The sequence below is a fragment of the Salipiger aestuarii genome (assembly GCF_003259905.1).
In the GTDB taxonomy this organism is placed as follows: domain Bacteria; phylum Pseudomonadota; class Alphaproteobacteria; order Rhodobacterales; family Rhodobacteraceae; genus Salipiger; species Salipiger aestuarii.
Genome location: NZ_QLMG01000013.1, coordinates 1 through 55634, shown reverse-complemented (window position 1 = coordinate 55634; position 55634 = coordinate 1). Strand labels below are relative to the sequence as shown.

56 protein-coding genes and 1 tRNA gene (1 of these 57 running past the window's edge) are annotated in these 55634 nt (G+C 65.1%); 28 read left to right on the top strand and 29 right to left on the bottom strand.

The genetic code is table 11. From position 1 onward, the window contains the following. Nucleotides 1-1198 carry the 5' portion of an NAD+ synthase gene (locus ATI53_RS09135; RefSeq protein WP_111550239.1) on the bottom strand. The gene continues 461 nt to the left of window position 1, outside the view, so only the first 1198 of its 1659 coding nucleotides appear in the window; it begins with the start codon at nucleotides 1196-1198; its stop codon lies off the left edge, out of view. 148 nt (nucleotides 1199-1346) lie between these two features. Between ATI53_RS09135 and ATI53_RS09130 the strand changes: the two genes are divergently transcribed. Together ATI53_RS09130 and ATI53_RS09125 are read left to right on the top strand one after the other, a co-directional pair. Beyond that, nucleotides 1347-2792, top strand: coding sequence for an MORN repeat-containing protein (locus tag ATI53_RS09130; protein WP_009504224.1), 1446 nt, complete (start codon nucleotides 1347-1349; stop codon nucleotides 2790-2792). Nucleotides 2793-2930: 138 nt separating this feature from the next. Then, nucleotides 2931-3917: a YihY/virulence factor BrkB family protein gene (locus tag ATI53_RS09125; protein WP_111550238.1), complete on the top strand. Its 987-nt coding sequence runs from the start codon at nucleotides 2931-2933 to the stop codon at nucleotides 3915-3917. A 232-nt stretch (nucleotides 3918-4149) separates the two neighbouring features. On the opposite strand, the gene ATI53_RS09120 is transcribed toward ATI53_RS09125, so the two are convergent. Then, a complete protein-coding gene (locus ATI53_RS09120; protein ID WP_240778564.1) occupies nucleotides 4150-5211 on the bottom strand; it encodes an AI-2E family transporter in 1062 nt (353 codons plus the stop codon). A gap of 163 nt (nucleotides 5212-5374) precedes the next feature. On the opposite strand from ATI53_RS09120, the gene ATI53_RS09115 reads away from it, so the two are divergent. Continuing rightward, nucleotides 5375-5965, top strand: a complete 591-nt coding sequence (locus ATI53_RS09115) for an exopolysaccharide biosynthesis protein (protein ID WP_009504221.1) — start codon at nucleotides 5375-5377, stop codon at nucleotides 5963-5965. Nucleotides 5966-5972: 7 nt separating this feature from the next. Here the strand turns inward: ATI53_RS09115 and ATI53_RS09110 are convergent, their stop codons facing one another. The 3 genes from ATI53_RS09110 to ATI53_RS09100 are packed head-to-tail and all read right to left on the bottom strand — an operon-like array spanning nucleotide 5973 to nucleotide 7965. Beyond that, the gene (locus ATI53_RS09110) at nucleotides 5973-6158 is read right to left on the bottom strand and encodes a hypothetical protein (RefSeq protein WP_009504220.1); all 186 of its coding nucleotides are present in this window, start codon (nucleotides 6156-6158) and stop codon (nucleotides 5973-5975) included. After that, on the bottom strand, nucleotides 6155-7033 hold the full coding sequence (locus tag ATI53_RS09105) for a metallophosphoesterase family protein (protein ID WP_009504219.1): 879 nt from the start codon (nucleotides 7031-7033) through the stop codon (nucleotides 6155-6157). Before ATI53_RS09105 ends, ATI53_RS09110 begins: the two co-directional genes overlap by 4 nt. Continuing rightward, entirely contained in the window at nucleotides 7030-7965 is a 936-nt protein-coding gene (locus tag ATI53_RS09100) for a diacylglycerol/lipid kinase family protein (RefSeq protein WP_111550236.1), read from the bottom strand. Before ATI53_RS09100 ends, ATI53_RS09105 begins: the two co-directional genes overlap by 4 nt. 218 nt (nucleotides 7966-8183) lie before the next feature. Between ATI53_RS09100 and ATI53_RS09095 the strand changes: the two genes are divergently transcribed. Together ATI53_RS09095 and ATI53_RS09090 are read left to right on the top strand one after the other, a co-directional pair. Further along, nucleotides 8184-8912 carry a sirohydrochlorin chelatase gene (locus tag ATI53_RS09095; RefSeq protein WP_009504217.1) on the top strand — a complete coding sequence of 243 codons (729 nt, stop codon included), beginning with the start codon at nucleotides 8184-8186 and terminating at the stop codon, nucleotides 8910-8912. A 3-nt stretch (nucleotides 8913-8915) separates the two neighbouring features. Then, on the top strand, nucleotides 8916-9368 hold the full coding sequence (locus ATI53_RS09090; RefSeq protein ID WP_009504216.1) for a GNAT family N-acetyltransferase: 453 nt from the start codon (nucleotides 8916-8918) through the stop codon (nucleotides 9366-9368). Nucleotides 9369-9448: 80 nt separating this feature from the next. Here ATI53_RS09090 and polA read toward each other — a convergent pair whose 3' ends face one another. Then, complete coding sequence (polA, locus tag ATI53_RS09085; protein ID WP_111550235.1) at nucleotides 9449-12253, bottom strand: DNA polymerase I; 2805 nt, start codon at nucleotides 12251-12253, stop codon at nucleotides 9449-9451. 240 nt (nucleotides 12254-12493) lie between these two features. Further along, nucleotides 12494-13468 carry an iron exporter MbfA gene (gene mbfA / locus ATI53_RS09080; RefSeq protein ID WP_009504214.1) on the bottom strand — a complete coding sequence of 325 codons (975 nt, stop codon included), beginning with the start codon at nucleotides 13466-13468 and terminating at the stop codon, nucleotides 12494-12496. A 180-nt stretch (nucleotides 13469-13648) separates the two neighbouring features. Here mbfA and ATI53_RS09075 point away from each other — a divergent pair, with 180 nt between their 5' ends. Next, nucleotides 13649-14293, top strand: coding sequence for a TetR/AcrR family transcriptional regulator (locus tag ATI53_RS09075; protein ID WP_009504213.1), 645 nt, complete (start codon nucleotides 13649-13651; stop codon nucleotides 14291-14293). Here ATI53_RS09075 and ATI53_RS09070 read toward each other — a convergent pair. From ATI53_RS09070 to gloB, 8 genes are all read right to left on the bottom strand, one after another. Further along, nucleotides 14290-15000: an NYN domain-containing protein gene (locus ATI53_RS09070; RefSeq protein ID WP_009504212.1), complete on the bottom strand. Its 711-nt coding sequence runs from the start codon at nucleotides 14998-15000 to the stop codon at nucleotides 14290-14292. The two genes, ATI53_RS09075 and ATI53_RS09070, sit on opposite strands and share 4 nt — an antisense overlap. Beyond that, on the bottom strand, nucleotides 15000-15521 hold the full coding sequence (locus ATI53_RS09065; RefSeq protein WP_009504211.1) for a GNAT family N-acetyltransferase: 522 nt from the start codon (nucleotides 15519-15521) through the stop codon (nucleotides 15000-15002). Before ATI53_RS09065 ends, ATI53_RS09070 begins: the two co-directional genes overlap by 1 nt. Further along, complete coding sequence (locus ATI53_RS09060; protein WP_111550234.1) at nucleotides 15518-16291, bottom strand: potassium channel family protein; 774 nt, start codon at nucleotides 16289-16291, stop codon at nucleotides 15518-15520. The genes ATI53_RS09065 and ATI53_RS09060 overlap by 4 nt, the downstream gene beginning before the upstream one ends. Nucleotides 16292-16528: 237 nt before the next feature. Continuing rightward, nucleotides 16529-17158, bottom strand: a complete 630-nt coding sequence (locus tag ATI53_RS24285) for a hypothetical protein (RefSeq protein WP_311135987.1) — start codon at nucleotides 17156-17158, stop codon at nucleotides 16529-16531. Nucleotides 17159-17174: 16 nt separating this feature from the next. Next, a complete protein-coding gene (locus ATI53_RS24280) occupies nucleotides 17175-17708 on the bottom strand; it encodes a beta/alpha barrel domain-containing protein (protein ID WP_311135986.1) in 534 nt (177 codons plus the stop codon). A 65-nt stretch (nucleotides 17709-17773) separates the two neighbouring features. Then, complete coding sequence (locus ATI53_RS22960; RefSeq protein ID WP_146609903.1) at nucleotides 17774-18151, bottom strand: hypothetical protein; 378 nt, start codon at nucleotides 18149-18151, stop codon at nucleotides 17774-17776. Nucleotides 18152-18779: 628 nt separating this feature from the next. After that, nucleotides 18780-21113 carry an ATP-dependent Clp protease ATP-binding subunit ClpA gene (gene clpA / locus ATI53_RS09040; RefSeq protein ID WP_009504206.1) on the bottom strand — a complete coding sequence of 778 codons (2334 nt, stop codon included), beginning with the start codon at nucleotides 21111-21113 and terminating at the stop codon, nucleotides 18780-18782. 158 nt (nucleotides 21114-21271) lie between these two features. Continuing rightward, nucleotides 21272-22027: a hydroxyacylglutathione hydrolase gene (gloB, locus tag ATI53_RS09035; RefSeq protein WP_009504205.1), complete on the bottom strand. Its 756-nt coding sequence runs from the start codon at nucleotides 22025-22027 to the stop codon at nucleotides 21272-21274. Between the two features lie 63 nt (nucleotides 22028-22090). Here gloB and ATI53_RS09030 point away from each other — a divergent pair, with 63 nt between their 5' ends. The 8 genes from ATI53_RS09030 to ATI53_RS08995 all read left to right on the top strand — a co-directional run bounded on the left by ATI53_RS09030 (nucleotide 22091) and on the right by ATI53_RS08995 (nucleotide 29599). Continuing rightward, the gene (locus tag ATI53_RS09030) at nucleotides 22091-22840 is read left to right on the top strand and encodes a class I SAM-dependent methyltransferase (RefSeq protein WP_009504204.1); all 750 of its coding nucleotides are present in this window, start codon (nucleotides 22091-22093) and stop codon (nucleotides 22838-22840) included. 569 nt (nucleotides 22841-23409) lie between these two features. Further along, entirely contained in the window at nucleotides 23410-23976 is a 567-nt protein-coding gene (locus tag ATI53_RS09025) for a F0F1 ATP synthase subunit delta (protein ID WP_111550231.1), read from the top strand. After that, nucleotides 23977-25515 carry a F0F1 ATP synthase subunit alpha gene (gene atpA, locus ATI53_RS09020; protein WP_009504202.1) on the top strand — a complete coding sequence of 513 codons (1539 nt, stop codon included), beginning with the start codon at nucleotides 23977-23979 and terminating at the stop codon, nucleotides 25513-25515. Between the two features lie 21 nt (nucleotides 25516-25536). After that, nucleotides 25537-26418 carry a F0F1 ATP synthase subunit gamma gene (locus ATI53_RS09015; RefSeq protein WP_111550230.1) on the top strand — a complete coding sequence of 294 codons (882 nt, stop codon included), beginning with the start codon at nucleotides 25537-25539 and terminating at the stop codon, nucleotides 26416-26418. Between the two features lie 16 nt (nucleotides 26419-26434). Further along, nucleotides 26435-27859: a F0F1 ATP synthase subunit beta gene (atpD, locus tag ATI53_RS09010; protein WP_009504200.1), complete on the top strand. Its 1425-nt coding sequence runs from the start codon at nucleotides 26435-26437 to the stop codon at nucleotides 27857-27859. Between the two features lie 50 nt (nucleotides 27860-27909). After that, the gene (locus ATI53_RS09005) at nucleotides 27910-28344 is read left to right on the top strand and encodes a F0F1 ATP synthase subunit epsilon (protein WP_009504199.1); all 435 of its coding nucleotides are present in this window, start codon (nucleotides 27910-27912) and stop codon (nucleotides 28342-28344) included. A 166-nt stretch (nucleotides 28345-28510) separates the two neighbouring features. Further along, a complete protein-coding gene (locus tag ATI53_RS09000; protein WP_009504198.1) occupies nucleotides 28511-29179 on the top strand; it encodes a MarC family protein in 669 nt (222 codons plus the stop codon). 57 nt (nucleotides 29180-29236) lie between these two features. Then, on the top strand, nucleotides 29237-29599 hold the full coding sequence (locus ATI53_RS08995; RefSeq protein WP_034452226.1) for an H-type lectin domain-containing protein: 363 nt from the start codon (nucleotides 29237-29239) through the stop codon (nucleotides 29597-29599). Here the strand turns inward: ATI53_RS08995 and ATI53_RS08990 are convergent. After that, on the bottom strand, nucleotides 29592-30602 hold the full coding sequence (locus ATI53_RS08990; RefSeq protein WP_009504196.1) for a ribose-phosphate pyrophosphokinase: 1011 nt from the start codon (nucleotides 30600-30602) through the stop codon (nucleotides 29592-29594). The two genes, ATI53_RS08995 and ATI53_RS08990, sit on opposite strands and share 8 nt — an antisense overlap. Before the next feature lie 100 nt (nucleotides 30603-30702). Between ATI53_RS08990 and ATI53_RS08985 the strand changes: the two genes are divergently transcribed. Further along, entirely contained in the window at nucleotides 30703-31302 is a 600-nt protein-coding gene (locus tag ATI53_RS08985; RefSeq protein ID WP_009504195.1) for a 2-hydroxychromene-2-carboxylate isomerase, read from the top strand. A 19-nt stretch (nucleotides 31303-31321) separates the two neighbouring features. On the opposite strand, the gene ATI53_RS22955 is transcribed toward ATI53_RS08985, so the two are convergent. The 6 genes from ATI53_RS22955 to ATI53_RS08960 all read right to left on the bottom strand — a co-directional run bounded on the left by ATI53_RS22955 (nucleotide 31322) and on the right by ATI53_RS08960 (nucleotide 35771). Continuing rightward, a complete protein-coding gene (locus tag ATI53_RS22955; RefSeq protein ID WP_146609902.1) occupies nucleotides 31322-31555 on the bottom strand; it encodes a hypothetical protein in 234 nt (77 codons plus the stop codon). Nucleotides 31556-31626: 71 nt separating this feature from the next. Beyond that, nucleotides 31627-32187, bottom strand: coding sequence for a bifunctional transcriptional activator/DNA repair enzyme AdaA (locus ATI53_RS08980; RefSeq protein WP_111550229.1), 561 nt, complete (start codon nucleotides 32185-32187; stop codon nucleotides 31627-31629). Between the two features lie 69 nt (nucleotides 32188-32256). Further along, nucleotides 32257-32865, bottom strand: coding sequence for a glycerol-3-phosphate 1-O-acyltransferase PlsY (plsY, locus tag ATI53_RS08975; protein ID WP_009504192.1), 609 nt, complete (start codon nucleotides 32863-32865; stop codon nucleotides 32257-32259). A gap of 3 nt (nucleotides 32866-32868) precedes the next feature. Next, nucleotides 32869-34152: a dihydroorotase gene (pyrC, locus tag ATI53_RS08970; RefSeq protein WP_111550228.1), complete on the bottom strand. Its 1284-nt coding sequence runs from the start codon at nucleotides 34150-34152 to the stop codon at nucleotides 32869-32871. 129 nt (nucleotides 34153-34281) lie between these two features. Next, complete coding sequence (locus ATI53_RS08965) at nucleotides 34282-34824, bottom strand: aspartate carbamoyltransferase catalytic subunit (RefSeq protein ID WP_111550227.1); 543 nt, start codon at nucleotides 34822-34824, stop codon at nucleotides 34282-34284. Then, nucleotides 34821-35771: an aspartate carbamoyltransferase catalytic subunit gene (locus ATI53_RS08960; RefSeq protein ID WP_009505317.1), complete on the bottom strand. Its 951-nt coding sequence runs from the start codon at nucleotides 35769-35771 to the stop codon at nucleotides 34821-34823. Before ATI53_RS08960 ends, ATI53_RS08965 begins: the two co-directional genes overlap by 4 nt. Nucleotides 35772-35925: 154 nt before the next feature. Here ATI53_RS08960 and ATI53_RS08955 point away from each other — a divergent pair, with 154 nt between their 5' ends. The 5 genes from ATI53_RS08955 (at nucleotide 35926) to ATI53_RS08935 (ending at nucleotide 42729) form a co-directional block, all read left to right on the top strand. Beyond that, nucleotides 35926-36714 (top strand): uracil-DNA glycosylase, encoded by a 789-nt coding sequence (locus ATI53_RS08955; protein WP_009505319.1) that lies wholly within the window; start codon nucleotides 35926-35928, stop codon nucleotides 36712-36714. After that, nucleotides 36711-37253, top strand: a complete 543-nt coding sequence (locus ATI53_RS08950) for a hypothetical protein (protein WP_009505320.1) — start codon at nucleotides 36711-36713, stop codon at nucleotides 37251-37253. The genes ATI53_RS08955 and ATI53_RS08950 overlap by 4 nt, the downstream gene beginning before the upstream one ends. A gap of 7 nt (nucleotides 37254-37260) precedes the next feature. Further along, entirely contained in the window at nucleotides 37261-37803 is a 543-nt protein-coding gene (moaB, locus tag ATI53_RS08945; protein WP_009505322.1) for a molybdenum cofactor biosynthesis protein B, read from the top strand. 96 nt (nucleotides 37804-37899) lie between these two features. Further along, on the top strand, nucleotides 37900-39357 hold the full coding sequence (locus tag ATI53_RS08940; RefSeq protein WP_111550226.1) for an efflux RND transporter periplasmic adaptor subunit: 1458 nt from the start codon (nucleotides 37900-37902) through the stop codon (nucleotides 39355-39357). A gap of 3 nt (nucleotides 39358-39360) precedes the next feature. Next, nucleotides 39361-42729 carry an efflux RND transporter permease subunit gene (locus ATI53_RS08935; RefSeq protein WP_009505326.1) on the top strand — a complete coding sequence of 1123 codons (3369 nt, stop codon included), beginning with the start codon at nucleotides 39361-39363 and terminating at the stop codon, nucleotides 42727-42729. Nucleotides 42730-42754: 25 nt separating this feature from the next. Here ATI53_RS08935 and ATI53_RS08930 read toward each other — a convergent pair whose 3' ends face one another. Beyond that, complete coding sequence (locus ATI53_RS08930; protein WP_111550225.1) at nucleotides 42755-43555, bottom strand: protein-disulfide reductase DsbD domain-containing protein; 801 nt, start codon at nucleotides 43553-43555, stop codon at nucleotides 42755-42757. A gap of 150 nt (nucleotides 43556-43705) precedes the next feature. Here ATI53_RS08930 and ATI53_RS08925 point away from each other — a divergent pair, with 150 nt between their 5' ends. Further along, entirely contained in the window at nucleotides 43706-44281 is a 576-nt protein-coding gene (locus tag ATI53_RS08925) for a YqgE/AlgH family protein (protein WP_009505328.1), read from the top strand. Between the two features lie 19 nt (nucleotides 44282-44300). On the opposite strand, the gene ATI53_RS08920 is transcribed toward ATI53_RS08925, so the two are convergent. Next, nucleotides 44301-45248 (bottom strand): L-threonylcarbamoyladenylate synthase, encoded by a 948-nt coding sequence (locus ATI53_RS08920; RefSeq protein WP_111550224.1) that lies wholly within the window; start codon nucleotides 45246-45248, stop codon nucleotides 44301-44303. Nucleotides 45249-45368: 120 nt separating this feature from the next. On the opposite strand from ATI53_RS08920, the gene ATI53_RS08915 reads away from it, so the two are divergent. The 4 genes from ATI53_RS08915 to ATI53_RS08900 all read left to right on the top strand — a co-directional run bounded on the left by ATI53_RS08915 (nucleotide 45369) and on the right by ATI53_RS08900 (nucleotide 49159). Next, entirely contained in the window at nucleotides 45369-47069 is a 1701-nt protein-coding gene (locus ATI53_RS08915) for an acyl-CoA dehydrogenase family protein (protein ID WP_111550223.1), read from the top strand. A gap of 25 nt (nucleotides 47070-47094) precedes the next feature. Then, a complete protein-coding gene (locus ATI53_RS08910; protein ID WP_034452877.1) occupies nucleotides 47095-48114 on the top strand; it encodes an MBL fold metallo-hydrolase in 1020 nt (339 codons plus the stop codon). 113 nt (nucleotides 48115-48227) lie between these two features. After that, entirely contained in the window at nucleotides 48228-48368 is a 141-nt protein-coding gene (locus ATI53_RS08905; protein ID WP_009505335.1) for an aa3-type cytochrome c oxidase subunit IV, read from the top strand. A gap of 80 nt (nucleotides 48369-48448) precedes the next feature. Next, a complete protein-coding gene (locus tag ATI53_RS08900) occupies nucleotides 48449-49159 on the top strand; it encodes a hypothetical protein (RefSeq protein ID WP_111550222.1) in 711 nt (236 codons plus the stop codon). Here the strand turns inward: ATI53_RS08900 and ATI53_RS08895 are convergent, their stop codons facing one another. Further along, complete coding sequence (locus ATI53_RS08895; protein WP_009505338.1) at nucleotides 49160-49480, bottom strand: branched-chain amino acid transport AzlD family protein; 321 nt, start codon at nucleotides 49478-49480, stop codon at nucleotides 49160-49162. It lies immediately after the preceding gene. Further along, nucleotides 49477-50184, bottom strand: coding sequence for an AzlC family ABC transporter permease (locus tag ATI53_RS08890; protein WP_111550221.1), 708 nt, complete (start codon nucleotides 50182-50184; stop codon nucleotides 49477-49479). The genes ATI53_RS08895 and ATI53_RS08890 overlap by 4 nt, the downstream gene beginning before the upstream one ends. 18 nt (nucleotides 50185-50202) lie before the next feature. Here ATI53_RS08890 and ATI53_RS08885 point away from each other — a divergent pair, with 18 nt between their 5' ends. Beyond that, complete coding sequence (locus ATI53_RS08885) at nucleotides 50203-50640, top strand: hypothetical protein (RefSeq protein WP_146609901.1); 438 nt, start codon at nucleotides 50203-50205, stop codon at nucleotides 50638-50640. Nucleotides 50641-51021: 381 nt separating this feature from the next. On the opposite strand, the gene ATI53_RS08880 is transcribed toward ATI53_RS08885, so the two are convergent. Together ATI53_RS08880 and greA are read right to left on the bottom strand one after the other, a co-directional pair. After that, nucleotides 51022-52029: a hypothetical protein gene (locus tag ATI53_RS08880; RefSeq protein WP_009505343.1), complete on the bottom strand. Its 1008-nt coding sequence runs from the start codon at nucleotides 52027-52029 to the stop codon at nucleotides 51022-51024. Nucleotides 52030-52038: 9 nt separating this feature from the next. Next, nucleotides 52039-52509 (bottom strand): transcription elongation factor GreA, encoded by a 471-nt coding sequence (greA, locus tag ATI53_RS08875; RefSeq protein WP_009505344.1) that lies wholly within the window; start codon nucleotides 52507-52509, stop codon nucleotides 52039-52041. A gap of 248 nt (nucleotides 52510-52757) precedes the next feature. On the opposite strand from greA, the gene ATI53_RS08870 reads away from it, so the two are divergent. Together ATI53_RS08870 and ATI53_RS08865 are read left to right on the top strand one after the other, a co-directional pair. Beyond that, the gene (locus tag ATI53_RS08870) at nucleotides 52758-54404 is read left to right on the top strand and encodes an electron transfer flavoprotein-ubiquinone oxidoreductase (RefSeq protein ID WP_111550219.1); all 1647 of its coding nucleotides are present in this window, start codon (nucleotides 52758-52760) and stop codon (nucleotides 54402-54404) included. An 86-nt stretch (nucleotides 54405-54490) separates the two neighbouring features. Then, a tRNA-Ser gene (locus tag ATI53_RS08865) sits at nucleotides 54491-54580 on the top strand. A 316-nt stretch (nucleotides 54581-54896) separates the two neighbouring features. Here ATI53_RS08865 and ATI53_RS08860 read toward each other — a convergent pair. After that, a complete protein-coding gene (locus ATI53_RS08860) occupies nucleotides 54897-55469 on the bottom strand; it encodes a hypothetical protein (RefSeq protein ID WP_211315394.1) in 573 nt (190 codons plus the stop codon). Between the last annotated feature and the right edge of the window lie 165 nt (nucleotides 55470-55634).

Genomic DNA, 55634 nt, shown 5'->3' with positions numbered 1-55634 from the left:
TGTTGCCGGTGGTCAGCAGCATTTCCCCGAATTTGTTGGACAGGGCCATCAGCAGCAGGCCACGCAGGCGGGACTGGATGTTTTCCTCGGTCAGATCGGCGTCGCGGCCTTCGAACAGCGGTGCAAGCGTGGTGGTGATCGCGGCGCGGCCCTCGGCGATGGGCACGAAATCGTAATGCGCGCCGATGGCATTTGCACAGGCCTTGGCGTCCTCAAGCGAATGCTCCGAGGTGTATTCCGACGGCAGCATCACGCAGCGCACATTGTCCGGCCCCAGCGCATCGACGGCAATCGTCGCGACCAGCGCGGAATCGATGCCCCCCGACATGCCCAGCAGCACCTTGGTGAATCCGGTCTTGCGGCAGTAATCGCGCAAGCCCAGCACCATGGCGTTGTAATCCTGTTCCAGGCTGTCGGGCTGGGGCGCGAAACCGCCCGTAGCGGCCCGCCAGCCCTCGGCGCCGCGGACCAGATCCACATGCGCCACCGCCTCGGCAAAGGCGGGCATCTGCATCGCAAGCGTACCATGCGGGTTCAGCACAAAGGACGCGCCGTCGAACACCTGATCGTCCTGTCCGCCGACCATGTTCAGATAGATCAGCGGCAGGCCGGTATCGACGACACGCGCGACCATGTGGTTCAGCCGGGTTTCGTGCTTGTCACGGTGGTAGGGCGACCCGTTGGGCACCAGCAGGAATTCGGCACCGGTTTCCGCAAGCGTTTCGGCGACATCCTCGTACCAGGCATCTTCGCAGATGGGCGACCCGACGCGGGTGTTGCCCACCGCATAGGGCCCGCCGATGGGGCCGCTGTCAAAGACGCGAACCTCGTCGAACACCTCGTAATTGGGCAGGTGATGCTTGAACAACTGCGCGGCGATGCGCCCGCCCTTGCAGATCAGATAGGCGTTGAACAGCTCGGTGCCCTCGATCCACGGGCAGCCCACCGCCAGCGCCGGACCATCGGCGCACCGGGCGGCAAGCTTGCGTGCGGTGTCCATGCAATCCAGCGTGAACGCGTTCTTGAGCGGCAGGTCCTGCGGGTTGTACCCGCAGATGAACATCTCGGGCAGCGCGACCAGGTCGGCGCCCGCTGCCTTGCCCTGTTGCCAGGCCTCCAGCGCCTGTGCCGCATTGCCGGCAAGGTCGCCCACGGTGGGGTTCAACTGCGCGATGGTCAGTCGGAAGCGATCGGCCATGCCCTTGTCCTTTCGGTCACGTTCCCGTGCCGACATAGCAGAACCACGCGCGAGGGAAAGGTGAGCGGGGGCAAAAGAGATTGTCAGCGCGGGGCCGCTTCTTTACCATTTCGACACAGGCAATCGGCAATCCGTCAGGACAGAACACATGAGACGCGCAGGCATCACCCTTGCCGCCGCCATTGCGGTCTTCGCCGCAGCGGCGCTGGCGCAGGACAGCGAAACGCAGACCAAGCAGTTCGACGATGGCGGGGTTTACGAGGGCAGCTTTGTCGACGGGCTGCGCCATGGCACCGGCACCTACAGGCTGCCGAATGGCTTCGAATACACCGGCGATTGGCGCGCCGGCGAGATCGAGGGCAAGGGCGTGGCGCGCTACCCTTCGGGGGGCGTGTACGAGGGCCAGTTTTCCAAGGGCAAGCCCGAAGGCATGGGCAAGATCGTGCTGGCCGACGGGTCGGTCTATGAAGGCTCGTGGCTGGACGGCAAGATCACCGGGCGCGGCGTCATCCAATACGCCACCGGCGCGCGTTACGAGGGCAGTTTCCGCAATGCGCTGCACCATGGCCGCGGCGTGATGACCACGCCCGACGGCTATCGCTATGAGGGCGACTGGGTCAATGGCACCGAAGAGGGCAACGCCACCATCACCTATCCCGACGGGTCGGTCTATGAGGGGCGGGTCGCCAACGGCAAGCGGTCCGGCCAGGGCACGCTGACCATGTCCGACGGGCTGATTTATGCGGGCATGTGGCGCGAGGGCCAGCAGGACGGTCAGGGCAAGCTGACCCTGCCCAACGGCGATGTCTACGAGGGCGCGCTGGTGGACGGGCGCCGCGATGGGCAGGGGCGCGAAACCTATGCCTCGGGCGATGTGTACGAAGGCAATTTCGACAATGACCAGCGGCACGGGCAGGGCGTGTTCATCGGCGCCGATGGCTACCGGCTGGAAGGCAACTGGGTCGCGGGGCAGATCGACGGTCAGGGCCGCGTCACCTATCCCGACGGTTCGGTCTATGAGGGCGAGATCCGCGGTGATCTGGCCAACGGTCGGGGCCGCACGGTCTATCCCGACGGGTCCACCTATGAGGGCGATTGGGTCGACGGCGTGATCGAGGGCACGGGCACCGCCACCTACAGCAACGGCACCGTCTATTCGGGGGATTTCGCGAATGCGCGTTACGACGGGCAGGGCACCATCACCTACGCGGACGGCTACACCTATACCGGCGACTGGAAGGACAACCGCCGCCACGGGTCCGGCACCGCGACCTATGCGGACGGCGCCGTCTATACCGGCGATTTCCGGGAAGATCAGCGCCATGGGCAAGGCCGCATCACCATGCCCGACGGGTTCACCTATGAGGGCGGCTGGAGCGATGGTCGCTTCGAGGGCGACGGTCTGGCGACCTACAGCAACGGCGACGTCTACGAGGGCCGGTTCGAGGACGGCAAGCGGCAGGGCCCGGGCACGCTGCGCTATACCTCTGGCGAGGTGGTGTCCGGCGACTGGATCAGCGGCGTTCTGACCACCGCGACTCCGGTGTCTGTCGACAAAGAGAAAGACCCGGCGCCAGAGACGACCGGCGACTGATCCCGCCCCGGCCGTGCTGCCGCGGCGCGCGCCGGTCTTGTGCGCAAGGTGCCTATTTGCCCCAGCCCGGCGGCAATCCACCCAGCCTGCGGCGGCGTGTCATTGACCCGGGCGGCGCGGCGCGGTCAACCTACTGTCATGGACGATTCCGCCGCCAGCGTGCCCCCCCTTGCCCCCGAACGGCCCGATCCCGGCCAGTCCGATCCTGGCCAGTCCGATTCCCGCCAGTCCGATTCCCGCCAGCCCGATTCCGGGCGCAACGGACCGGGCCGGCGGGCGCTGTCCACGCGCGACTGGCTGCGCGCGCTTTGGCGCACCTGGCTGCGCATGGACGAACGAAACCTCGGTCTGATTTCAGCGGGGGTCGCGTTTTTCGCTTTCCTGTCGCTGTTTCCCGCGATTTCGGCGGTCATCGCCATCTGGGGCTACTGGGCCGACCCCGTGGTGATTTCGGAACAGATGGAAATCGTGCGCGAGATGATGCCCGAGCAGGCCTATGTGCTGCTGTCCGAACAGGTCACGGCGTTGATTTCGACCAACCGCTCGACATTGCAATGGGCGTCGATCATCTCGATCATGGTGGCGATCTGGTCGACGCGGGCATCGGTGGCGGCGCTGATCCGGGGGCTGAATACGGTCAGTGACACGCCGCACCGCGAAAATGTCATCAGGCGGCTGCTGGTGGCCGTGGCATTGACGATACTGTTGGTGATTGTGGCGCTGGTTGCCTTTGCGGCCGTGGTCATCCTGCCGGCAGCGTTTTCGTTTCTGGGCCTTCCGCTGCATCTTGAACTGATTGCGTCGACCCTGAAATGGCTGATCCTGCTGGGCGTGGTGTTCTTTGCCATCGCGCTCTTGTATCGCTACGGGCCCAATCGCAGATCGTCGCGGATGCGCTGGTTCACACCGGGCGCGGTGCTGGCGCTGCTGGCCTGGGCTGCGGGGTCCTTTGCGCTGACGCTGTATGTGCGCAACTTCGACCGCCTGAACGAGGTCTACGGATCGCTGGGCGCGGTGGTGGCCTTGCTCCTGTGGTTCTATGTCAGCGCGCTGGTAACGCTGCTGGGTGCGCAGCTGAACGGCGAGCTTGACCGCCTGCGCCGCGACCGCCCGGACCGAAGCTGAAAAACCCGCAGGGCGCCGGAACCCGTGCGCGGGGCTGGCGTTATCAGTACAAGGACGCCTGTACCGTCCTGTCCCTCAGCGGGTCGCATTCCTGTCCCTCCCACTCTGCGCGACCCGCTCCTGACACCCCGCTTTCCTGATCCGGAGAGCGGGGTTTTTTCTTGTGCGCCCGCTTCGGGCACCGCCGCGCGCGTGCGGGCGCGGGCAAGGCCGGCATCGCAAAGTCGCAGGGTCAGGCCGCGCGCACCGCGGGCTTGGCAGGCGGCGACGAGCTGTCCCCGAGGATATCGAACAGTCGCAGAAAAATCAGCGTCACCGGGATCGCGACGATCCCGCCGATCGGTCCCCATAGCCACAGCCAGAAGATCAGCGCGGCAAACAGCAGGAACGGGTTCATCTGAATGTGCTTGCCGACCATCGTGGGCGTGACAAACTGTGCCTCTGTCATGTTGCAGGCAAGATAGATCGCCATCGGCACAAAGGTCGCGATGCCATCGTAATTGACGATGCCCGCCAGCAGCAGGCCCGCCGCCATCGCCGCAGGTCCAAGATACAGCACGAAATTCAGCAGCGCCGCGGCGACCCCCCAGACCACCGCGCCGGGCAGTCCGTAGGTGATAAGCGCGACCCCGACTACCAGCCCAAGCCCGGCGTTGACCATCGAAACGGCGGCGAAATAGCGCGATACCATCGACTCGGCGGCATAAAACCGTTCGAGAAACCGATGGGTTTCGGCGCCGGTCCCAAGCCGGCCCGACATCCAGCGGTAGATCGAACCGCGCGTCAGAAGAAAAAAGAACAGCCCCCCGAGAAACACCAGCATCTGCGCAAAGATCGCCGGGGCAAGCCACATCGCGTCGGTCAGGCTGGGCAACTCGGCGACCCGCTGCGCGGTGGCCTGCGCATCGGCGCCAAGCGCGGCCTTCATTTCGTCGTTCATATCGCCGATGCCCTGTATCAGGCCGCGATATTCAAAGACCAGCTTGCGGATCTCGTATCGGATCGACGGAAGCTGGTCGATGGCGGCGGTGACATAGGGCTCGATCACGAAGACAAGCGCGGCCATCGCGAAAAAGAAGGCGATGATGATCGACAGCGCAACAACGCCGCGCGGAATGCGCAGGCGTTGCATCCGGTCGGCGAGGGGGGCGACGATGACGCCCACCACAATGGCAAGCACCAGGGGCGCGGCGATGTCCTGCGCGTATTTCAGGCCGACAAGGACGACACCCGTCGCCACGATCACGGCAGACACACGAGACACCTGATCGGAGGCGATACGGGTTTGTTTCATGACCGGACAACCACCGGCCGAGACGATCGGTTCCGACCTTGCGCGGCGATATTTTCCGGCCCCGTATGCGCGCGCCCGTCTGTAGGCCTGCTTGTGGGCCTGCTTGTGGAACTCCGGGGCGGTCGCCACGTTTCATCCGCACATCACAGCAACGCAGGCGATCATGACACCCTCTGAAATCAGGCCCGTCGGCGATATCGTCGACCGGCTGGACGTCGCGGTCGAACGTGGCGCCCTGTCGGTCGGCACGATGATCGAGGAATTCGGCGACAGCTCGTTTCTGCCGGCGCTGATGATACCGGCGCTGCTGGTGGTGTCCCCTCTGTCGGGGATTCCGCTGTTTTCGACCGCGTGCGGGCTGATGATCGCCTTCATCTCGGCGCAGATGATTCTGGCGCGCGATCATCTGTGGCTGCCGTCGCGGATGATGCGGCTGCACATCGATCAAGGCCACGCCCGCACGGCGCTGAAGACATTGCGATGCATCAGTAACTGGCTTGACCGCAACGCGCGCACGCGGATGCGGATGATGACCTCGGCGCCCGCGCGCTCGGGGCTGAAACTGCTGTGCCTGCTTTGCGGTGCGGCGATGCCGTTTCTGGAACTGGTGCCGTTCTCGTCATCGCTTCTGGGCGGCGCCGTTGTGCTGATGGCGACGGCGCTTCTGGCACGCGACGGGCTGTTCGCGCTGGCGGGCAGCATCGCCGTGCTGGGCGCGGTATTCATCCCGCTGACGGTGCTGGGCGTGGTCTGAGCCGTCTTCAGATCATCGCCGCAACGGTCAGCACCAGCACGACAACCACGCCGACCCCCAGTAGCCAGGTGAACAGTTTCGTCGCGGACCGGCCGCGTTTCCGGTCCGCCGGGGATTGCGGGCGCTTGACGGGGCGGTCGGCATAGCCTGCGTCTCCGGGGCCGGCGCGGGTGTCGTGTTTGTCGGATGTCATGACATCGTCTCCTTTTCCAGAGGGGTCTCGCGCCCCTCGGACGAAAACGATCCAGCCTTGCTCGCGGTTCCCGCCGTCGCCTGATCGCCGGTTTCGCGCCAGCCGCCGTCACCGAAGCGAAACGTGCGCCTGCCGGCAAAGGCAAACCGGCCGCCCCGTGCGACCATCCGCGTGACGTCGGCGGTATGGATTGTGAGGTCAAGCAGCGCGAAATCGTTTTCCTGTCCGCGCAGCCGGGTCGATAACCCCGTACCCACATGCACCTGAAGGATCTGCCGCCCGAATTTCGACGACAGGAACGGCTCTGTCCGCCAGCGGTGCAGATGCCCCGACAGCACGACCTGGGCCCCGCATTCCGCCAGCTGTTCGATCCCCGCCTCGGCGCCCTTCATCAGGCTCTTGGCGACATCCGCATCCTGTTCGAACGGGTGATGCGCCAGCACGACCCGCACGCCGGGCGCATCGGTCAAAAGGTTGCACGCCTGGCGCAACTGCATCCAGCGCACCTTGCCGCGCTGCACACGGAACCGATCCACCGTATTCAGGCCGACGGCGATGAAGTCATCGGTTTCGTGAACCGTCAGCAGGTCGCTGGCGATGTGTTTGCGGTAGCGCGCATAGGGACGCATGAACCGCAGCCAAAGGTTGTCGAGCGACACGTCATGGTTGCCCGGCACCGACAGCCACGGCGCGTCGAGCTGGTCAAGGAACGCCCGCGCGTCGCGATACTGGCCGCGACGCGCGCGCTGGGTAAAGTCGCCGGTAACGGCGACCAGATCGGGCTGTGCCTCGTTCAGGGCCTCGACCAGAGGGGCCAGAAGTTCGGGGTCGCTGCGTCCGAAATGCAGATCCGAGATATGGGCGATGCGGGTCATGAGCGGGCGTCGTCCTTGTCTTTCAAAGAGGTTTGGGGCACCAGAACCCGCAGCGGGCGGTCGCGCAAGCGAATGCGGATCGGGGTGTGCATCAGGCTTTTTTCGCCGTCGCGAGCCACCAGAGCACGCGCCCGCCCGGTCCGAATCGTGATGTCGCGCCCGGTGACCAGATCGAAATCCTCACCGATCTGCGCCGCCCCCCCGGCAAGCTTCAGGGCGGTACGAACCAGTTCCATGGTGCCGGTGTGGCGGGCGGTGAACAGCGCGAAATCTCCGTTGCGGATCGCGTCGACACCGGCAAGGTTGAAGCGCTCCAGCTGGAAGGCGCTGTTGGCGACAAACACCAGCGGGGTGCGCAGACGCGTCTCGCGCCCATCGACGGTCAGCGACAGTTTCAGCGGGCGGCGCATGCCGCTGAGCGTCAGCAGCACCGACCAGTAGGCGGCAAGACGCGACCGGCCCCACCGTGCATAGACGCTTTCGCGCCGTTGCAGGATCAGCGGATACACCCCCAGGCTGGTGTTGTTCAGAAACACCTCGCCGTTGGCTTCGGCCAGCGAGACGTCGCGCGGGACACCGGAGGCAAGGGCGTTCACCGCGCCGTCGGCGTCTTCGGGAATGCCAAGCCCACGGGCGAAATAGTTGAACGTCCCCTGCGGGATGATCCCCATGGGCACATCGGCGGCGTGGGCGGCGGTGGCGACCGCGGCTATGGTGCCGTCGCCGCCGGATGCGACGAGAACATCGGCGCCGGTACGGGCAAGCGCCTCGGCCGACGCGTCTTCGAGCGGCTGTTTGCGAGGGGGGACGACGATCCGGGCCGAAATTCCGGCGGCATCGCACAGCGCCGTCAGCTTCGCGCGTCGCGCGTCCTCACCCTGATCGCCGGACCGGCCGTTGAGGATGATGCAATATTTGCGGTCGCGTTGCACGTCGGTCCTCTCCGGTCTGGTAAGGAAGCAACGCGTGCATCGGGTAGGCGGTTCCCGCGCCTGCCCTTCGGGCATCGCCCCCCGCCCGACCGCACAAAATCGCCCGTTGTTTGCCAAAGAGATGCACCGAATGGCAAAGATTCGCATTGAAATGACCGCCGGCGAAGACCACCTTGTCTGATACACCCGCAAAACCCTGGAAAGGACAGGCCCTACAGATGGCAACGCGCCCGGAGCCTTTGAAGACCGTTATCCTCGTCGCGCACGGAAGCCCGTCCGACCCCGACTCGCAGGAATCCGCCCTGCGCGAGCTGGCGTCGCGCGTCCAAAGCGGATTGACAGGCTGGCGGATCGGCAGCGCCACGCTGGCCGCCAAAGGCCGTCTGGAAGAAGAGGTCGCGAGGCTGGGCACCCCTCTGATATACCCGTTTTTCATGGCACGCGGATGGTTCACCGGACAGATGCTGGCCAAGAAGGCCCGCGTCATGGGATTGACCATGCTGGACCCCTTCGGGGTCGAACCAGAGCTTGTCGCAAGCGCCCAGAGCGAACTGAGGGCGCTTCTGGCGGAAAAGGGCTGGGATGCACCGGACACTGCGCTGGTCGTTGCCGCCCATGGCAGTGCGGTGTCCAAGACCAGCGCCGACAGCGCCTATGCCTTTGCGCGTGCACTGCATTCGGGCCTTGGGTTTCGCGATACGCGCACCGGGTTCATCGACCAGCCGCCGTTTCTGAAAGACATCGCGCAGGGGGCCGGGCAGGCGATCTGCTTGCCCTATTTCGCCCAGAACTCGGGCCATATCGAAGACGACGTGCCTGCCGCGCTGTCGGCGGCGGGCTTTGACGGGCCGGTGATGCCGCCCTTCATTTCCTGGTCCGACACGGCCCGGCTGATCGGCGACAGTATCGAACGCCAATCCCCCGAAATTCCGGCCCGGGCGGACTGAGCGGTGCGTGCGATCCGACCCGCTGTTCCCGACGACGAACCGGCGATCCGCGCCTGCGCGCGTGAGGCTTACATTGGCTATGTTCCGCTGATCGGGCGCGATCCGGCGCCGATGCTGGCCGATTTCGCAACCCAGATCGCGGCGCATGACATCCATGTGGCAACCGACGATTCCGGCACGCTGCTTGGGTTTGTCGTGTTTCGCTTCGGCGCCGGCCATATGCTGCTGGAAAACGTGGCGGTGCGCCCCGATGCCGCCGGAAAGGGCGTGGGCAAGGCGCTTATCGGGCATTGCGAAACCAGCGCGCGCGCGGGTGGCGCGCCGACGGTGCAATTGTATACCAATGCAAAGATGACCGACAATCTGTCGATCTATCCGCACCTTGGCTATGTCGAAACCGACCGCCGACATGAGGACGGTTTCGACCGGGTCTATTTCGAAAAGCGTCTGACCTGAGCAACCCCCGAGCTGCCCCCCCGACCTGCGTGTCCTCCGGCCAGAGCCGTTCTGGCCAAAGCACCAGTGATCTGCGCGGCCTAGTGCGCCTCGGCCCAGTTGCGCCCCTTGCCCGCGTCGACCACCAGCGGCACGTCCAGCTTGACCACCGGTTCGGCGGCGCCTTCCATCACGCGTTTTGCGGTGGCGATGAGGTCGTCTTCGGCGCCGGTGTCGACCTCGAAAATCAGTTCGTCATGCACCTGTAGCAGCATCGTCGCGGGGATGCCTGCGATGGCTTGCGGCATCCGGATCATCGCGCGGCGGATGATATCGGCGGCGGTGCCCTGAATGGGCGCATTGATCGCGGCGCGTTTGGCGAAACCGGCGCGCGGCCCGCTGGCGGAAATCTCGGGCGTGTGGATCACCCGGCCGAACAGGGTTTCGACGCGCTTGTGTTCCTTGGCGAATGCAGTTGTGTCGGCCATGTAGGTCTTGATCCCCGGAAAGCGTTCGAAATACCGGTCGATGAAGCCCTGCGCTTCGGAGCGGGGAATGCGCAGGTTGCGCGCAAGGCCAAAGCCGGAAATGCCGTAGATCACGCCAAAGTTGATCGCCTTGGCCTGACGGCGAATATCGGGCGTCATCTCGTCCATCGGCACGTTGAACATTTCCGACGCGGTCATGGCGTGAATGTCCAGCCCGTCGCGAAATGCCTGCTTGAGCGCGGAAATATCGGCCATATGCGCAAGGATGCGCAGTTCGATCTGGGAATAGTCGAGCGACACCAGCGCGCGCCCCTGTGGCGCGACAAACGCCTCGCGGATGCGTCGGCCCTCTTCGCTGCGCACGGGGATGTTTTGCAGGTTGGGGTCGGTCGATGCCAGCCGCCCCGTGCTGGCCCCCGCGATGCTGTAGGACGTGTGAACCCGGCCAGTATCGGGGTTGATATGCCCTTGCAGCGCGTCGGTGTAGGTGGATTTCAGCTTGGAAATCTGGCGCCAGTCCAGCACCCGGCCCGGCAGGTCGTGTTCGGTCGCGAGGTCTTCAAGCACATCCGCGCCGGTTGCATAGGCGCCGGTCTTGCCCTTTTTGCCGCCCGGCAGGGACATTTTGTCGAACAGGATCTCGCCCAGTTGCTTGGGAGACCCGACGTTGAACTTTTCCCCCGCAAGCTCGTGGATCTCATCCTCCAGCTGCGCCATTTTCTGGGAAAAGGCGTTGGACATGCGGCTCAGCGTTTCGCGGTCGACCTGCACGCCGGCGCGTTCCATATCCGCCAGCACGGGCACCAGCGGACGTTCCAACCCTTCGTACACGCGGGTGACGCGGGCGCGGTGCAGCTGCGGTTTGAACAGCATCCACAGGCGCAGGGTGATGTCCGCATCCTCGGCGGCGTATTTCACCGCGTTCTCGATTGGCACCCTGTCGAAGGTGATCATGCTTTTGCCGCTGCCCAGCAGCGACTTGATCGGGATCGGGGTGTGCGACAGGTAGCGGTCGGACAGCGTGTCCATGCCATGCCCGTGCAGGCCCGCGTGCATCGCGTAGGACATCAGCATCGTGTCGTCGATGGGCGTGATCCCGATGCCGTAGCGCGACAGCACCTTGGCGTCGTATTTCATGTTCTGCCCGATCTTGATGACGCTGGGGTCCTCTAGCAACGGTTTGAGCAGCGCCAGCGCATCGTCCAGAGGCATCTGCCCTTCGGCCAGATCGTCATTGCCGAACAGATCGTCGGTGGCGGTCGCGCGGTGGATCAGCGGGATATAACAGGCCTGCCCCGGCTCAATCGCCAACGAGACCCCGACCAGATCGCAGGTCATCTCGTTCAGGCCGGTGGTTTCGGTATCCACCGCGACCCAGCCGCGCTGATGCGCTTGGGCGATAAACGGCGTCAGGTCGTCGGCGGTCTTGATCCAGACATAGGCGGCGGGGTCGATGGGCGGAAGGTCGGGCGCCTCTTCGGTGGTTGCAGCCTGCGGAGCGGTTTGGGGAATGGCGGGCGCCTCGGCATTCAGCGAGATGGCAATGCGCTTGGTCAGGGTTCGGAATTCCATGTCGGTCAGGAACGCCAGCAGAGTGTCCGCGTCGGGTTCGCGCACCTCAAGATCGTCCAGCGTGACATCATCCATCGTCATCTGGTCGTCCAGCTGCACCAGGCGCCTGGACAGCTCGATCTGGTCGCGCTTTTCGATCAGGGTCTGGCGGCGCTTGGGCTGCTTGACGGTGTCGGCCTGATCCAGCAGCGTTTGCAGATCGCCGTATTCGGAGATCAGCAGGGCGGCGGTCTTGATGCCGATGCCGGGCGCGCCGGGCACGTTGTCGACCGAATCCCCGGCCAGAGCCTGCACATCGACGACACGGTCGGGCCAGACGCCGAATTTCTCGAACACCCCGTCGCGGTCGATGATCTTGTTCTTCATCGCGTCGAGCATCACCACACCGTCGCCGACAAGCTGCATCAGATCCTTGTCCGAGCTGACGATGGTCACAGCACCGCCTGCTTCGCGGGCCTGCCGGGCCAGCGTGGCGATGATGTCGTCGGCCTCGAACCCCTCTTTTTCGATGCAGGCAATGTTGAAGGCGCGGGTGGCATCGCGGGTCAGCGGGATCTGGGGGCGCAGATCCTCGGGCATGGCCTCGCGGTTGGCCTTGTACTGGTCGTAGAGATCGTTGCGGAAGGTGTGGCTGCCCTTGTCAAAGATCACCGCGACATGGGTGGGCGCATCGGGGCCGGCGTTGTCCTCGACATATTTCTGAAGCATGTTGCAAAAGCCCGAAACCGCCCCGATGGGCAACCCGTCGGATTTGCGCGTCAGCGGCGGCAGCGCGTGGTAGGCGCGGAAGATGAAGGCCGATCCATCGATCAGGTGCAGGTGGCAGCCCTTGCCGAATTGGGTCATGGTCGCGTCTCCCGGTGCTGTGCGCTGGGACCCGGTTTGCCACGGGCGCGGCGCGCCTGCCAGAGGGAATGGGCGGGCGGTAAGGGCAGAGGGGGGCGCTGCCCCCCGCGCGACGCGCTCCCCCCGGAGTTTATCCGGCAAGATGAAGACGGGGCGCGGCGCGCAGGCTTCATCTTGCCAGAAAAACTCCCGCCGGAGGCAGGCCGGATTTCGCGGCCAGGCGCGATTTCCGGTCAGGGCTCAGCCGCTGCCGATGAGCACGCCTGCCGCGAGAACCAGCGCGCCGCCCAGCACAACCTGCATCGAGGCCCGCCAGAAAGGGGTTTCCATGAACCGGTTTTGAATCCAGGCGATGGCCCAGAGTTCGAAGAACACAACGACCCAGGCGATGCTGGTCGCCGTCCAGAAATGCGGGATGAGATACGGCAGCGCGTGGCCCAGCCCGCCCACCGTTGTCATGACCCCCGACGCGATGCCGCGTTTTATCGGAGAGCCGCGGCCGGACAGCGCGCCGTCGTCCGAGGCCGCTTCGGTGAAGCCCATCGAAATGCCTGCGCCAACCGACGCCGCGAGTCCGACCAGAAAGGTGGTCCAGGGGTCCTGCGTGGCAAAGGCGGTAGCAAAGATCGGGGCCAGGGTCGACACCGACCCGTCCATCAGCCCGGCAAGACCGGGTTGCACCCATGTCAGTACGAACTGACGGTGGGCCTGGCGGTCTTCGTCCTCGCGGGCGGGGGTGTCGAGATGGGTGCTTTCCAGTTCCTGCGCGCGTTCCTCGTGGCGGGCTTCGGCGGCGGCGAGGTCGCCCAGCAGGCGGCGCGTTGCGGCATCGCTGCTGTGGCGCGCCGCTTCGTGGTAGAAGCGTTCGGCGTCGTGTTCCATCGCTTCGGCCTCGGCGCGGATACGTTCCAGCGGCAGGTTCCGGGTCAGCCAGACCGGCCGGCGGGCGTAGAATCCGGCGACATGTTCGCGCCGGATCAGCGGGATGACGTCGCCAAAACGAACCCGATGGGCGGCGATCAGCGCCTTGCGGTGGGCGTCTTCCTCGTCGGCCATGCCGTCGAAGATTCTTGCGCTGTCGGGAAACTCCGGGCGCAACGCTTCGGCGTAACTGCGATAGATGCGCGAGTCGTCTTCTTCGGAAGAGATCGCAAGGGCCAGCACCTCTTGTTCGCTCAGATCCCTGAACCGTCGGCGTTGATTGAAGAAGCGCATGGGGCGACCCTTATTGATTAGAACCATTCTAAATTACGACACATCCTACCGGATGCAAGGGAAAATCGCCGCCGGTTGGCCCGCCGTTGTGCGTGCGTCCATGATGTTGCGCAAGGGGGCGCGTGGCCTTGCCGGATCCGGGGCGCGCGCGCTATGCTGAACGGGGCAGGAGGTATCGGAATGCAGGATGGCGCGGTGATCGCAAGGCGCGGCCGCAAGTACGAACAGGTGCTTCGGGGCGCGGGCGAGGTGTTCCTGCGTGACGGGTTCGAAGGCGCAAGTGTCGATAACATCGCGCGCGCGGCCGGGGTGTCCAAGGCCACGCTGTACAGCTATTTTCCCGGCAAGCGCCTGCTGTTCATGGAAATGGCCCGCCAGCAGTGCGCCCGCCGGGCGGATGAGGCGCTGGCAGCCATCGACCTGCACGCGCCGCCCGACGTCGTGCTGCGCGAGGTTGGTTACCGGTTTGTCGACCATATCCTGTCAGACGAATCGCAGCGGGTGTTCCGCATCTGCGTCGCCGAAGCCGACCGCTTCCCCGAGCTTGGTGCAGAGTTCTACCACAGCGGGCCGCGCCTTGTGCACAACGAGATGTGCGCCTATTTCGCCGCGGCCATCGCGCGCAAGGAGCTGGTCATCGACGATGTCGCCCTAGCTGTCGCCCAGTTTTCCGAGCTATGCAAGGCGGATCTGTGGCTCAAGCGGGTGTTCGGCGTGCAGACGCGGTTCAGCGCGGCCGACATCGGGCTGGTCGTCGACGCGGCGGTGACGACCTTTCTTGCCCGATACGGCGCCCTGGCCCCCCGCGATCCGGGGGCGCCTTAATCCAGCCTGCGCACCAGCAGCTGATTGCCGGGGCCGCGTTTGGTTTCGAACACCTTGAGCTCGGCCACCAGATCCGACAGCTTGCGCTTGCCATAGGTGCGGGTGTCGAAATCGGGGTTGGCGGCGGTGATGAACTGGCCGAGCTGGCCCAGCGTGTACCAGTCGTCTTCCTGTTCGATCGCGTCCATCGCGGTAAAGATCAGGTTGCGCGCCTCGTCCAGCTTGCCGGTGGGCTTGGGTTCGCGGTTGCCAGGTTTCTGTTCGGGCGCGCCGTCCAGGTTTTCCAGAAAGATGAACCGTTTGCAGGCCTTTCGGAAGGCGTCCGGCGTCTTTTGCATTCCCATGCCATAGACATCCAGCCCCTGTTCGCGGATGCGGCTGGCAAGGCGGGTGAAATCGCTGTCCGAACTGACCAGGGCGAATCCATCGAACCGCCCCGTGTGCATCAGGTCCATCGCGTCGATCACCAGCGAAATATCCGATGCGTTCTTGCCCACCGTATTGGCGGGTGAATGCAGCGGCACAAGGCCGAACTCGGCGGTGATCTTGGACCAGCCCGACATCTGCTGGCTGGAAAAATCGCCATACAGGCGCCGCACGCTGGCTTCGCCCAGCGAGGCAAGCTCATCAAAGATCGCCTTGCAGTATTTCGGAGACGTATTGTCGGCGTCAATCAGAACGGCGAGCAGGCGTGGCGCATCGGCCATCAGAGGTCCTTTCCGGCGGAGACATCCGCCACAAGTGTCTTGTACATCACCAGCGCATCCACATAGCCCCTGGAGGGGTGGAGAAAAGCCTGCGGCAAACGCCCGACGATGTCGAATCCGCCTCGTTCCCACAGGCCCACGGCCCGGGTGTTGGTCGAGACGACGAAATTGAATTGCATGGCGCGATAGCCCGAGGTGCGTGCCGTGTGCAACGCGTGTTCCAGCATCCGCCGCGCCACCCCGCGCCCTTTTTGCGCAGGATCGGTCACAAAGCCGCAGTTGCAGACGTGGCTGCCCCCGCCGCCCTGGTTGCGCACCAGATAGTACGAACCGGAAAACTGCCCGCCAAGGATGGCGCTGTACACCTGACGCCCCGATCCCGTCCAGTAGGCAATGGCGTCGTCGCGGGTAATGCCGGTGTCTATCGCATAGGTGTCGCCGGCGCGGAACACCGGTTCCAGCACGCGCCAAAGCGCGTCGCGGTCGCGGGGTTCAAAGCTGCGAATCGTCAGGTCGGTCATTCCAGTCCCTCGGTTTCGATATGGATCAGCGCGCCGCAATGCTTGCAATGCACCGCGTCGCGGTCATGCAGCGACAACCCGCAGCTGCGGCAGGTTTCGCGCACCTTGGTGGGGCGGAACAACACCTGCGCCAGCCGCAGAAACAGTGTCACGCCAAAGATCATCACCACGACCGAGATCAGCCGCCCGAGCGATCCCTGCAACGTGATATCGCCAAAGCCGGTGGTGGTCAGCGCGGTAACGGTGAAATACAGCGAATCGGCATAGTTGCCGATATCGGGGTTGCGCCCGTGTTGCGTGGCATAGACCAGCCCGGTCATCACGAAGACAAACACCAGCAGGTTCAGCGCGGCGACGAATTCATCCTGATAGCGGCGAAAGAACGGGATGTCTTGCCTGAGCCGCGCCATCAGGTGATAGGTCCGCAGGAAGCGCAGCGTGCGTACCACCCGCAGGAACCCCAGCCCCTCGCCTGCGAGCGGTGCCAGGAACGACACGATCGACACCATGTCTGCCAGCGTCACCGGCCGGATCAGAAACCGCAGCCGGTTGCGTTCGATCAGCAGGCGGGCCGCGAAATCCGCAAGGATGCAGACGCCGAAAATCATGTCCACGATTTCGACGATCGGGCCGTGGCTGGTGAACGATGTGGCAATCACGAACAAGATCGTCACCACGTCAAAGGCAAGCAGGCCATAGCGAAAGCGATGCGCGCGGTCGCTGTGGCCTTCGTAAAGCTCTTTTACCTTGCCGAGGGCGCCGCCCGTCATGTTGATCCTGTCGAAAGTTTCTGTGCGGACAACCTATATGGCCGTGCGGTGGGACCGGGCAAGTCGCTATCGCAGGGGAGGGCGGTGCGTCAGACTTCCCCGGCCAGACGCTGATCGCTGCATGGGGGGGCGCTGACCGCGTCTGCGATGCGTAACACCTGAAAGGCGCCGTGGGGATTGCGGAACCTGGTCCGGGGGCGTCCGTCGATCAGCGCCGCGTGATCCACCGCCCTTGGTTCATCTACTGCGGTGTTTCAGTGTGAAATGCAGATCGTGCAACGGCATGGCGCCATGGTCCATCGTCTGGTCATCGGACGCTTCGCTGGTAACGCCGCTGTAATCGGGGCCGACGGTGGCCTTCAGCCGGGTGCCATCGCGTCTGATCCCCGGCCGCCTGCGGGTGACAGTGAATGTCGTGTCCCTGTCCTGAAGCGCGCGCAGGTCGGGCCCAAGGTTCAACGCCATCAGGGCGGGGTGATCGCCGCTTTCGTCATGGACCGGAATATCCCGACCGGCTTCACATCGCCCGAGATCAGATCCCGGGTGCTGACCACCGGCGGTTGTTCCTGTCCGCTTTCGGACAGGTCGGTATTGGGCGGGCCCGCCGGTGACGACGACCACCACATCGGGGTGCAACCCGGCGCCGGCACCGGATTCGGTCCAGAGAATGATCCGGAACTTCGCATCGTGGGCTGCGGCTTGACGCCCCCGCGAAATCCAGATGCAGCGCGTTTTCATGCATCGCGCGGGGATCAGATCGGTCATCGCGGGGTCGGAATGGATGCGCCCCCGCACGACGCTCAGGAAATCGACCATGCCGTTGTGAGCGAGGCGCCTGGAGATCTCGATCCCCCCATCCGGCGTCATGCCGCCCGCCTCGGTCTCATGCGCCCCTAGCGTGGCCCGATGATGGACGCGCGCGGATTCCGGCCAGCACATCCGTCAGCGGCTTTATCCGGCTATCAAGCGTTTGCCCGCCATATGGCCCATCCGGATCGTGGGCCAGAGGCGACCAGAACTGGCCCGGCCGGTGCCCGAACACCTGCAATCCGGTCCCGTCCATGCCGGCGTCCTTCATCCGCCCGGTCGCGCCGGGGAAATCGCCGGAGATTCGTTCGATATCCCAATCCTTTGCCGGCTTGGGAAACGCCCTGCGCGCCGGTTCGCGGCGCCTGTACGAGAAACCCGAGGACAGCCGGACGCCCTTGCCCCGTCCTCCGGTGCGGCGGCCAAGCTGGGTCGGCTCGATCATCACCGCGCCGCCGTAGCCGCGGCAGGCATGGGGCAGTTGCCGGATGTAGGGCAGACCTCCTCGTCCTTGTTGGTGAGGGTGTTGTTGAACACCGGCGGGCTGTCCCGCCACACCGCCGCCGCCGGCGCGTTCGGCATGACCGGCAGTGGAACGCGCTTTGGGCATGACGTCGTCCGCGGAGGCGGCTTCATGGCCGGAGTTCATGATCCGGGTGCATAAGGAAAGGCGTTTCAACTGGTATGACCGGAGAAGAAGGCAGTCGATATGGGGCATTCCGTGACGCTGGCCTGAAGCGTCCGGAAATGTTCAGTAACGTCATTTGAATGTTCATGTTGCTTCCCCAAAACCGCGTGATCGCCTATCGCCGCTGCCATGACCCGCACGCCCGGCGGGATCGACGTACCGGAAAAGACCAGCGGCTGGCGCGGATCGCGCGACATGTGGCCGGATGCGGCGCGCCAGGCGCTCGTGCGGTCCGGGGTCGAGGCGGTCAAGATCCAGCCGCTTGCCAGTGTGCCGTATCTGTCCTGCACCAGCTTTTGCTGGTTCTTGAAGGATCGGCAGGCGCGGCCGGACGCGTTGCTTTCCGACCGATAGGCCAGGAACACCGGCGTCTACGCGCAAACCATTTCCGACGCGATGCTGCTCCTGATCGAGGTGTTCAACGAGAACGCGCTGTGCGAATCGCGGCTGGATTTCGCCGTTCGCGGCTGGGGGCCATCCATACGATGTTCAAACAGTTCGGATACGCCCCGGATGAGGCGGAGGTGCGGGCCTGAACCGTGTATCTGCCCCAGATCGGCCACATTCCGATGCGGATCAGCGAAATTGTCGCGCCGCGCAGGGCCGGTGCGCGCGGATATGTGACGCTGTTTCGTGCGCAGACGCTGACGCTGGACGAACTGGCCCGCTTTCGCGCGTGGCTGAAATGTGACCCGGCGCCCTATCCCGTTCGACAGGGCGCGATGAGTGGCCCTGCGCCTTGTGTCTATGGACCGATGGACCGACGCGGCGGGCAATCAGATCAGCCCCAGGTCGACCGCGTGCAGCGAATGTCTGCGGACCCTCTCCCGATGAGGTTGCACGGCCCGCGTCCGGTGCGGCTTTGGGACGGCTTGCTCTGCATCGTCGCTGTTCGTGAGACCGCGGGCGATGGCACGGAAGGTTGAGGGTCCACAAATGAAAACACCGCCGCGCAACGGGGCGCGGCGGTGTGACGGGTTTTGGCGCTGCCGTTCAATCGGCCGTCAGCAGAGGCGGTTTCTTGGTTGACAGGCGCAGCTTTTCGGGCCCCTCGATCTTGAGGTCAAGAGCGTCGTTTTTCAGGCCCACCTTGACCACGCCGCCCTTGGTCAGCTTGCCGAACAACAGTTCCTCGGCCAAGGGTTTCTTGAGCGTTTCCTGGATCACGCGGCCAAGCGGGCGGGCACCCATGCGGTCGTCGTAGCCCTTGTCGGCCAGCCATTCCGCGGCCGGGCGCGTCAGTTCGATGCTGACGTTGCGGTCCATCAGTTGTGCTTCGAGTTGCAGCACGAACTTTTCGACCACCGACAGGATCACCTCTTTCGGCAGCGGCTGGAAGCTGATGACGGCGTCCAGACGGTTGCGGAATTCCGGCGTAAAGGTGCGCTCGATAGCCGCCGTATCCTCGCCGGTGCGACGGTCGCGGCCAAAGCCGATGGCCGCCTTGGCCTGTTCGGCAGCCCCCGCGTTCGAGGTCATGATCAGGATCACGTTGCGGAAATCCACCGTGCGCCCGTTGTGATCGGTCAGCGAGCCGTGGTCCATGACCTGTAGCAGGATGTTGTACACATCCGGGTGCGCCTTTTCGATCTCGTCCAGCAGCAGCACGCAATGCGGATGCTGATCGACACCATCGGTCAGCTGGCCGCCCTGGTCGAACCCGACATAGCCCGGAGGCGCGCCGATCAGGCGGGAAACCGCATGCTTTTCCATGTATTCCGACATGTCAAAGCGCAGCAATTCCACCCCAAGCGAGCTTGCGAGCTGCTTTGCGACCTCGGTCTTGCCGACACCTGTCGGTCCTGCGAACAGGTAGTTGCCGATGGGCTTTTCGGGTTCGCGCAGACCGGCCCGGGCCAGCTTGATCGCCGCCGCCAGCGCGTCGATGGCGTTGTCCTGGCCAAAGACCACCCGCTTGAGCGTGCCTTCCAGATCGCGCAGCAGTTCGGCGTCGTTCTTGGACACGTTCTTGGGCGGGATGCGGGCGATCTTGGCGACCACATCTTCGATTTCCCGGGCACCGATGGTCTTGCGGCGCTTGGATTCGGCCACGAGATGCTGCGCCGCGCCGGCCTCGTCGATAACGTCGATGGCCTTGTCGGGCAGCTTGCGATCGTTGATGTAGCGCGCCGAAAGTTCGACGGCGGACTTGATCGCATCGGCGGTGTATTTGACGCTGTGATGCTCTTCGAAATAGGGCTTGAGACCCTTGAGGATCTTGACTGTGTCGGGGACCGAGGGCTCGTTCACGTCGATCTTCTGGAACCGGCGCGACAGCGCGCGGTCCTTTTCGAAATGCTGGCGGAATTCCTTGTAGGTGGTCGACCCCATGGTGCGCAGCTTGCCGCCCTGAAGCGCGGGTTTCAGCAGGTTGGACGCATCCATCGCCCCGCCCGAGGTTGCGCCCGCGCCAATCACCGTGTGGATTTCGTCGATGAACAGCACGCCGTCGGGATGTTCCTCAAGCTCGGTCACGACGGCCTTGAGCCGTTCTTCGAAATCGCCGCGATAGCGGGTGCCCGCCAGCAGCGCGCCCATGTCGAGCGAGAAGATGGTGGTTTTCGACAGCACAGCCGGGGTGTCACCGGAGACGATCTTGCGCGCCAGACCTTCGGCGATGGCGGTCTTGCCGACGCCGGGATCGCCCACCAGCAGCGGGTTGTTCTTGCGGCGGCGGCACAGCACCTGAATGCAGCGTTCCACCTCTTGTTCGCGGCCGATCAGCGGATCGACGTCCCCTTTGCGAGACTTGGCGTTCAGATCGACGCAATACTTGCCAAGCGCCGATTCCTTGTTGTCGGCGGGCGCTTCGGACTGGGCGGCCTTGACCGCTTCTTCCTCGGCATCCTGGGCGCCGTTGACCGGGCGCGCCTCGCCGTAGGCGGGGTTTTTCGCCACGCCATGCGCGATGAAATTCACCGCATCATAGCGGGTCATGTCCTGTTCCTGCAGGAAATAGGCCGCGTTGGATTCGCGTTCTGCGAAGATCGCGACAAGCACGTTCGCGCCGGTCACTTCGGTGCGGCCTGAAGATTGCACATGGATCGCGGCGCGCTGGATGACGCGCTGGAAAGCGGCGGTGGGCACCGCTTCGGAACCTTCGATGTCGGTGACGAGGTTCGACAGGTCCTCGTCGATGAATTCCACCAGCGTGGTCCGAAGTTCTTCGGTGTCCACGGAGCATGCCTTCATCACGCGGGCGGCGTCGGGTTCGTCGATCAGGGCGAGCAGGAGATGTTCCAGCGTCGCAAATTCGTGGCTGCGCGAGTTCGCGAGAGCCAGTGCAGCGTGAATGGCCTGTTCCAGGGTATTCGAGAAAGACGGCACGGTGGGGCGCTCCTCTTGTCTGTGTCGGGCGTTGTGGTACCCAACATCGCCTTCTATGGTTAAAGTTTGGTCGACTCCTGCCGTCCATCAAGAAGTTTCTGTGACGGGGCCGCTCACTTTTGCTGTGAATGTGTATTCTTGGCGTCAAAAGCGGCGGGTCAGAACCGGTCCTTCCGGGCGCGGATTTCGGCAAAGACATCTGCATCTGACGCAGATTGCATGCCCAGAAGATCGCGGATCTCGGGGGAATCGGGTCGCAGGAACGGGTTGGTGGCCAGTTCTTCGGACAGCTTGCAGGCGGCGGTCGGGCGCTCCTCTGTCCGAGCTTTGGCGATCTCATGAGACCTCAAGATAAGCGCTTTGTTGCCTGGTTCAACGGTCAATGCGAACTTGGCGTTGGATGCGGTGTATTCGTGGCCCGAATAAACCATCGTGTCGGGGGAAAGCGCGGCAAGCTTGCTCAGGCTGTCCCACATCATCGGGGCGGTGCCCTCGAAGATTCGCCCGCAGCCAAGCGCCATCAGGCTGTCGGCGGTGAACACGGCGTCCGCGTCGGGCATGTGAAACGCGACATGGCCCAGCGTGTGGCCGGGCACATGGATCACCTCCACGGCCACCCCGCCCGCATCGAAGCGGTCGCCGCCCTGCACGGGGTGATCGAGCGCGGGCATCTTATCGGCTTCGGCGCGGGGGCCGGTGACGGTGCAGCCATAGCGCGCGCGCAAGGCATCGACCCCGCCGACGTGATCGTGATGGTGGTGGGTGATCAGCAGATCGCTGAGACCCCAGCCGTGGGCCTCAAGTGCGTCGACGATCGGCGCCGCTTCCGGCGCGTCGATCAGCACGACGCCTGACGGGCCTTTCACAAGATAGGCGTAATTGTCGGTAAGGCAGGGGACGGTGACGATCTCCATGGTCTTTCCTTCGAGGCTTTGCCAGACTGCCACCGACATTGGAGGATCGGAGGCCTCACCGCAATGCACCTAGATGTGCACAGTTTGCGCGACTTTTATTACCGCAGCGCGCTGGGCCGCGCGGCGCAGCGCGCTGTGCGCGATCAGGTCCTGCGATACTGGCCCAACGCCAAGGGGCAGACGGTGGTCGGCTACGGTTTTGCCGTGCCTCTGCTGCGCCCCTATCTCAAGGAATCGCGCCGGGTGGTCGGGCTTATGCCCGCACCACAAGGGGTGATGCCCTGGCCCACGGGCCTGCCCAACGTCAGCGCGCTGTGCGAAGAAACCCTGTGGCCGCTGGAAACGGGGCATGTCGACAAGCTGGTGCTGATGCATGGGCTGGAAACATCGGAACGCCCGTCCGAAGTGCTGGAGGAATGCTACCGCGTGCTTGGCCCCGGCGGTGAGGCGCTGTTCATCGTGCCCAACCGGTCGGGCCTGTGGGCGCGGTCGGACAACACGCCGTTCGGCTTCGGACGGCCCTATTCGCTTGGCCAGCTCGACAGCCAGCTCAGGCAGTACGATTTCGTGCGTCAGAGCCATGTCAGTGTGTTGTATCAGCCGCCGTCGCCACGCCGGTTCTGGATGCGGACCGGGCCGATGTGGGAAGGAATCGGGCGCGCCATTCCGGCGGTTGTGGCGGGCGGGGTGTTGATCGTGCGGGCGTCGAAACGCTATCCGCCGCAACGCAAGGGGCTGGGGGACCGGGTGCGCGTGCCCAACCCGCTGGAGGTCCTATCGCCGGTCCCCAAAAAGGAACCCAAGCCGGTCTGACCGGGCCTGCGCGCGTTGGCGCACCGGGTAAGCGGTTGATTGCAGGCCGGTCTTTGCGCGCCCCACGCCGTCTTCGGTCGCGGGTCGATCATGATCTTGTGAACGTGTTCGGCGCGCGGCGCGCGGGAATCGCCTTGCGTTCGGCGGGGCGCCGCATAGCTTGCATTTCCTGCGCGACCGCTAACACGGCCCCTGCAAGCTCGCTGTACCGCGACAAAAGGGGGGCCTCGCGGACGATGCCCCGGGCGGCCGCAAGGCAACCGCCGGACCGTTTGCGCTATCTCGATGCGATCATTCCGTTGCGGCAGGAAGAAATGCCAATAGCCTAACAAAACCTGAAAAACCGCATCATTTCAAAGCCCTGTTTCCCGACGCGATCCGGCTGCACGGTCGCACCGGCAAAAAACCCGCGCCCGGACGCACCTTAAAACGCTGCAAGCATGTTGCGAGGGCGGGGAGGCTCTGCTAAATCCGCGCTGATTTCGACGCCCTGGGACAGCTCAGGGCAGGGACAACGCCTCCGGACGCCGGGACAGCCCCTAGTGTCGCGGGGGCCTTATATCGGAAGGGTGGACGTGTCTGAACCAGCTTCGATCTCCGGCGGCATCGCGGCACGCTATGCGACGGCGGTCTTCGAGATCGCCAATGAGTCCAATGCTCTCGACCAGCTTGAAAGCAATGTGAACGATCTGTCGCAGGCGATCGCGGACAGCCCCGACCTGCGCGACCTGATCGCGTCGCCCGTCTATCCGCGCGAGTCGATGAAAAAGGGTATCATGGCGGTCGCCTCGCGGATGGGTCTTATGCCCGCGATGCACAACACGCTTGGCCTTCTGGCCGAAAAGCGCCGTCTGTTCGTGCTGCCGCAACTTATCGCGCACCTGCGCGAGATGATCGCCGAATCCAAGGGCGAAATCACCGCCGAGGTGACCTCGGCCACCGCCCTGTCGGACGATCAGGCCAGCCGCCTGGCGCAGACGCTGTCCAGCAGCGTCGGCAAGCAGGTCAAGATCAAAACCACCGTCGATGAGCGACTCATCGGGGGTCTTGTTGTCAAGGTTGGCTCGAAGATGATCGACACGTCGGTCGCGTCGAAGCTCAACGCTCTCCAGAATGCAATGAAAGAGGTCGGATAAATGGGTATCCAAGCAGCCGAGATTTCGGCGATCCTGAAGGAGCAGATCCAGAACTTCGGCACGGAAGCCGAAGTCGCGGAAGTGGGTCGCGTGCTGTCCGTCGGTGACGGTATCGCCCGCGTTCACGGCCTCGACGCGGTGAAAGCCGGCGAAATGGTCGAATTTCCCGGCGGCATCATGGGCATGGCGCTGAACCTCGAAGCCGACAACGTCGGTGTCGTGATCTTCGGCTCCGACCGCGAGATCAAGGAAGGCGATGTCGTCAAGCGCACAAATTCCATCGTGGACGTGCCCGCCGGTGAGGGCCTGCTGGGCCGCGTCGTCGACGGTCTGGGCAACCCGGTGGATGGCAAGGGTCCGATCCAGTACACCGAGCGCCGCATCGCCGACGTCAAGGCGCCGGGCATCATCCCGCGCAAGTCGGTGCACGAGCCGATGGCGACCGGTCTCAAGGCAGTTGATGCCATGATCCCGATCGGCCGTGGTCAGCGCGAGCTGATCATTGGCGACCGTCAAACCGGCAAGACCGCCATCGCGCTCGATACGGTCCTGAACCAGAAATCCTACAACGACGCCGCCGGCGACGATGACAGCAAGAAGCTGTACTGCGTCTATGTCGCCATCGGCCAGAAGCGGTCGACCGTGGCGCAGCTGGTCAAGCGTCTGGAAGCCACCGGCGCCATCGACTATTCGATCGTCGTGGCCGCAACCGCATCCGACCCCGCGCCGATGCAGTTCCTCGCTCCCTACGCCGCGACCGCCATGGCGGAATATTTCCGCGACAACGGCAAGCACGCGCTGATCATCTATGATGACCTGTCCAAGCAGGCTGTGTCGTATCGCCAGATGTCGCTGCTGCTGCGTCGCCCGCCGGGCCGCGAAGCCTATCCCGGCGACGTGTTCTATCTTCACTCGCGCCTGCTGGAGCGTTCGGCCAAGCTGAACGAAGATCACGGCTCGGGCTCGCTGACGGCGCTGCCGATCATCGAAACCCAGGGCGGCGACGTGTCGGCGTTCATCCCGACCAACGTGATTTCGATCACCGACGGTCAGATCTTTCTGGAAACGGAACTGTTCTTCCAGGGCATCCGTCCCGCCGTGAACACCGGCCTGTCGGTGTCGCGCGTCGGCTCTTCGGCCCAGACCAAGGCGATGTCGTCGGTTGCCGGCCCGGTGAAGCTGTCGCTGGCGCAATATCGCGAAATGGCGGCTTTTGCGCAGTTCGGATCTGACCTCGATGCATCGACCCAGCGCCTGCTGGCCCGCGGCGCGCGCCTGACCGAGCTGATGAAGCAGCCGCAATATTCGCCGCTGAGCAATGCCGAAATCGTCTGCATCATCTTCGCGGGCACCAACGGTTACCTCGACGACGTCCCGGTCCGTGAGGTCAGCAAGTTCGAAGCGGCTCTGCTGGCGTTCCTGCGCGGCCAGCGCAAGGACATCCTCGACTGGATCGAGGCAGAGGACCCCAAGATCAAAGGCGAACCCGCGGACAAGCTCAAGGCGGCTCTGGACGAATTCGCCAAGACCTACGCCTGAGCGGCCTGAAAGGACAGGATCATGCCTAGCCTAAAGGACCTCAAGAACCGGATCGCGTCGGTCAAATCGACCCGCAAGATCACCAAGGCCATGCAAATGGTGGCCGCCGCAAAACTGCGGCGGGCTCAGGATGCCGCGGAACAGGCCCGCCCCTATGCCGAGCGCTTCAATGCGGTGCTCGGTGCGCTGTCGGCGTCTGTCGGCAGCAGCGCCACGGCGCCCAAACTGCTTGCGGGAACCGGCGCGGACGACGTGCACCTGCTGATCGTCATGACCGCCGAACGCGGGCTGTGCGGTGGCTTCAATTCGTCGATCGTCAAGAAGGCGCGCGTCGCGATTGAAACGCTCAAGTCCCAAGGCAAGACGGTGAAAATTCTCACCGTCGGCAAGAAGGGCCGCGAGCAGCTCAAGCGCGATCATGGCGCGCTGTTCATCGGGCACGTCGATCTTGGCGACGTGAAACGGCTTGGGTACGCCGACGCGCAAAAGATCGCGCGCGACGTGCTGATCCGCTTCGATGGCGGCGAATTCGATGTGGCGACGATCTTTTACTCGGCGTTCGTCAACGTGGTAAGCCAGGTGCCGCAGTCACAGCAGATCATTCCGGCGGCCTTTGATGCGCCCGAAACCGAAGAGGCGGCCAGCGGCCCCCTTTACGATTACGAGCCGGACGAGGAACGCATCCTTGCCGACCTGTTGCCCCGTGGTGTCGCAACCCAGATCTTCTCGGCTCTGCTGGAGAACGCGGCCTCGGAACAGGGCGCACGGATGAGCGCGATGGACAACGCCACGCGCAACGCCGGTGAAATGATCGACAAGCTGACCATCGAATACAACCGGTCGCGTCAGGCTGTCATCACCAACGAACTGATCGAAATCATCTCGGGCGCCGAGGCGCTCTAAGAACCGGAGACGATAAATGGCAAACGCAAAAGGCAAAGTGACTCAGGTCATCGGTGCCGTGGTCGACGTAAAGTTCGACGACCACCTGCCCGAGATCCTGAATGCGCTGACCACCACCAACGACGGCAAGAAGCTGGTTCTTGAAGTTGCGCAGCACCTGGGTGAATCGACCGTTCGCACCATCGCGATGGATTCGACCGAAGGTCTGGTGCGCGGCCAGGAAGTGGTCGACACCAGCGGCCCGATCATGGTGCCGGTGGGGACCGCGACGCTGGGCCGCATCCTGAACGTCGTGGGCGAGCCTGTCGATGAAAAGGGCCCGGTCGAGGCGACCGAGACCCGCGCCATCCACCAGCCCGCTCCGAAGTTCGAGGATCAGGCGACCGAATCCGAGGTCCTCGTGACCGGGATCAAGGTCATCGACCTGCTGGCGCCCTACGCCAAGGGCGGCAAGATCGGCCTGTTCGGCGGTGCCGGCGTGGGTAAGACGGTTCTGATTCAGGAGCTTATCAACAACATCGCAAAGGTGCACTCGGGCCTGTCCGTGTTCGCCGGTGTCGGCGAGCGGACCCGTGAAGGCAACGACCTGTATCACGAGATGATCGAGTCGGGCGTTCTGACCCCGGACAACCTGCCCGATTCCAAGATCGCGCTGGTTTACGGCCAGATGAACGAGCCGCCGGGCGCGCGTGCCCGGATCGCGCTGACCGGCCTCACCCTGGCCGAACAGTTCCGCGATGCGACCGGCACCGACGTTCTGTTCTTTGTCGACAACATCTTCCGCTTCACCCAGGCGGGTTCGGAAATGTCGGCGCTTCTGGGTCGTATTCCTTCGGCCGTGGGCTACCAGCCGACGCTGGCGACCGACATGGGCGCGATGCAGGAACGCATCACCTCGACCAAGAACGGCTCGATCACGTCGATCCAGGCTGTCTACGTTCCTGCGGACGACCTTACCGACCCGGCCCCGGCCACGACCTTTGCGCACCTCGACGCGACAACGGTTCTCAACCGCGCGATTTCCGAGCTTGGCATCTATCCCGCCGTGGATCCGCTGGATTCGACCTCGCGGCTGATGGACCCGCTGGTCATCGGCGAAGAGCATTACCAGGTCGCGCGCGACGTGCAGGGCATCCTTCAGCGTTACAAGTCGCTTCAGGACATCATCGCCATCCTCGGGATGGACGAACTGTCCGAAGAGGACAAGCTGACCGTGACCCGTGCCCGCAAGATCCAGCGTTTCCTGAGCCAGCCGTTCGACGTGGCGAAGGTATTCACCGGCTCGGACGGTGTGCAGGTGCCGCTTGAAGACACGATCTCGTCGTTCAAGGCGGTTGTCGCGGGCGAATACGATCACCTTCCCGAAGGCGCCTTCTACATGGTCGGCGGCATCGAGGACGTGAAGGCCAAGGCCGAAAAGATGGCTTCCGAAGCCGCCTGATGACTGCGGGGGGCTGGTGTGCAGCCCCCCATCACCAACCGGAGGCCCTGATGGCTGATATGATGCAATTCGACCTGGTGAGCCCCGAGCGGAACCTGCTGTCCGCCAAGGCTTCGCTGGTTTCGATCCCCGGCGCCGAGGGCGACCTTGCCGTGGGTCCGGGCCACGAGCCCATGATCACGACGCTGCGTCCCGGTATCGTCAAGGTCGATACCGACAAGGGCACCGAGCAGTTCGTCGTTACCGGCGGGTTCGTCGAAATCGGCGCGGGCGTCAGCGTTCTGGCCGAAAAGGCCGTGCCCTACGCCGACATGGACCAGGCGACCTATGAGGCGCTCGTCAAGGAAGCGGAAGCGATGTACCACGACGTCAAGGCGAACTGGGTCAACGAACCCGGCCCCGTCGATGACGCGGCAAAGCTGCTTCAGGACATGGTCGCCGTCGGCACGCATATCGGGCTGGACCCGATGCAGCCGAACTTCTGATACCGCCCCACATCCGATGAAAAGCCCCGCTCAGGCGGGGCTTTTTGCATGGCGGGGCGCTTTCCCGCCAATGGCGGGCCGGATCGTCCCGTTGGGGCTTGCGTCGCCGCGCCGGGGGTGGCACCCGCTGAGCGACCCCATCGCCCACACGGAGACCGCCTGACAGATGCCGGCACTCGACCTGACATCCCTTCTGCGCGAATTCATCACGCTGTTCGTCGTGATCGACCCCATCGGATCGCTTCCGGTGTATTTCTTTGCGGTGGCCGGGGTGCCCGCGGCGCTGCACTGGAAAATCGCCATGCGGGCGGTGGCGGTCGCCGCCGGCGTGTTGCTGGCCTTTCTGGTCGCGGGGCAGTTGCTGATGGACACGCTGGGCCTGCGGCTGGGGTCGTTCCAGATCGCGGGGGGGATCATTCTGTTCCTGTTCGCGCTGACGATGATCTTTGGCGACAGCAAGCCCGCCAAAGAGATCGAAGAGGCCGAGCGCGACCACATGGCCGGCGCGGTGTTCCCGCTGGCGATGCCGTCCATCGCGTCGCCGGGCGCCATGCTGGCAATTGTCATCCTGACCGACAACAATCGCAATTCGATCCCCGATCAGGCGGTGACGGCGGTGGTTCTTATGGCGGTGCTGGCCGTGACGCTGGTACTGCTGCTGCTGGCCGCGCGGCTCAAGCGTGTCATCGGATTGACGGGGACGAGCATCATAAGCCGCGTGATGGGCATTATCCTGGCCACCGTGGCGGTCGACAACGTGCTTGGCGGATTCGAGGCGGTCGGGCTCATCACGCTGCCGCAGGTCGAAAGTTCGGTGCTGGAAATCGAGGGCTGAGCTTTCCATCCCGTGGCCGATCCCGCACAATGCCCAGGACCGGGGCGGAGGACAGGCATGCGCAGGATGGACGGCAGACGTATCGGCGTCGATCAGGGCAACACCGACATCTTTTCGGATTTTTCGCAGGGCGGCGACATGTGGACCGGCACCGGCGCGCGCGAACGGCGCAGGCCGGTGACGTTTTCGGAACCCTTCCGGGCGCCGCCGCTGGTTCAGGTATCCCTGTCGCTGTGGGATTTCGCCGAAGGGGCGAATCTGCGGGCGGATATTTCGGCGGATGACGTCACCGAAACCGGTTTCGACCTGGTGTTCCGCACCTGGTCGGACACGCGCGTGGCGCGGGCCCGCATGAGTTGGATCGCCATCGGAGAGGTGCACAGCGACGACGATTGGGATCTGTCCCAGCCGGTCAGATGATGCCTTCGTAGATCGGCCCCAGCGTGTCGGTTTCGAACAGCGACGAGACCGATGTGCCGTTCCAGATGTTCAGGATTGCCTGGGCGAACATCGGGGCGGTCGGAACGATTCGGATGTTCTCGGCGTTGGCGACCTCTTCCGTCGCGGCGATGGAATCGGTGATCACCAGCGATTTCATCACCGACGCCTTGACCCGCTCGACCGCGGGGCCGGACAGCACGCCGTGGGTGATATAGGCGTGGACCTCGGTCGCGCCGTGGTTCATCAGGATCTCGGCGGCTTTGCACAGGGTGCCGGCGGTGTCGCAGATGTCATCCACGATGACGCATTTCTTGCCGGACACGTCCCCGATCACCGTCATCTCGGCGATCTCCCCGGCCTTTTCGCGGCGCTTGTCGACGATGGACAGCGGTGCGTTGATCCGCTTGGCCAGTTCCCGCGCGCGGGCCACGCCGCCGACGTCGGGCGACACGACCATCACGTCGTCGAGCGCGCCTTCGAACTGTTTCAGGATATCCAGCGCGAACACCGGCGAGGCGTAAAGGTTGTCGACCGGGATGTCGAAAAAGCCCTGGATCTGCGTGGCGTGCAGATCCATGGTGAGCACCCGTTCGATGCCTGCCTCGTGGATCATGTTGGCGACCAGCTTGGCGGTGATGGGGGTGCGCGCCTTGGTGCGGCGGTCCTGACGGGCATAGCCGAAATAGGGGATCACGGCGGTGATCCGCGAAGCGGACGACCGGCGCAGCGCGTCGGCCATGATCAGCAGTTCCATCAGGTTGTCATTCGCGGGGCGCGATGTCGACTGGATGATGAACATGTCCTCGCCGCGGACATTTTCGTAGACCTCGACAAAGATCTCCTGATCGTTGAACCGCTCGACGCGGGCATCGACGAGGCCGACGGACATGCCGCGGTACAGCGACATGCGCCGCGCGATGGCATTGGCAAGAGGGCGGTTGGAATTACCAGCGATAAGCTTGGGTTCGATGACGGTGGGCATGGGGGGGGGGCCTCGGCAGCGATGACAGATTCGTGACGTTGCGGGGGCCTTAGCACGCGGTTAGCGTGGCGCAAAGACAAAGGCCGCAGGAGCGAACGACATGACCCATATTGACTACTATTTCACGGTGCTTTCCCCCTATGCTTACCTGGCGGGAACCCGGCTGGAACAGATCGCCGCGACCCACGGCGCGACGATCACCTACAAGCCGCTTGACGTGATGGCGCTGTTCGATCGCACCGGCGGCACCAAGCCCGGCGACCGCCACCCCAGCCGGATGGCGTACCGCGCGCAGGAATTGCCGCGTCAGGCGAAAAAGGCGGGCAAGGCGTTCAACCTCAAACCCGCGCATTGGCCGACAAATCCGGCGCCCGCGTCTTATGCAATCATTGCGGCGCAGACCGCCGGGGGTGGCGATCTGGGGGCGCTGACGCACAGCATCCTGCGCGCCTGCTGGGCCGAGGACAGGGACATCGCCGAGGATGCGGTGGTGCAGGATTGCCTGAAGGCGGCGGGCTACGACCCGAACCTGACTTTTTCGGGACTGCTGACCGGCGCCGAAGTCTATGCGCAGAACCTCGAAGACGCGGTCGGCGCCGGGGTTTTCGGCGCGCCGTTCTACGTTCTGGCGGACGGTACAAAATTCTGGGGGCAGGACCGGTTGGACGATCTGGAGGCGCACCTTTCGGGCGCTCTGTGACCCCAACTGGCCAGACGGGTCAGGCTTTGGGCTGACCCTGCGCGGCAAGGCCCGCCTTTTCGGACGCAACGGGAAGGCGGCCGGCCCACCAGATCGCCGCACCGGAGATGCTGAAGAACAGGACAACACAGGCCGCCATAAGGAAAAGGACGAGAAGGGCGCTCATTTTTTTGTTTCCGTTTTTTTGCGATGTCTGCCCATCAACGGGCCTGATCGTCAATCTGTTCCTAACCGGCGCGGAAATCTGGCTCAAGTTTGACGTTTGCCCCGTTTGCGCAACAGGGCGAAGGCGTGGCGCAGATGCCACTGGCGCCGCGGCGCAGGTCAGCGCGCCGGGCGGCGCAGCGACGATGGGGGGCGCCCGTACAGATCCAGGAAGCTGGCATTGAACCGCCGCAGGCTGCGGAATCCGGCGCGGATCGAGATGTCGGCCATTGGCAGCGCGGTGTTGTCGATCAACCGTTTGGCCCGGTGCGTGCGGCAGGTGCGCGCCACCTGCCGGGGCGAGGCACCCAGATGGGTGGCGAACAGCCGCGACAGATGCCGTGATCCGATGCCCAGCCGGTCCGCCAGCGCCGCGACGGGCGCGTGATCCAGCGCGCCGTCCTCGATCAGCTTCAGCGCCCGCTCGACGGTGCTCAGCGTTCCCTTCCATGCGGGACAGAACGGCGCGGTTTCGGGCCGGCAGCGCAGGCAGGGGCGGTATCCGGCGGCCTCGCAGGCGGCGGCTGACGGCAGAAAGCCGACATTGCGTGTCAGCGGCGGCTTGACCGGGCAGACCGGGCGGCAATAGATCCCGGTGGTTTTCACAGCGATAAAGAACACGCCGTCGAAGGCGGGGTCACGGCGCAGCCGGGCAGCGTTGCATGTGTCGAAATCAAGCATGACCCGATCATGCCACGCGAACGCGAGGGGGGCGAGCGTACCGCGATGATGAGGTCCGCAAACGGCGAACTAGGATTTGCCGATCTTCGATTCGGTTCCCTGGCGCAACCGCGTAATGTTCTCGCGGTGCCGCCAGAAAATCAGCGCCGCCAGCACAAGGGTCAGCGCGGTCGTGTCATAGTCGCGCAGCAGGATCATCCACGCGGTGGACAGACACGCCGCGACCAGCGCCCCTACCGACGAAATCCGCGACATTGCCGCCGCGGCAAGCCAGGTGGCGCAGGTCATCAGCCCGACCGGCCAGCTAAGCGCCAGCACCAGGCCGATGAACGTCGCGACCCCCTTGCCACCCCTGAACCGCAACCACGCCGGGTAGCAATGGCCCAGAAAGGCGGCGAACCCGGCCAGCTGCGCCGCATCCTCGGCGGCCAGCCAGCGCGCCAGCAGCACCGCCACCGCCCCCTTGGCACCGTCCAGGATCAGCGTGCCGGCCGCCGCCGCCTTGTTGCCGGTGCGCAGCACGTTGGTCGCGCCGATATTGCCCGACCCGATCTTGCGCAGATCGCCCAGCCCCATGGCGCGGCTGAGCAGCACCCCAAAGGGGATCGACCCCGCGAGATAGCCAAGGAGTGCCCACAGCACGAGTACGGCGGGGGATGAGGTGATGTCGGGCAGCATGGGTCAGGCGCTCCGGTAAACGGGGGTGCCCGCGACGAAGGTGGCGATCACCTTGCCCTGAAGCCGGGCGCTGTCAAAGGGCGTGTTCTTGGATTTCGAATGCAGCTTGAAGCGGTCGAGCACAAAGGGCTTGTCGGCATCGAACAGCACCAGATCGGCGGGCGCGCCCTGTGACATCCGGCCCGCATCCAGCCCCAGCCGTTTGGCGGGGTTCAGCGACAGGGCGCGAAACAGCGTCGGCAGGTCAAGCTCGCCCGAATGATAAAGCCGCAGCAGCACCGGAAGCATGGTTTCCAGACCGACCGCGCCGCTGGCCGCTTCTTCAAAGGGCAAGCGTTTGGATTCCTCGTCCTGGGGCGTGTGAAAGCTGCCGATGATGTCGATCAGACCGTTGCGCAGCGCCGCGACCGTGGCCTGCCTGTCGTCTTCGGACCTCAGCGGCGGTTTGACCTTGAAGAAGGTGCGGTAATCGGCCACGTCCATGTCGTTCAGCGTCAGGTGGTGCATCGACGTGCCCGCCGTGACATCCAGCCCGTTGTGCTTGGCCCGTTCCAGCGCAGGCAGGGCGCGGGCGGTGGTGAGCTGATCGGCGTGGTAGCGCACGCCGGTCATTTCCACGAGCGCAAAGTCCCGGTCCAGCCCCATGCGTTCGGCCATCGGCGGCACGGTCGGCAGCCCGCGCAGCGTGGCGAACTTGCCCGACGTGGCAGCGGCGCCGTGCGACAGGCCGGGTTCCTGCGGGTGACACATGACCAGCGCCCCAAGGCTGCGGGCATAGGTCATGGCGCGGATCAGCACCTTGGTATCGGTGCAGACATGATCGCAATCGGTAAAGGCAACGGCGCCCGCGTCCAGAAGAAAGCCGATCTCGGTCATTTCGCGCCCCGCGCGGCCCTTGGTCAGCGCGGCCATCGGCAGCACGTTCACCGGGGCATCGTCGCGGGCGCGGTCCTTGATGAATTCCAGCACCTCGGGGGTGTCGATGGGCTGCGCGGTGTCGGGACGCGTGACCATTGTGGTGACGCCCCCGGCGGCGGCGGCAAGGCCCGCTGTCTTGTAGCTTTCCTTGTGCCGTTCGCCCGGTTCGCCGACCTTGACGCCGATGTCGATGATGCCGGGGGCCAGGAAGGCGTTGTTTGCGTCAAGGCGCGCGGCGTCCGATACCTCGGGGAAGGGGGTGTCGAACAGCGTGGCGATGCGCCCGCCTTGCAACAGCGCGGCGCCGGGGCGGACAGTGCCTGCCTCGGGGTCGATCAGGCGGGCGTGGGTAATCAGCGTGGCGGTCATTTCGGTCTGGTCCCTCGGCGGGCTGCGGCACGGGCCGCCGTGTTCCTGAGTATGTGAGGCCGGGCAAAAGAGAAAGCGTCATTGCCCGGCGTTCCGGTGAGGTGTGGGCGCGGCGCAGCGCCGCCGCGGTCATGAGATCTGCATCAGCGTGCCCGCGACCAGCACCACCAGCAGCGCGATCGCGATCAGCGTCACATACATCGCGCGACGGTTGCGCGGCGCGGCGTGCGGCGCGGCGGGGCGGGCGAGCTGCGCCGGGGCGCTGCGCGGGTCGGGGCCGCGGGGGCGGGCCTGTTCCTCGGGAAAGGTGCCGACCCAGCGCAGCGGGGCGGCGATCGCAAGGTCCTGGCTGACGTGGTCGAAAGCCTGCGCCGAAAGCGCGACCACATGCCCTTTCAGCGCGTCGATCTGCGGCTGCATCTGGCGGAAATCGTCGCCCGTGACCTGATAGGCCGAGACAAGATATTCCGACAGCGGCATCCCCTCCAGGTCGCGGATGTTGACCACATCCACGAAGGCGGGGCGCAGATGGGTCGCCCCCAGCGCATATTTCAGCGGGTATTCCCCGGTGCCCGCCTGCGTGGCAAAGCGTTCGATGGCCTCTGGCGGCAGATCCAGGTGGAACAGCCGCAGCATGCCGGGGTCCGACCCGTTGATGTGCATCCGCATCATGCCGAAAGCTCGGTCGGGCGGGCGCGCAGGTTGCGGGACAGCAGATCCATCGCGGCCATGCGCACGGCGACGCCCATTTCCACCTGCTCCTGAATCACCGAGCGGTTGATGTCGTCGGCCAGCGTGCCGTCGATCTCGACCCCGCGATTCATCGGGCCGGGGTGCATGACGATGGCGTCGGGCCTGGCAAAGCTCAGCTTTTCCGCATCCAGCCCGAAGCGGTGGTAATATTCACGCTCGGACGGGATGAACCCGCCGTCCATGCGTTCCTTTTGCAGGCGCAGCATCATGACGACGTCCGCGTCGCGCAAACCCTCGCGCATGTCTTCGTAGATTTCGACGCCGAATTCCTTCAGCACCGGGGGCACCAGCGTGGTCGGCCCGACAAGGCGGATGCGGTTTTCCATCTTTTGCAGCAGCAGGATATTGCTGCGCGCCACACGGCTGTGGGCGATATCGCCGCAGATCGCGATGTTCAGCCGGTGCAGCCGCCCCTTGGCGCGCCGGATGGTCAGCGCGTCCAGCAGCGCCTGCGTGGGGTGTTCGTGCCGCCCGTCGCCCGCGTTGATGACCGCGCAGTTCACCTTTTGCGCCAGCAGGTCGACGGCGCCGGAATGCGGGTGGCGCACCACCAGCAGGTCGGGGTGCATGGCGTTCAGGGTCAGCGCCGTGTCGATCAGCGTCTCGCCCTTCTTGATCGAACTGGCCTGCATGGACATGTTCATCACATCCGCGCCCAGTCGCTTGCCCGCGATTTCAAAGCTGGATTGCGTGCGGGTGGAGTTTTCGAAGAACATGTTGATCTGGGTCAGCCCCGACAGCGCGCTGGAACGCTTTTCGCGCCGACGAGACAGCGTGACGTAGCTGTCCGCAAGGTCAAGCAGCGTGCCGATCTCGTCGGGGCGCAGGGGCTCGATGCCCAGAAGGTGACGCTGGTCGAAACGCATGGGAAGGGCTCCGGTCTGGTATGGCTGGGGTTATATGGCCGGGGGGGGCATCGGACAAGTGGCTGCCCCCGCTTGCGGTACGCTCATGCGCATTTGACCAAAGACGCCCCCGAGGGGGATTTCCGGCGGCGCGCCGCGGCGGTAGGATGCGCGCATGGAAACGGGAATCGACGCAGGGATGGACTGGTTCGCGGCGCGGGCCGCGCTGGACTGGCAGCTTGAGCTGGGCGCCGACGAGGCGATCGGCGAGGCTCCGGTGGATCGCTTTGCCATCGAGGCCGGGGCACAGGCGGCACGATCCGCACTCGTCGCCGCCCCGGCGCCGGGGCGGATGGCGCCCGCGCCCGAGGCGGACCCCGTGCAAGACGCCGAGGCTGCCGCCCGCGGCGCTGCAACGCTGGATCAGCTGCGCGACGCGATGGCGGCCTTCGATCACTGCGACCTCAAGCGCGGCGCGCGCAACCTGGTGTTTTGCGACGGCGTTCCGGGGGCGCGCGTGATGATCGTGGGCGAGGCGCCGGGCCGCGACGAGGACCGGCAGGGCAAGCCCTTTGTGGGGCGCGCCGGACAGTTGCTGGACCGGATGCTGGGCGCCATCGGGCTGTCGCGGGCCGAGTCTGTCTATATCACCAACGTCCTGCCCTGGCGGCCGCCGCAGAATCGCGACCCCAAGCCGACTGAAATCGCAATGATGCTGCCCTTTCTCAGGCGGCATATCGCGCTGGCGGATCCCGACCTGCTGGTGATCGTCGGCAATATTTCGTGCAACGCCCTGCTTGGGCGCACCGGCATCACCCGGCTGCGCGGCCAGTGGACCGAAGCCGAGGGCCGCCCCGCCATCCCCATGTTCCATCCCGCCTACCTTCTGCGCCAGCCCCGGATGAAACGCGAAACCTGGGCAGACCTGTTGTCCCTGTCCGCAAAGCTGAAGGCGCTGCCATGAAACTGCTGGGTCTGCTCGCGCTGCTGGCCGGACCCGTGGCCGCACAGGATTTCAGCATCGACTACGACCGCCTCTTCGAAGAAAACTCGGACCGGATCATGGTGGCCGAGCCGGGTGTGCAGCGGCTGGAACTGCCGGGGCCGGTGATTGTCGAACGCCGCAACGGGCGCTACCGGGCGGACGATCAGTCCGGCTGGGGGCCTGCGGGCTGTGCGCTGGACCGGCTGTTTGTCGCGGGGGCGGCGGTGACCGCCTGTCCTGGTCTGTATTCCGACGATCAGCGCGACCGGGTCGCGGCGCAGCTTTTGCGGGGCGTGCGGTTCTATGCCCGGAACACCGTGCCGCCGATGGCGCCGGATGCGGCCAACGCCGCCATGCTGTCGCGGCTGGCGGCCACCCGCGACAGGCTGTCGCTGATCTGCGCCTATGGCTCGGCAGAACTGGCCTTTGCCGCGCATATCGCCGAAGATGCCACGATCAGGCGCTTCGACAGAATCTTTCGGACCGCGCGCCTGCCCGTCACAAGGCCATGCAGGTAGACCCCCCATGTCGCGCATCGACGAGACCAGAGATTTCATCCCCGTGCGCATCGCGGTGCTGACCGTCAGCGACACGCGAACGCTGTCCGACGACCGGTCCGGCGATACGCTGGTGCAACGGCTGACCGACGCTGGGCACATGCTGGCGGCGCGCGCGATCTGCGCCGACGACCGACCGGCCATTGCCGGGCAGCTGCGCGCCTGGGTGGCGGACCCGGACATCGACGTGATCCTGTCGACCGGGGGCACCGGCCTGACCGGACGCGATGTCTCCGTCGAGGCCCATCGCGACGTCTATGAAAAGGAAATCGACGCGTTCGGCACGGTGTTCACCATCGTGTCGATGCAAAAGATCGGCACCAGCGCGGTACAAAGCCGCGCCACGGGGGGCGTGGCGGGGGGCACCTATCTGTTTGCGCTGCCCGGCAGCACCGGCGCCTGCAAGGACGCCTGGGACGACATTCTGTCGCTTCAGCTCGATTACCGGCACCGCCCCTGCAATTTTGTCGAAATTTTTCCACGCCTGGATGAACATCACCGGCGGAAGTGACGCAATCGTGCGTATCAGGACTGATGCGCGCGGTATCATCGACAGCTAGACTTTCCCGAATTGGCTCCGCCGCCCCCTTTTTGCAGGACGACGCCCATGCGATTCCTTCGTCAAAGCCTGACCGGGCTGTTTCTCGCGTCCGTCGCGCTGGGGCTGCTTGTCTGGGCGGGGGCGCTGATACAGGGCGCGGTGCAGACGCGGCTGAGCGACAGCCCCCGCATGCCGGAGCCGCGCGAGCGGGTGTTCGCCGTGAACATCCTGCCGATATCGTTCGAAACGGTGACGCCGGTGCTGACCGCCTTTGGCGAGGTGCAAAGCCGCCGCACGCTGGAACTGCGCACCGCGATCGAGGGCACGCTGGTCGATTTCCATCCCGCCTTCGTCGAGGGCGGGCGCGTGGCCGAAGGCATGTTGCTGGCGCGAATCCAGCCGGCGGATCTTGAGGCGGCGCTGGACAGCGCCGACACCGATCTGGACGACGCCGAGGCCGAACTGCGCGAGGCGCGCCGCGCCGCTGTGCTGGAAGCCGAGGCGCTGGCGGGGGTCGAGGAACAGGCGGCGTTGCGCCAGCGCGCCTTCGAACGGCAGACGGACCTTGAGGCGCGCAGCGTCGGCACCACCGCGCAGGTCGAAGAGGCCGAGCTTGCGGCCTCGGTCGCGCGCCAGGCGGTGACATCCGCCCGCCAGTCGCTGGCCGCCGCCGAAGCGCGGGTGAACTCGGCGCAGACAGCGCTGGCGCGTGCCCGCATCGCGCGCGCGGATGCGCGGCGCAGGCTTGATGAAACCGAAATCCGCGCGCCCTTCGACGCCCAGCTTTCCGGCGTGAGCGTGGTTGCGGGGCGGCGGGTGTCGGCGAACGAACAGCTGGCTTCGCTGGTGGATCCGAACGCGCTTGAGGTGGCGTTCCGCGTGTCGGTGCTGCAATACACCCGGCTGCTGGACGATACGGGCGCGCTGCGCGAGGCGCCGGTGCGCGTGGTGCAGGACCTGCTGGGCGGGCGGCTGGAAACCACCGGTCGCCTGATCCGCGAAGGGGCCGCGGTGGGGGAAGGTCAGACCGGCCGGCTGCTGTACGCGACGCTGGGCCGGACGGGCGGTTTCAAGCCAGGCGATTTCGTCACCGTCGAGGTGACGGAACCGCCGCTGGACCGGGTGGCCCGGCTGCCCGCCACGGCGCTGGACGCCGCGGGCGACGTGCTGGCGATTGGCGACGGTGACCGGCTTGAGGCGATTCCGGTTACGCTGATGCGGCGGCAGGGCGATGACATCCTGGTGCGCGGCGATGCCCTGGCCGGGCGCGACATCGTCACCCAGCGCACCCCCCTGCTGGGCGCGGGCATCAAGGTGCGCCCCCTGCGCGCCGAAGGGGCGCCCGATCCCGCCATCGAAGAGATGCTGGAACTGGACGCCGAACGCCGCGCCCGGCTGGTCGCCTTTGTCGAAACCAACACCCGGATGCCCGACGAGGCCCGGCAGACCCTTCTGGCACAACTGGCGCAGGACCGGGTGCCCGCATCGGTCGTCGCTCGTCTGGAAGACCGGATGGGCAGCTGAGCGATGCGCCAGATCCCCGGACAAGCCAGCGGCATCCTTTCGTATTTCACCCGGCATCCGACCGTCGCCAACCTGCTGTTGGTGATGCTCATCGCCGCCGGGCTGCTGGCCGCGCCGAACATGCGGGCGCAGTTCTTTCCCGATGTCATCGACGACGATGTGACCGTCAGCGTCGCCTGGGACGGCGCCGGGGCGACGGATGTGGACATCGGCATCGTCCAGGTGCTGGAACCCACGCTTCTGACCGTCGAAGGCGTGGTCAATTCCGAAAGCCGTTCGACCGAGGGCAGCGCCCGCATCGAGCTGGAATTCGAACCGGGCTACAACATGATGAAGGCGGTCGACGATGTCGAAACCGCCGTCGACACCGTCACCAATCTGCCCGAAGACGCCGACGATCCCGTCATCCGTTCGGGCGGCTGGGCCGATCGGGTGACCGACGTGGTGATCTCGGGGCCGGTCGAGACGGCGCAGCTGGCGCGGTTTGCCGATGAACTCGTGCTGCGCCTGTTCGCCGAGGGCGTCACCCGCACCACCGTCCGCGGCCTTGCGGCGCCGCGGATCATCGCCGAGGTGCCGACCCGCAACCTTGTGGGGTTCGACGTCACCATGGCCGAAATCGCCGACGCCATCGCGGGCGAGGTCGATGCCAACCCCGCCGGAGACGTGAGCGGCGCCAACGCCCGTGTCCGCGCCGGTGTCGAAACCCGCAGCGCCGATGACATCGCGGCCATCGTGCTGCGGTCCGAACCGGACGGCACGACGCTGACCATCGGCGATGTGGCGCGGCTGCGCCTTGAGGGCATCGACCGCGAGCGCACCTATTTCGTCGGCGATCACCCGGCGATCTCGATCCGGGTCGACCGGTCGGCCGAAGGCGACGCGATCAGGATACAGCACAAGGTCGAAGACGTCGCCCGCGCCTTTCAGGCGCAATTGCCGCAGGGCACCAGGATCGATCTGATCCGCACGCGGGCCGAAGCGATCACCGCCCGGCTCAACATCCTGCTGGACAATGGTGCCACCGGGCTTGCGCTTGTGGTGGTGCTTTTGTTTCTGTTCCTGAACGCGCGCACGGCGATCTGGGTGGCGATGGGCATTCCGACCGCGATGCTGGCGGCGCTGGCACTGATGTATGCCTCGGGGCTGACGATCAACATGATGTCGCTGTTCGCGCTGATCCTGACGCTGGGCATCGTGGTGGACGATGCCATCGTCGTGGGCGAACACGCAGATCACATGTCCCGCCGCGGGCTTGGCCCGGTCGAGGCGGCGGAAACCGCGGCCCGGCGCATGGCGCTGCCGGTATTTTCGTCGACGCTGACCACGGTGATCGCCTTTTTCGGGCTTGTGGCCATTGGCGGGCGGTTCGGAGATCTCATCAGGGACATCCCCTTTACGGTGATCGTGGTGCTGATCGCCTCGCTGGTCGAATGCTTTCTGATCCTGCCCAATCACATGTCCCACGCCATTCGTGCGTCGCAAAAGCGGCATTGGTACGACTGGCCGTCGCGGCAGGTGAACCGGGGCTTCCGCTGGGTGCGCGAAACGCTGTTCCGCCCGTTCATGTGGGGCGTGGTGCGGGCGCGCTATGTGGTGCTTGCGGCGGCGCTGCTGTTGCTGGCAAGCCAGGTGGCGCTGGTCATCAGGGGCGACGTGCCCTGGCGGTTTTTCAATGGCCCCGAGCAATCGTCGGTCACGGGGAATTTCGCCATGGTGGCCAGCGCCACCCGCGCCGACACGCTGGCGCAGTTGCAGATGCTGCAGAGCACGGTCCAGGAGGTGGGGCTGGAATACGAACGCAGCCACGGCCGCAACCCCATCGCCTATGTGCTGGCTGAAATCGGCGGCAACGCGTGGCCGGGGCTTGCCGGGACCGACAGCAAGGACGCCGACCAGCTGGGCGCCATCTCGATCGAGCTGATCGACGCCGACCTGCGCCCCTATTCCAGCTTTGCCCTGGTGGGCGTGTTGCAGGAACGGCTTTCGACGCATCCCATGGTCGAAACCATCAGCTTTCGCAGCTGGCGCTCCGGCCCCGGGGGCGACGCGCTGGACGTGCAGTTCTTTGGCGCCGATTCAGACACGCTCAAGGCGGCATCCGAGGATCTCAAGACCGCGCTGCTGCCGTTCCCCGAAGTGTCGGCGGTCGAGGACAACCTGTCCTACGACAAGGAAGAACTGGTGTTGCAGTTGACCCCGCAAGGCGATGCGCTGGGCTTTACCATCGACGATCTGGGCACCGTTCTGCGCCATCGGCTGGCGGGGATCGAGGCGGCGACCTTTCCCGACGGGCCGCGTTCGGCCGAGATCCGGGTGGAACTGCCCGAAAGCGAGCAGACAGCGGATTTTCTGGACCGGATGCAGATGCGCACGCCGGGCGGCGCCTATGTGCCGCTGGCCGATATTGTCAGCGTGTCGCGCCAGACCGGCTTTTCGACGGTGCGGCGGGAAAACGGCATCCGGCTGATCTCTGTCACCGGCGATATTTCCGAAGACGACCCGCAGCGCGCCGCCGACATCATGCAGGCGCTTCAGCAGGACATCCTGCCCACCATCGCCGCCGACCGGCAGGTGGACTACCAGCTTTCGGGGCTGGCCGAGCAAGAGGGTGAATTTCTTGCCGATGCCCGCACCGGGCTGACCCTGGTGCTGTTGGGCATCTACCTTGTGCTGGCCTGGGTGTTTGCCAGCTGGACGCGGCCGCTGGTGGTGATGTCGGTGATCCCGTTCGGGCTGGTCGGGGCGGTCTACGGCCACTACCAATGGGACGTTCCGATGAGCATGTTCACCGTGGTGGGCCTGCTGGGGATGACCGGGATCGTCATCAACGATTCCATTGTTCTGGTAACGCAGATCGACGAATACGCCCCTGATCGCGGCATTTTCCAGGCCATCGTGGATGGTGCGTCGGACCGGCTGAGGCCGGTGTTCCTGACCACGGCGACCACCGTGATGGGCCTGGCTCCGCTGCTCTACGAGCGGTCGAGCGATGCGCAGTTTCTCAAACCGACGGTGATTACCCTGTGTTACGGGCTGGGCTTCGGGATGGTTCTGGTGCTGATGGTGGTGCCCGCGCTGATCGCGGTGCAGCATGACATCGGGCTGCGTCTAAGAGCGTTCCGCCGGGGTCTGGGCTTTCGCCGGATCGGTCCGCGGCTGGGCCTGACGGCGGTGCTGGGGGGGGTGCTGGTCTGGCTGGCGGCGACGATGGGGGCGGTGGCGCTGGGCCTGCCGGGTGCCGTGCTGCCGGCGGTCGCGGGGCTTGCGCCGATGGCGGCGGCCTTTGCGACCTTTTTGGTGGGAGTGGCGGGGGTGGTGACGCTGCTGTGGATTGCCAGCTTCGCGGTATCGCGCCGTGCCCGGTCGTGATCGCAGCAGCCCTTGCGGGGCGGGCTTAGCCGGTGCAGCCCTGAATATCGACGGCGTGATCGTCGCCCAGCACGGTGATGCGCACCCGAGAGCGGTCAATCATGAAGGGCTTGCCGTCCATATGCATAAAGCGGTTTTCGGTGACCAGCGTGTTGCCGTTACGGTGGGTCGACGGTTCGGACGCCCAGACTTCGGGCAGGCCCGCTTCGATCACGGCGTCTTCGGCGCCGCCGCTGCTGGGCATGTCGATTTCGGTGCGCAGGGTCAGGCCACCCCCGGCGGGCATGACGGTGCAGCGCACACGGCCGACGCTGGCCTCGCGCGCGGTGAACGGCACCGAGGCCAGCGCCGAGGCGATCATCGGATCGGGGCGCGTGTCGGGCGCAAGCCGCGCCGAAATCCGCAGTGTATGGGGCACGCAGATATCCTTGCACAGCCCCATCTGCATTTCGGTTTCCAGATGGATGTCGCCCGGCCCGCGCGGATGGATTCGGATCGGCAGGACCAGATCGTCCTTGTACCCGATGGACCGCATTCCCGATTGCCAGAACACATGCGGCGTCGGCCAGACCACGCCCAGGCTTGCGATATTGCGCGATCCGGCCCAGTCGAACAGCGGCGGGATGCCGGCATCGCCGGGCGCGCGCCAGTAGGTCTTCCACCCCGGCGCCAGCGTCAGGTGCAGCGCGGCAATGTGGTCGCCGTCGGGCAGGCGCCAGCCGGGGCGCAGCTGGGCTGTGACCGGTTCCTCTGCGGCGACGGGGGCGGCAAGCGCGCTGGCCAGCACGAGGCAGGCGGCGAGGGTCTGTGTCAGGCGGGTCAACATGGGTAACACATGCGGCCCGTCGAATCCGTTCGCAAGTCACATCGCAGCGAGCGATGCGTGCGGGGCGCGGTGTGTTGCCGCTGCTCCCTTGCCAGCCTGCCCTTGCAGCGCCATGTTGGAGGGACGCCCACACACGCAAGAAAGGCTTTCATGGACATCGCTTCGGACGCTTCCGACCTGACAGGCCGTATTCTGATCGCCATGCCCGGCATGGGGGATCCGCGCTTTGAACACGCGGTCATCTACATGTGTGCGCATTCGGACGAGGGAGCGATGGGCCTGATCGTCAACAAGCCGTCCGAGGATGTGACCATGGCCGGGCTGCTGGAGCAGCTGTCCATGGACGCGGCGCCCGGGCTGGAACGGCGGCAGGTGCATTTCGGCGGCCCGGTGGAAATGGGCCGGGGATTCGTGCTGCATTCGCCCGATTACGCATCCGGGCTGACCACGCTGAAGGTGGACGACGCGTTTCACATGACCGGCACGCTCGACGTGCTGGAAGGCATCGCGGTCGAAGAAGGCCCCGCCCAGTGGATGGCGATGCTGGGCTATGCGGGCTGGGGGCCGGGACAGCTGGAAACAGAACTGACGCAGAACGCCTGGCTGGTCTGCGAGGCGTCGCCCGAACTGGTGTTCGGCACCGCCGATTCGTCGAAATGGGAGGCGGCGCTGAACTCGATGGGCGTGCCCGCGCATCTGTTGTCGGGCGAAGGCGGCACGGCCTGATCCGTCGCCTGATCGCCGTTCAGTTTCTAGGGGCGGCGGCGCGGCTCAGCCGGTCGTTGATCGCCACGCCCAGCCCCACATGGGGCACCGGCATCACCGCGATGCGCGGCGCCCCCGTGGCATCCAGCCGGTAGAGATATTCGAACAGGTTCGCCGCCGCTTCGACCAGATCGCCCGTTGGCGACAGGTTCAGATCGCAGCTTTCGACCGGGCCAAAGGCCAGGCGTGCCTCGTCCGGTTCCCACTCTGCCGCGTTCAGCCGCACCAGCGCGCTGGGTGCGTAGTGCGAGCCAAGCTGGCCAGGGGCCGATATCTGCTCGCTGTCCTTGCGCTGCGCCACCGGGCGGCCCAGCAGATCGGTCAGTTGTTCGCAGGTGACGCGGCCGGGGCGCAGCAGCGTCGGCTTGCCCGCAAGCCCAAGGATGGTGGATTCCAGCCCCACGTCGCAGGCGCCGCCGTCCAGCACCGCGTCGATGCGTCCATCCAGCGTTTCCAGCACATGCGCCGCGCGCGTCGGGCTGATTCGTCCGGACCGGTTGGCTGACGGGGCGGCCACCGGCACGCCCGCCGCGCGCAGCAGCGCGCGGGCCACCGGGTTGGCGGGCACCCGCACCGCCAGCGTGTCCAGCCCCGCGGTCACCAGTTTCGACAGGCGCGCGCCCTCGCGCAGCGGCAGCACCAGCGTCAGCGGCCCCGGCCACAGCGCATCGGCCACGCGCTGCGCCATGTCGGACCAGTGCACATAGGCCTGCGCCGTCGCAAGGTCGGCGAAATGAACGATCAGCGGGTTGAACGACGGGCGGCCCTTGGCCTCATAGATCCGGGCGACCGCGCGGTCGTTGCTGGCATCCCCGCCAAGGCCGTAGACCGTCTCGGTCGGAAAGGCGACAAGCCCGCCGCCTTGCAGTACCGTGGCGGCGCGTGCCAGACCCCGGGGGGATGCTTTCAGACGTAAAGTATCGGTCATGTGCTCGTGACGCCGCGTTCCTGTTGCCCTAAAGTGCGGGATGGCTACCCTGCCGCCGCGAATGATCCGCTTTGACTAGCGGAGCCCTCGCGTCTTGCCAACCTTGATCGGAGCTTGCCCATGCCGTACCGCGCCCCCGTTCGCGAATTTTCTTTCCTGCTGGACAAGGTGGTGGGATTTTCCCGTGTCCAGAGCGCGGACTGCTTTGCCGACGCGACTCCCGACATGGTGGGCGCCGTCCTGACCGAAGCGGCCAAGCTGTGCGACGAGGTGATGGCCCCGCTGCAACGCGTGGGCGATCTGACGCCGGCGGTGCTGGAAAACGGTGTGGTGCGGACATCGCCCGGCTTTGCGGACGGCTACAAGGCGATCGCCGACGGGGGCTGGGTGGCGATCACCGCCGATCCAGACCACGGCGGGATGGGACTGCCGCTGGCGGTGGCGACGGCGGTGAACGATATGATGGCCGGAGCCTGTCTTGCGCTGCAACTGAACATGCTGCTCACGCAAGGCCAGATCGAGGCGCTGGAACACCACGCCGACGACGCGTTGAAGGCGCTGTACCTGCCCAAGCTGATTTCCGGCGAATGGACCGGCACCATGAACCTGACCGAACCGCAGGCGGGGTCGGACGTGGGCGCGCTGTCGTCAAAGGCCGAGGACAACGGCGATGGCACCTATGCGGTTTCGGGGCAAAAAATCTATATTTCCTGGGGAGATTCGGATTTCGCGGCAAACGTCTGCCACCTTGTTCTGGCCCGCCTGCCGGGGGCGCCTGCGGGCACAAAGGGCATCAGCCTGTTCATGGTGCCCAAGTTCATCCCCGATGCCGATGGCGCTCCGGGTGTCGCGAACAGCCTCAGGGTGGTCAGCCTCGAACACAAGATGGGGCTGCACGGCTCACCGACCTGCGTGATGAGCTTTGAGCGCGCCACAGGCTGGATGGTCGGCGCGCCCGGCGGCGGTATGAAGGCGATGTTCACCATGATGAACAACGCGCGGCTGGGTGTCGGCGGGCAGGGCGTCGGCAGTGCCGAGGCCGCCTATCAGCAGGCGCTGGCCTATGCGAACGAACGGCGGCAGGGTCCGGCGGACTATGACGCCATCATCGGCCACGCCGATGTGCGCCGGATGCTGGCGACAATGAAGGCCGAGGTTTTCACCGCCCGCGCCATCGAACTGGACTGTGCGGTCAGCATCGACATGGCGCGCGCGACGGGTGACGCGGCCTGGACGGCGCGTGCCGCGTTTCTGACCCCCATCGCCAAGGCCTTTGGCACCGACATCGGCTGCGAAGTCGCGCAGATGGGCGTGCAGGTGCACGGAGGCATGGGCTACATCGAGGAAACCGGCGCGGCGCAATTCTATCGCGACGTGCGGGTCACGGCGATCTACGAGGGCACCAATGGCATTCAGGCGATGGACATGGTGGGCCGCAAGCTGATGGACGGTGGCGATGCCGCCTTTGCCCTGCTGGACGAAATCGAGGCTGCGGCCGAAGCCGCCAAGTCAGCGCTGCCCGATCTGGCCGGCGCCGTGTGGGAGGCTGCGGAATCCCTGCGCGAAACGACCGAATGGCTGGTCGCGCAGGACATGACGGCGCGTTTTGCGACCGCCGTGCCCTATCTGCGAAGCTTTGCGCGGGTGCTGGGCGGGCACTACCACCTGCGTGCGGCCATGGCCGAACCGGACGGCGCGCGCGGCAAGCTGGCGCGGTTCTATATCGCCCGCCTGCTGCCGGAACACGTCGCGCTGCTGGCGCATGTGCGCGCCGGGGATGGGGGGCTGATGGACATCACTCCGGATGACCTTGCCGCATGAGACGCATCTGCCTGGGCACTGCGCCATGATACGCAACCTTTTCGACTCCCCGCCCGAACCCGGCGCCGCAACCGAAATCGCCGACGGGGTGCTGTGGATGCGCCTGCGCTTGCCGATGGCGCTGGACCACGTCAACGTCTACGCGCTGGATGACGGCGACGGCTGGACCATCGTCGACACCGGCATGAATTCGGCGCGCACCCGCGCCGAATGGGACAGTCTGCTGGCCGGCCCTCTCGCTGGCAAGCCGGTGACGCGGGTTCTTCTGACACACCATCACCCCGATCACGTCGGGCTGGTGGGCTGGTTCATGGAACGGGGCGCCGAACTGGTCACCACGCGCACCGCCTGGCTGATGGCACGGATGTTGCAATTGGACGAACAGGACCGGCCGCCTGCCTCGCAGATCACCTTTTGGCAACGCTGCGGCATGGATGCGGCGCTGCTGGGCAGGCGGGCGGACGAGCGCCCGTTCAACTTTGCCGATGTCACATGGCCGCTGCCGCTGGGATTCACCCGCATCGCGCAGGGCGACACGATCCGCATCGGCGGTCGCGACTGGGATGTGCATGTCGGGCATGGCCACGCGCCGGAACACGCGACCCTGTGGTCGCGGGACGACAATCTGGTGCTGTCGGGGGATCAGGTGATCTCGACAATCAGTTCCAACATCGGCGTTTATGCCAGCGAACCCGAGGCCGACCCGGTGGCCGACTGGCTGGAAAGCTGCGAGCGGCTGCGCGGGCTGACGCGCGACGACCAGCTTGCGCTGCCGGGGCACAAGCTGCCCTTTACCGGGCTGCCGTTTCGCCTGACGCAGCTGATCGAAAACCACCACTCGGCGCTGGACCGTCTGGCGCGGCACCTCAGCACGCCGCAGGCGGCGACGGACTGCTTTCCGGTCCTGTTCAAACGCAGGATCGGAGAAGCGGAATACGCGCTGGCCATGGTCGAGGCGATGGCCCATTGCCAACACCTGTGGCACGAGGGGCGCGCGACGCGCCGCCCGCGCCCCGATGGTGCGTGGGAATGGCAGGCGGCGTAACCATGCGGAAAGATCCGGGCACCACGGTTTGAACGGATGACAAAGCGGGATTTACGCGCTACCCATTCGGAAACGCACACAAGCCCAATTCAAGACCCCAGGGAGGACGGCACATGGCCGAACACGAGCACGAACACGGTTCCATGGACATCACCACGCAGCAGGAAACCTTTGCCGGCTTCGTCAATTTCACCATCAAGACGGTGGGCGTGATCTTTGTTCTGGTCGTCATTCTTGCGCTCTGGGGCGCCTGACGGATCGTTCCGCGCTTGTTCTTGTTTCGTCGATATGGACCCCGTGCCGCCAGAACCTTTCCAGAACGGAGCGGGACCGAATGAACCTTCGAGCCGCGGGTCTCGCGACCCTCGTCGCGCTGGCGCTTGCCGGGTGCAGCACGCCCGGCAACAATCGCCCCAACGCCACGCCCGAACAGATCGCCGCCGTCGCCTATCGGCATGACGGGCCCCCGGCGATCACGCTGTTCACCATGATCAGCAACAGCACCAACGAAGGCGCGCACAGTTCGATCATGATAAATGCGCCATCGCAGCGGATCATCTATGACCCGGCCGGGTCGGTGCGCGCCGACTACATCACCGAAGCGGACGATGTTATTTACGGCGTCACCCCGACCTTCGAAAGCTTCTATGAACGCGCCCATGCGCGCGAAACCTATCGCGTGCGCATCCAGCGTGTCGAAGTGCCTGCCGCCGTCGCCGAACAGGCGCTGCGGCTTGCGATGACGAGCGGATCGGCAAGGCAGTCGATGTGTGCGAAATCCACCTCGTCGATTCTTGCCCAGCTGCCGGGGTTCGACTCCGTCCGCCCCACCTGGTTTCCCAAGAAACTGGCGGCGCAGATGTCGCAGTTGCCGGGCGTGACCGACCGGATCCTGCGTGAGACTGACGACGACGACAAGTCTCTGGCGCTTGCGCTGCACCGCCAGCATCTTGCCCGCACCGCGTCTGCGACAGGGACCGAAACAGGACCCGAGACGGGGCAGGGGGCAGATGAGGGCACACAGCGGGCGGTCGTCAGCCAGTGATCACAGCCAGGCGCCGAAGATCAGCACCGCGGCGCCCGCGATCATCGCGACCGGCACATTGCGCATCAGCGTCGCAATGGCCAGCGTGATCGCTGCCGACCCCAGGCGCACCGGGTCCGGCTCGCCGCCCGTCGCGGTGGGCCACACCACCAGCGGCATCACCAGCGCGGGCAGTACCGAAACGGCGGTATAGCGCAGATGGCGCATCACGGCGGGGGGCATCGCGCGATTGCCCACCAGCCCCAGAAAGACAAAGCGCAGCGCAAAACTGCCGACGCCCAGCCCCAGGATGACGATCCAAAGTTCGGTGCGCTCGATCATGCCCGTGCCTCCGCGCGGCGTTCGATTTCGGCTCCGGTCGCCATGCCAAGCCCGGCGGCCACCAGCAGTCCGAAGTTCCACGGCATCCAGACGAACAGCAAGGCCGCCACTGACGCCACCAGCGCCGCCATCCGGTGCGCGCCCGAATTCAGAGCCGGCCCGATCATCGCGATGAACGCGATCGGCATGGCGAAATCCAGCCCCGTGTTCATCGGAATGGCCGAGCCGACCAGCGCACCGACGACGGTGAAGCCGTACCAGAACGGCGCAATGGGGGTGACGGAGCCGAGGAAATAGGCGAATTTCCCGGATGTGCTCTGCGCGGTGTTGCGTTCGAATTCGACGATGGACAGCGCGTAATTCTGATCCAGTGTCAGATAGGCCGCGACGGCGCGTTTCCACAGGGGCAGGTGCCCCAGGTGGGGCGTCAACGACGCCGAATACATCGCCATCCGCAGGTTCACCGCCAGCGCCGACGCCAGCACCACAAGCGTCGGTGCCTCGTCGCGCATCAGCTGCAGCGCGGTGAACTGAGCGGCACCCGCGATGACCGCGATCGAAAAGCCGAGCGATTCAAGCACGTTCAAGCCCGCATCCGATGAAACAACTCCGAACAGCGTGGCAAAGGGGATGATCACCAGCGTAAAGGGCAGCGCGTCACGCACGCCTTTCCAATAGCTCGACTTTACGCCAACGGATGCCATCAGGTTTCTCCAAGATCCTTGTCTGCCGAAAGGCGTAGCCAAGCCCGAGGCAAGATGCAAACGCCGCCTGATGAAGGGCGCCACGGGCACGGGCACGGGCCGGACGGACGCCGACGGGGCGCCGCCCTATCTGCGCAACCGGCCGAGGCCGACCTGACGCGGCGCATCTATCTGGTGCCGTACACGGCCGTGCGGTTGACGATCGGCTTCGATTTTCCTTCTGGGTATCCGTCCGGGTTCGCACAGGCGCTGACCGGACGGGATGATCCCTTTGCGATGTGGGCGTGGCGTGCCGGCAGGTTTGACGATGCCCCGAAGCGCAATTCCCGCTTTGACCTTGCGGGGCAGATCAACCGCGGCGTGGCGGGGGCGGGTCCTTTGCGGTTCAACGGTTTGCAGCGCAAGATCGACGTGCCGAGCCGTAGGAAACCCCTGTGCGCGCCTGCCTTCCCGTAGCTGCGCGCGGCTGAAATCATCGCGCGCGGGGCGTTTTCCTGCTGGCAGATGGGCGGGGCCGGGGCGGTCGGCGGGCAAGTGATCGCCGGACTGCCGGTCCTGCACAGGGCGCGCCAGAGGTTCCCCGACCAGATTGCGGACTGGCCGTTCGAACCGCTGGTCCGCCCGTCGCGTTCGGGGAGGTATGGCCATCACTGCGGCGCAACGCCGTCGCGCAGACGACCGGGCTCGGAGAGATCTAGGATGCGGTTCGGGTTGGGCGGGACGCCCGCGCGCTTGCAAGGCTGTCCCCGACCGAACCGGCTGCGATGCCGAAGGCCAGCGCGTCCGAAGACGGCTGGATCCCCGGGCTTGGCTTTGAACAGGCGCTGGACGGCGCGCTTAGTCGAACGTGCCCGCCACACGACCCAGCAGCATGAAGGCCCGCGACGAGCGCGTGTTGGCAAGGTCCGACAGTTCCGAATCCGACGCTTCGGGGGCGAAACGGGCGACCGCACGGTCGAACAGGCGCAGGAAGTGATGCGCCGCGTCGCGAAAGATCGGGTCCTGCTTCATCCGTCCCGCCGTCAGGGCCAGCGACGACCGGTCACGCACCCCTCCCAGCGCCGCGATCTCGCGTCCGCGGGCGCCGCTGGCAAACGCGCGCCAGATCTCGGTGCGGGCCATGTCGGGGCGCAGGTCATCCATGTAGATCCCGTCCTGGCTCAGCAGCGTCAGCACATCCTGCGCCGCCTGGATCAGCTGCGCGGCGGGCCGGTCCTTGAGCGCGCGGCGCAGCGCGGCAAAACCGGCGGCATCCTCGGCGGTTTCGGGAAAGTTCAGCGCGCGGATGAAATCGGCGTTGGACAGCGGCGGTTGCAGCGCGTCGGCGGGGGTGCCCAGCGACAGGGTCGGCTGATCCTCGGGCTGCGCAGCTGCGGGGGCCGTGGGCGCGGCGGGGGCTGCGCTGTCCACCGCGCGCTGGGCGGTGATCATCGCCATCGCCGCTTCGGTCTTGCGCTGGGTCGCGACGATTTCATCGAGCTTGCGGGCGATGCTGCCGTTCGTCCGGTCGCCCCGACCGGCCTGGGCCTGCGCCAGATACGCGTTGCGGATCGCGTCGATGGCGGTGTGAAGCCGGGCGCTTTCCTCGCGCATCACGCGGCTGGCGCGGGCGGATGTGGCCGCGACCCAGATCATCGCCACGGGCATGAACACGACCATCATCGTCAGGACAAAACGCAGCCCGTCGGCCCCGTCGCCGCCATAAAGCACGAAGAAGGCCCCCGACAGCATCAGCCAGCCGACGCTGAGCGCGGCGGCGGCGATTTCGATCCCCGTCGCGCCGCCTTTTGCGGGGCGGACATAAGTCCCGATGGGCGTCGGGCGGCTGTCGTTGCTGTCGGCCATCGGCGGACCCTACCTGTAAGAGATACTGATGATCTCGTAGCTTTTTTCACCGCCGGGGGTGCGGACCTCGACGCTGTCGCCTTCTTCCTTGCCGATGAGCGCGCGCGCGATGGGCGACTTGATGTTGAGCAGGCCCTTTTCGATGTTGGCCTCATGCTCGCCGACGATCTGCCAGGTCTTTTCTTCATCGGTGTCTTCGTCGACAAGCGTCACCGTCGCGCCGAACTTGATCGCACCGGACATCTTGGACGGGTCCACGACCTCGGCCAGGCTGATGACGGCCTCAATCTCCTTGATCCGGCCTTCGATAAAGCCCTGCTTTTCGCGTGCCGAATGATATTCGGCGTTTTCCTTTAGGTCGCCAAGCTCGCGCGCCTCGGCGATCGCCTGAATCACGGCGGGCCGCTCGATCGACTTGAGCTTCTTCAATTCGCTTTCAAGCGCGGTAAAACCCGCGCGGGTGATCAGTATCTTTTCCAAGGAGGGTGCTCCTGAACGTACGGTTCGTGCATTTCAGTCTAGGTTACGCACATAACGTGTGCAGGTGCACCTGTTCAAGTGCGGAGAGGGACATCGGCGGGTGTTGCGGCGCGGGTTGCCGGACAGAAGCTTTGCGGTGATGCGTTGCGGGCGCATTGACCAATGCCGCATCGCCGCGCTAGGTGTTTTGAAATAATGTTGCGCCCCTGCTGTTCGCGGCGCGGCAAAGGAACGTCGGAGGAAGCCAGATGAACGGGATCGAGCGAGAAAGCATGGAATACGACGTCGTGATCGTCGGCGCGGGGCCTGCGGGCCTGTCCGCGGCGATCCGGCTCAAGCAGCTGGATGCGGATCTGTCCGTCGTCGTGCTGGAGAAAGGGTCCGAAGTCGGTGCGCATATCCTGTCGGGCGCGGTTCTGGACCCGTGCGGGCTGGACAAGCTGATCCCAGACTGGAAGGCCAAGGGCGCGCCGGTCACGGTGCCGGTCACGGAGGACAAGTTCTATCTGCTGGGCGAGGCCGGCAAGCTCAGCATCCCGCATTGGCCGATGCCCAGGTTCATGTCGAATCACGGCAATTACGTCGTGTCCATGGGGAACGTCTGCCGCTGGATGGCCGAACAGGCAGAAGAGCTGGGCGTCGAGGTGTTCCCCGGCATGTCCTGTTCCGAACTGGTCTATGGCGACAACGGCGAGATCAGGGGTGTCGTCGCCGGGGTGTTTGGTCTGGAGGCCGATGGCAGCTACGGCCCCAACACCGAACCGGGGATGGAGCTGCTGGGCAAGTATGTCTTCCTGTCTGAAGGCGTGCGCGGTTCGCTGTCCAAAGAGGTCATGGCGAAATACGATCTGTCGGCCGGCAAGTGCCCGCAGAAATTCGGGCTCGGGATGAAGGAAATCTGGGAGATCGACCCCGACAAGCACCAGCAGGGCCGGGTCGAACACACCATGGGCTGGCCGCTGGGCTCGAACGCCGGGGGCGGCGGATTTGTCTATCACATTGACAACAATCAGGTCTATGTCGGGTTCGTGGTGCATCTGAATTACACGAACCCGCACCTGTACCCCTATATGGAATTCCAGCGCTGGAAGCATCACCCGCAAATTGCGAAACTGCTCGCGGGCGGCAAGCGGGTCGCCTATGGCGCACGCGCGATTTCCGAAGGCGGCTATCAGTCGATGCCCAAGATGGTCGCCCCGGGCGTGGCGCTGCTGGGCTGTTCGGTCGGCATGGTCAACGTCCCGCGCATCAAGGGCAACCACAACGCGATGCTGTCAGGCATCGCGGCGGCCGAGGCAGCCCATGCCGCGCTGGCCGAGGGCCGTTCCAGCGACGAACTGGTCGCCTATGAAACCGAGGTGCGCAACGGCGCCATCGGCAAGGACCTGTGGAAGGTACGCAATGTCAAGCCGATCTGGTCGAAATACGGTCTGACGGGCTCGCTGACCCTGGGCGGCATGGATATGTGGACCAACGTGCTGGGCTTTTCGCTGTTCGGCACGATCAAGCATGGCAAGAACGATGCGCAGATGACCGAACCTGCGGCGGACCACAAGCCGATCGACTACCCCAGGCCCGACGGCAAGCTTTCGTTCGACCGGCTGACCAACGTATCCTTCGCCTTCACCAACCACGAGGAAAGCCAGCCCTGCCACCTGCGGCTCAAGGACGAAGCCGTGCCCGTCAAGGTCGATTACGCCAACTACGCCGGGCCCTCGCAACGCTACTGTCCGGCAGGGGTCTATGAGTTCGTCGAGGGTGACGACGGCCCGCGCTTCGTCATCAACTTCCAGAACTGCGTGCACTGCAAGACCTGCGACATCAAGGACCCCGCCCAGAACATCACCTGGACCACGCCGCAGGGGGGGGACGGGCCCAACTATCCCAACATGTGACGCTGGCCGACCCGAGCGCGGGCTCAGGGACTTTTCCGGGATTTGGCTCTTGCACCCCCTGCGCCAGTTCCGCTAAACGGGTCGGCGGAGAGGTGGCCGAGTGGTCGAAGGCGCACGCCTGGAAAGTGTGTAGGCGGGGAACCGTCTCGAGGGTTCGAATCCCTTCCTCTCCGCCACTTGCCCCCGCGAAAGCGTTCTCCCGATCCGGCTGCGGCAGGATTTGTCCGTTGTATTCAAGGGCTATGTGCTCTCGGCTTTGCACTGGCGTCCTTGCCGTGGCAGCCGGACCTGTTCTCTTGATCCCGATATTCTCCGGACCTCTCGACTATGCGCATTCGGTGTAGAGCCCGTAAACAGTTGAAAATATGCTGATAGTTCCCCGCGCCACCTGAATACTCCGATGGCAGTGGCATTCACGAGATGGAACTGAATTCCAACCAGCCGCTGGCTGAGCCTTGGTTGGTAGACTTCGCCTGGGCGTTCAGTTTTGGTTTAGGAAAGCTGAAATGGTCCTTCTTCCCACTTGTTTTGAGTAAACGTGTTCATCTGGATACCGAGCCGTCCCGGATCCTCCACCAATAGGTATTTCCATACACCATGCTCACCGAGGCGATTGACGGCCTCGACCCACCGCTCAGCCGCCTTCGACTTGGCGTCTGCATCATCAGTAACCTGGCCCTTGATCTCGACGATGACGTTTTCGTCTCGATCAGTGACAACGATGAAGTCGGGGATGTAGCGCGACAGCAGGCCACGATGCCGGTAGGGAATTGTAAACCCTAGCCGGTCGTTCTTGACCCATCTCTTCACGCCCGGATGGCTATCGAGAAGGAAGGCGGCACTTTGCTCCCACTTCTTCGTGTCAGCCACCATCGCGTTCAGATGACATCTCGTGACCGGGTAGATCGGCTTCGTTGTGTGGAAATCGACGTAGAGCGTGCTTCCTCTACCGGCTGCACCCTGGGGGATGATGGCAACTTCGCCGCCGCCTGTCGCAGATCCCTTCTTGATGGCTTCTAGGAGAGAGCCGATCGCAGCCTGCATGTATTCGCCGACCAGCAGCACGTCACACGGCCGACTGTCGCCCTTTCGATCAAGCTTTTCTGCAAGGAAACGCTTCGCTGCGAATGCGATCTTTGAGCTACTCCCCATCGGTTGGACAGGATCTGGCGTAATTCAAGCTACTCGTTGCACCTGCTGATCGGGGTTGGTTGTTTCATTTCTCTGCCA

Bases quoted from the DNA above. Each gene is read 5' to 3' on its own strand.
- ATI53_RS09120 (WP_240778564.1), bottom strand. From the start codon at position 5,211: ATGAAACAAACCCGTATCGCCTCCGATCAGGTGTCTCGTGTGTCTGCC.
- ATI53_RS08880 (WP_009505343.1), bottom strand. From the start codon at position 52,029: ATGGCCGACAGCAACGACAGCCGCCCGACGCCCATCGGGACTTATGTC.
- ATI53_RS08980 (WP_111550229.1), bottom strand. From the start codon at position 32,187: ATGCTTGATTTCGACACATGCAACGCTGCCCGGCTGCGCCGTGACCCC.
- ATI53_RS08915 (WP_111550223.1), top strand. From the start codon at position 45,369: ATGCCGTACCGCGCCCCCGTTCGCGAATTTTCTTTCCTGCTGGACAAG.
- ATI53_RS08925 (WP_009505328.1), top strand. From the start codon at position 43,706: ATGGACATCGCTTCGGACGCTTCCGACCTGACAGGCCGTATTCTGATC.
- ATI53_RS08990 (WP_009504196.1), bottom strand. From the start codon at position 30,602: ATGCCCACCGTCATCGAACCCAAGCTTATCGCTGGTAATTCCAACCGC.
- ATI53_RS09115 (WP_009504221.1), top strand. From the start codon at position 5,375: ATGACACCCTCTGAAATCAGGCCCGTCGGCGATATCGTCGACCGGCTG.
- ATI53_RS09105 (WP_009504219.1), bottom strand. From the start codon at position 7,033: ATGACCCGCATCGCCCATATCTCGGATCTGCATTTCGGACGCAGCGAC.
- ATI53_RS08935 (WP_009505326.1), top strand. From the start codon at position 39,361: ATGCGCCAGATCCCCGGACAAGCCAGCGGCATCCTTTCGTATTTCACC.
- ATI53_RS08960 (WP_009505317.1), bottom strand. From the start codon at position 35,771: ATGCGTTTCGACCAGCGTCACCTTCTGGGCATCGAGCCCCTGCGCCCC.
- polA (WP_111550235.1), bottom strand. From the start codon at position 12,253: ATGACCCAATTCGGCAAGGGCTGCCACCTGCACCTGATCGATGGATCG.
- ATI53_RS09110 (WP_009504220.1), bottom strand. From the start codon at position 6,158: ATGACATCCGACAAACACGACACCCGCGCCGGCCCCGGAGACGCAGGC.
- ATI53_RS08930 (WP_111550225.1), bottom strand. From the start codon at position 43,555: ATGTTGACCCGCCTGACACAGACCCTCGCCGCCTGCCTCGTGCTGGCC.
- ATI53_RS08900 (WP_111550222.1), top strand. From the start codon at position 48,449: ATGAACCTTCGAGCCGCGGGTCTCGCGACCCTCGTCGCGCTGGCGCTT.
- ATI53_RS09070 (WP_009504212.1), bottom strand. From the start codon at position 15,000: ATGGCCGATGCGCCACGCCTGCTCGCCGTTCTGATTGACGCCGACAAT.
- ATI53_RS09000 (WP_009504198.1), top strand. From the start codon at position 28,511: ATGCCGGCACTCGACCTGACATCCCTTCTGCGCGAATTCATCACGCTG.
- ATI53_RS09030 (WP_009504204.1), top strand. From the start codon at position 22,091: ATGCACCTAGATGTGCACAGTTTGCGCGACTTTTATTACCGCAGCGCG.
- ATI53_RS24285 (WP_311135987.1), bottom strand. From the start codon at position 17,158: ATGACGCCGGATGGGGGGATCGAGATCTCCAGGCGCCTCGCTCACAAC.
- ATI53_RS08965 (WP_111550227.1), bottom strand. From the start codon at position 34,824: ATGATGCGGATGCACATCAACGGGTCGGACCCCGGCATGCTGCGGCTG.
- ATI53_RS09005 (WP_009504199.1), top strand. From the start codon at position 27,910: ATGGCTGATATGATGCAATTCGACCTGGTGAGCCCCGAGCGGAACCTG.
- ATI53_RS09075 (WP_009504213.1), top strand. From the start codon at position 13,649: ATGCAGGATGGCGCGGTGATCGCAAGGCGCGGCCGCAAGTACGAACAG.
- plsY (WP_009504192.1), bottom strand. From the start codon at position 32,865: ATGCTGCCCGACATCACCTCATCCCCCGCCGTACTCGTGCTGTGGGCA.
- ATI53_RS08950 (WP_009505320.1), top strand. From the start codon at position 36,711: ATGAAACTGCTGGGTCTGCTCGCGCTGCTGGCCGGACCCGTGGCCGCA.
- ATI53_RS08905 (WP_009505335.1), top strand. From the start codon at position 48,228: ATGGCCGAACACGAGCACGAACACGGTTCCATGGACATCACCACGCAG.
- pyrC (WP_111550228.1), bottom strand. From the start codon at position 34,152: ATGACCGCCACGCTGATTACCCACGCCCGCCTGATCGACCCCGAGGCA.
- ATI53_RS08870 (WP_111550219.1), top strand. From the start codon at position 52,758: ATGAACGGGATCGAGCGAGAAAGCATGGAATACGACGTCGTGATCGTC.
- ATI53_RS08995 (WP_034452226.1), top strand. From the start codon at position 29,237: ATGCGCAGGATGGACGGCAGACGTATCGGCGTCGATCAGGGCAACACC.
- ATI53_RS09060 (WP_111550234.1), bottom strand. From the start codon at position 16,291: ATGACGGGCGGCGCCCTCGGCAAGGTAAAAGAGCTTTACGAAGGCCAC.
- ATI53_RS08890 (WP_111550221.1), bottom strand. From the start codon at position 50,184: ATGGCATCCGTTGGCGTAAAGTCGAGCTATTGGAAAGGCGTGCGTGAC.
- ATI53_RS24280 (WP_311135986.1), bottom strand. From the start codon at position 17,708: ATGCCCAAAGCGCGTTCCACTGCCGGTCATGCCGAACGCGCCGGCGGC.
- gloB (WP_009504205.1), bottom strand. From the start codon at position 22,027: ATGGAGATCGTCACCGTCCCCTGCCTTACCGACAATTACGCCTATCTT.
- ATI53_RS08920 (WP_111550224.1), bottom strand. From the start codon at position 45,248: ATGACCGATACTTTACGTCTGAAAGCATCCCCCCGGGGTCTGGCACGC.
- mbfA (WP_009504214.1), bottom strand. From the start codon at position 13,468: ATGCGCTTCTTCAATCAACGCCGACGGTTCAGGGATCTGAGCGAACAA.
- atpD (WP_009504200.1), top strand. From the start codon at position 26,435: ATGGCAAACGCAAAAGGCAAAGTGACTCAGGTCATCGGTGCCGTGGTC.
- ATI53_RS08985 (WP_009504195.1), top strand. From the start codon at position 30,703: ATGACCCATATTGACTACTATTTCACGGTGCTTTCCCCCTATGCTTAC.
- ATI53_RS09015 (WP_111550230.1), top strand. From the start codon at position 25,537: ATGCCTAGCCTAAAGGACCTCAAGAACCGGATCGCGTCGGTCAAATCG.
- ATI53_RS09095 (WP_009504217.1), top strand. From the start codon at position 8,184: ATGGCAACGCGCCCGGAGCCTTTGAAGACCGTTATCCTCGTCGCGCAC.
- ATI53_RS09130 (WP_009504224.1), top strand. From the start codon at position 1,347: ATGAGACGCGCAGGCATCACCCTTGCCGCCGCCATTGCGGTCTTCGCC.
- ATI53_RS09065 (WP_009504211.1), bottom strand. From the start codon at position 15,521: ATGACCGACCTGACGATTCGCAGCTTTGAACCCCGCGACCGCGACGCG.
- ATI53_RS08910 (WP_034452877.1), top strand. From the start codon at position 47,095: ATGATACGCAACCTTTTCGACTCCCCGCCCGAACCCGGCGCCGCAACC.
- ATI53_RS08895 (WP_009505338.1), bottom strand. From the start codon at position 49,480: ATGATCGAGCGCACCGAACTTTGGATCGTCATCCTGGGGCTGGGCGTC.
- ATI53_RS09125 (WP_111550238.1), top strand. From the start codon at position 2,931: ATGGACGATTCCGCCGCCAGCGTGCCCCCCCTTGCCCCCGAACGGCCC.
- atpA (WP_009504202.1), top strand. From the start codon at position 23,977: ATGGGTATCCAAGCAGCCGAGATTTCGGCGATCCTGAAGGAGCAGATC.
- ATI53_RS08940 (WP_111550226.1), top strand. From the start codon at position 37,900: ATGCGATTCCTTCGTCAAAGCCTGACCGGGCTGTTTCTCGCGTCCGTC.
- moaB (WP_009505322.1), top strand. From the start codon at position 37,261: ATGTCGCGCATCGACGAGACCAGAGATTTCATCCCCGTGCGCATCGCG.
- ATI53_RS08955 (WP_009505319.1), top strand. From the start codon at position 35,926: ATGGAAACGGGAATCGACGCAGGGATGGACTGGTTCGCGGCGCGGGCC.